The organism is Ochrobactrum sp. AP1BH01-1 (genome assembly GCF_018066705.1).
Classification (GTDB): Bacteria; Pseudomonadota; Alphaproteobacteria; order Rhizobiales; family Rhizobiaceae; genus Brucella.
Window position 1 is genome coordinate 113,382 of record NZ_JAGPOU010000005.1, and the last position, 57,671, is coordinate 171,052.

Genomic DNA, 57,671 nt, shown 5'->3' on the forward strand with positions numbered 1-57,671 from the left:
CCGAGCACATTGTCGATGAAGATCTTGCGGTTGTAGTCGGCAGGCGTGAAACCGTAGTTTTCCGGCTCCAGCTCGTTATAGTCGTTCGGCTTTTCGGAGAGACCGAGCGGATCGAGATTGGCGTGCAGATGGCCGCGCATGCGATAGGCACGGATCATCATGATGGCGCGAACGCTGTCGCGTGCAGCCTGCGTGATCTCTTCGCTGGTAAGGGCCGCGCCGGTGGCACCCTTCGCTTCGCCCTTTGCCGCCTTGCCCTTGAGCTTGTCGGTGACATGCTTTTCGACTTCGGCCCAGTTGCCGTCGAGCGCGGAAATGAGTTCGCCATTGGCGGCAATCGGCCAGTTCTTTCTGGTCCAGGACGCGCCTTCGGCGTTCTTCTTCACGTCGTCGGCATTATCGCCCAGCTTGGCGAAGAAATCGCGCCACTGCGGATCGACCGAATTCGGATCGTCCTCATACTTGGCGTACAGCTCCTCAATATAGTCGGCATTGCCGCCATAGAGGAATGAGGTAAGGGCGAAAACGTCGTTGGCTTGTTCCTGCCTTGCCATAGCCTATCCGGAGCAGCGCTCCGTCTCCTTGTCAGCGGCTCATCTGCGCGGGCCGGAAGCTTTTGACCTTCATCCCTCACGCCGCCGGGGAGGAACCGCTACAGACCCCGGCATAACTAAACTCTACGCGTCGGAACGGGCATATCCGTTCCCGGTTGCCGGAATGGTCCGGCCTTCATGCCAAACCCGGCAGCGGCTTTCGCCGCAGCCGGGATATTCAGATCGTTACGCGATCTCAGCCCTTGAGGACTTCGACCAGCGTCTTGCCGAGCTGCGCCGGCGACGGCGACACGCGAATGCCAGCCGATTCCATGGCTGCAATCTTGTCTTCCGCACCACCCTTGCCGCCGGAGATCACGGCGCCGGCATGGCCCATGGTGCGTCCGGCAGGTGCCGCACGGCCAGCGATGAAGCCGACCATCGGCTTCTTGCGGCCGCGCTTGGCTTCGTCCTTGAGGAACTGCGCCGCATCTTCTTCAGCCGAACCGCCGATTTCGCCGATCATGACGATCGACTTGGTTTCGTCGTCGGCCAGGAACATTTCCAAAACGTCGATGAACTCGGTGCCCTTGACCGGATCGCCGCCGATACCGACAGCGGTGGTCTGGCCGAGGCCTTCGTTCGAGGTCTGGAACACTGCTTCATAGGTAAGCGTTCCGGAGCGGGAAACAACGCCCACCGAACCCTTCTTGAAGATGTTGCCCGGCATGATGCCGATCTTGCATTCTTCAGGGGTCAGGATGCCCGGGCAGTTCGGTCCGAGCAGGCGCGACTTCGAGCGTTCCAGACGCTCCTTGACGCGAACCATGTCCATGACCGGAATGCCTTCGGTGATGCAGACGATGAACGGGATTTCAGCTTCGATGGCTTCGATGATCGCGTCTGCGGCGCCTGCTGGCGGAACATAGATCACGGATGCGTCAGCGCCCGTGCGTTCCTTGGCTTCGGCAACGGTTGCGAAGATCGGCAGCTTTTCGCCCTTTGCGCCTTCCCAGGTTTCGCCACCCTTCTTCGGATGGATGCCGCCGACCATCTGCGTGCCGTAATAGGCAAGCGCCTGTTCGGTGTGGAAGGTGCCGGTCTTGCCGGTCAGGCCCTGTACGAGAACCTTGGTGTCCTTGTTGACGAGAATGGACATGCCTTAATTCCCCTTCACTGCAGCGACGATCTTCTGCGCCGCATCGTCGAGATCGTCGGCCGAAATGACGTTCAGGCCGCTCTCGTTGATGATCTTCTTGCCAAGTTCGACATTGGTGCCTTCCAGACGGACAACCAGCGGAACCTTGAGGCCGACTTCCTTGACCGCGGCAATCACGCCTTCGGCGATGACGTCGCACTTCATGATGCCGCCGAAGATGTTGACCAGAATGCCCTGGACAGCCGGATCAGCGGTGATGATCTTGAACGCAGCCGTCACCTTCTCCTTGGAAGCACCGCCACCGACGTCGAGGAAGTTGGCAGGTTCTGCACCGTAGAGCTTGATGATGTCCATCGTTGCCATGGCAAGGCCCGCGCCATTGACCATGCAGCCGATATTGCCGTCGAGAGCGACGTAGGCGAGATCGTACTTGGAAGCTTCGATTTCTTTTTCGTCTTCTTCCGACAGATCGCGCAGTTCCTGAATGTCAGGATGACGGAACAGGGCGTTGCCGTCGAACGACACCTTGGCGTCGAGAACGCGCACGCGGCCATCGGTCATGACGATCAGCGGATTGATTTCCAGAAGGCTCATGTCCTTCTCGGTGAAGGCCTTGTAGAGGATCGGGAACAGCTTGAGGCCGTCCTCGCGCGCCTGACCTTCAAGCTTCAGCGCATCGGCGAGCTTGTTGGCATCTTCATCGGTCACGCCCTTGGCGGGGTCGATGGCGACGGTGACGATCTTCTCAGGGGTTTCCTCGGCAACCGCTTCGATGTCCATGCCGCCTTCGGTCGAAACGACGAAAGCCGGACGGCCAACGGTGCGGTCGATCAGGATCGAGAGATAGAGTTCACGATCAATGTCGGCGCCGTCTTCGATGTAAAGACGGTTGACCTGCTTGCCGGCAGGGCCGGTCTGCTTGGTGACCAGCGTGTTGCCCAGCATTTCCTTCGCATTGGCAACCACTTCCTCGACAGACTTGGCGAGGCGAACGCCGCCTTTTGCATCGGCTGGCAGTTCCTTGAACTTGCCCTTGCCGCGTCCGCCAGCATGGATCTGGCTCTTGACGACATAAAGCGGTCCGGGAAGCGTCTTTGCCCATTCTTCCGCCTGTTCGACGGAATAGACAGCCACACCATTGGCGATCGGCGCGCCGTAGGTGTGAAGCAGGCGCTTGGCCTGGTATTCGTGAATATTCATCTGGTTGTCCTCTGCGGATTCCCGGTCCGTTGCATATTGGGATTGAACGGAGCCGGTACGGATTGACAGCCGGAAAAGGCCGGAGCCGCAAAGAAGCGACAATCCGGCCTTGTCTGGAATTTACTTCAGCGACGGAGCGATACCGATGCAGGCTTCGCAAAGACCGGCAACAGATGCCACCGACTTGTCGAACTGCGCCTTCTCGTCCTTGTCGAGATCGATTTCGATGATGCGCTCGACGCCGTTGGCACCGATCACGGTCGGCACGCCGACATACATGTCCTTGACGCCGTACTGGCCCGAAAGCTGGGCAGCGACCGGCAGGACGCGCTTCTTGTCCTTCAGATAGGATTCAGCCATCTGGATGGCCGACGCAGCCGGAGCGTAGAAAGCCGAACCGGTCTTGAGCAGGCCGACGATTTCCGCGCCGCCGTCACGGGTGCGCTGGATGATCTTGTCGAGCTTGTCCTGGCTGGTCCAGCCCATCTTGACGAGATCTGGCAGCGGGATGCCGGCAACGGTCGAGTAACGGGCGAGCGGAACCATGCTGTCGCCGTGACCGCCCAGCACGAATGCCGTGACGTCTTCAACCGAGACGTTGAATTCTTCCGAGAGGAAATAGCGGAAGCGGGCGCTGTCGAGAACGCCGGCCATGCCGACAACCTTGTGCGCCGGAAGTCCGGAAAACTTCTGCAGCGCCCAGACCATGGCGTCGAGCGGGTTGGTGATGCAGATGACGAAAGCTTCAGGGGCATATTTCTTGATGCCCGCGCCAACCTGTTCCATCACCTTGAGATTGATGCCCAGAAGGTCGTCGCGGCTCATGCCCGGCTTGCGCGGCACGCCTGCGGTCACGATGACAACGTCTGCGCCTTCGATTGCAGCGTAGTCGTTAGCGCCGGTGTACTTCGCATCAAAACCGTCAACCGGAGAAGATTCGGCAATATCCAGTCCCTTACCCTGCGGGATGCCTTCCGCAATGTCGAAAAGGACGACGTCGCCGAGTTCCTTCAGACCGGCCAGATGAGCGAGCGTGCCGCCGATCATGCCGGAGCCGATGAGGGCAATCTTGTTGCGTGCCATGATTGTTTCTTTCCTCACTTTTGATCCAGAAACGCATCAAGCCCATCCGGAATCCTCGCCGGAAACGCTCAAGCGTTGGAACTGCGAGATAGGACTCTTTGCCGATAAACTCAACTCATTATTTTGCGACTAATGTTTTCAATCGGTTAGATTTATCGGTTCTTACGTAAACGTAAGATAATTTGTCGAGAACAAGGCAAAATCGCCCTCGTCCTACCACCGACAGCCATACCCGAACAGGCCGTATGGAGCGGCTGGCAAGCTGCCAATTCTCTCAGCGTCGTGCAACGGTTCCAGATGGGTCACGATCTGAACCGATGCGCGTTTCAAGTTTGGGGCAGACTTCGCCCTGAAGCGTGTCGCCCCCCGATCACGAATTGCGGGGGTAACATAGCCCACGGAACGTATAAGTCCAGTCCATGGCAGTCTGATGATGGTAGCGACGATGGCGGAACTTTCAGCCGGCCTTGCCGGGCGGCTCGGCCAGATATTCCGCGCTCTGCATCTCGAAGAGGCGCGACGCGGTGCGGTCGAACTCGAATGCCTCTGTGCCCTTGTTGGCAAGATAGAGCTTTTCCGGCTGTGCTTCGGCGGAAATGAACACCCGCGCATGATGATCGTAAAGCACGTCGATCAGCAGGATGAAGCGCTTGGCCTCGTTGCGGCGCGCATAGTCCAGCACCGGCACATCATCGATGAAGAGCGTCGGATAATGCTTGACGATGGCGATATAGTCCGAGGCGCCGAGCGGTTTCGAGCACAACGCTTCGAAAGTAAAGCGCGCCGCGCCATGCACGGAACGGGCAATCTCAATGTCGCGCCCCTTGATGCGGATCACGTCCGGCTTTTCCTGCGCGCCATCCTTTTGCGCCGCCCAGGCCGCATCCATGCGTTTGGTGGTTTCAGCCCCCAGCGGCGACAGATAGACCGGCTGGCGGTCTAGTTTTTCGAGGCGGTAATCGGTACGCGAATCCAGATTGATCACATCGACATGCTGTTTGAGAATATCGATGAAAGGCAGGAAAAGCTGCCGGTTCAGCCCATCGCGATAAAGATTGTCCGGCGCGACATTGGATGTTGCCACCAGCACCACACCACGCGAAAACAACGCGCTGAACAGGCGCGACAGGATCATCGCATCGGCAATGTCGGTCACGGTGAACTCGTCGAAGCAAAGCACCCATGCCTGCTGGGCCAAGGCTTCGGCAACCGGCGGAATCGGGTCGTCCTGTTTGGTTTCGCCGCGCTTCAGTGCCTGGCGATGCGCATAGATGCGCTCATGCACATCGGCCATGAAATCGTTGAAATGCGCGCGGCGCTTGCGTTCGACCGGCAGGAGCGAGAAGAACATATCCATCAGCATGGTCTTGCCGCGCCCGACCTCGCCATGCACGTAAAGCCCCTTGATGACGCTCGACGCCTCCTTGCGCTTGCCGAACAGCCAGCCGAGCGCGCTCGACTTGCGTGACAGGCGTCTGCTGCAGATTTCCTCGATCAGCCGGTCGTAACGGACGGTAAGTTCGAGTTGAGCGGGATCGGCTTCCACATCGCCCGCCGTGACCATCGCATCGTAATGTTCGCGGACGGAGGGGAAGGCTTTCAGATTACCGTCGAAAGACATGATTGCTTCCGTTCAACCTTTCAATTGCAAAACGGCGGACCATCTCGCGATGATCCGCCTGTCTTTAAAGCGCATCCCGAAAAGTGCGAAACGGTTTTCGGGCAAAGATGCGCGGCAAAACAAAGACAATTGGAGCGCCAATCTGATTCAATCAGATCGAAATGCGCTCCAAGCGCAAGAATGTCTTAGCGCGAGAGCGATACGGCCTGACCGCCCGAAGTCTGTCCATCGAAGCGGCTCGCCCCCGAGGAATAGAGCGAAGCGACGGTACCGCCATTCGCATCATAGAGTACCAGCTGCTTGCCGTTGACGGCCCAGGAAGCGAGATTGCCGAGTTCACCGGGGCAACGCAGCGGACCTGCGCGGTAGCCCTGACCATATTTGGTCTGCGGCGTCGCGATCTTGCAGCTCTGGCCGCCGAGCGATGCGTTCCAGACACCGGCGACGGAGCCGGGCGTCAGGTCGGGCGCGGATGCCGGCGGCAGGCTTGCAACCTGCGTGCCGGGCTGCGCATTGGGGTTCGTGGTCGGAGCCGTCGGGAACTGCGAAGCATTGGGAGAAGAAAGATTGCCCTTCTGCACCGTGCCTGCCGGAGCGGCGGCAACAGGCGGAGGCGGCGGCGGTGGCGAAACCGTATCGAGATTGCCGAAGCGGGAGCTCTGGCACCCGGCCAGGACAATGCCAGCCGCCGCGAGGCTGAGCAGACTTGCTTTCGAAATTCCCATCTGGTTCTCCATTTCCGCATTTCTCATCAGGGGTGGGGATGCCCCGGACTTCCTACCGAAGCCCTGCAATGTGACAATATTGGACCGATAAAATGGCTATATGGTTAAAAAAGCAAAACCGGAAACTGTCATTTTTTCCCTTCAAACGCTTCAAGAACGCTTGAAACCGCCTGATAATCCTGGAACTGGGACAGGAAGGCCACAGTTTCTCCGATATTGGGGTCTGTTCTGCGACAACGTCCACGCCGCAACTTTTCGCAATCGCATGCGGGTACTGGCAATTTGCGGGCTTTTCCGCCATATAGACCCTAATTGTCCCATAGGCTTCATGAGCATAAGCCGCAGGAAAACGGAACCACGATAGTTATGGCCACCAGGGCAGCCTTCGCCAAGATGAACGGGCTCGGCAATCAGATCATCGTTGCCGACATGCGCGGCCGCGCGGACCGGATCAAGCCTGAAGCCGCGATCCGTCTTGCGGGCGACAGCGAAACCGCCTTCGATCAGATCATGGCGATCCACGATCCGCGCACGGCGGGAACCGACAATTATATCGCGATCATCAATTGCGACGGCACGGAAGCGCAGGCTTGCGGCAACGGCACGCGCTGCGTCGTGCAGGCGCTGGCCGCCGAGACCGGCAGGCAGCATTTCACCTTTGAGACCCGCGCCGGAATCCTGACCGCGACCGAACATGAAGACGGCCTGATCTCGGTCGACATGGGCAAGCCGCGCTTCGGCTGGCAGGACATTCCGCTTGCCGAAGAGTTTCGCGATACGCGCATGATCGAATTGCAGGTCGGTCCCATCGACGCGCCGGCGCTGCATTCGCCCTCGGTCGCCTCCATGGGCAACCCGCATGCAATCTTCTGGGTCGACCGCGATGTCTGGTCCTATGAGCTGGAAAAGTTCGGACCGCTTCTCGAACATCATCCGATCTTCCCGGAACGCGCCAATATCTCCATCGCCCATGTCACCTCGCCCGAAACGATTAACCTGCGCACCTGGGAGCGCGGTGCGGGCCTGACCCGCGCCTGCGGTTCCGCCGCCTGCGCCGCCGCCGTCTCGGCAGCGCGCACGCGCCGCACCGGGCGCATCGTTACCGTCAATGTTCCGGGTGGCCCGCTCAGGATCGAGTGGCGCGACGATGATCACGTGATGATGACCGGCCCCGCGGAATGGGAATTTTCGGGCACATTCGATCCGGCAACCGGCGAATGGAACCGCGACACACAGAATGACAAGCCAACTGACAGGGGTGCGGCCTGATGTCGGTGGAAGTCGTCACATTCGGATGCCGCCTCAACACCTATGAATCCGAGGTAATGAAGCGCGAAGCCGACGCCGCCGGTCTTGGCGAATTGAAGGACGGGGCGATCATCTTCAATACTTGCGCGGTGACGGCGGAAGCGGTGCGCCAGGCACGTCAGGCGATCCGCAGGGCCCGCCGTGAAAACCCGGAAGCGCGCATCATCGTCACCGGCTGCGCCGCACAAACCGAAGCCGACAATTTTGCGGCCATGGATGAAGTCGATCTCATTCTCGGCAATGAGGAAAAGCTGAAATCCAATTCCTACCGGATGCTGCCGGATTTCGGCGTCAACCAGTTCGAAAAGGTGCGCGTCAACAACATCATGGAAGTCCGTGAAACCGCAAGCCATATGGTCGATGCCATCGAGGGTCGCGCACGCGCCTTCGTGCAGGTGCAAAACGGCTGCGATCATCGCTGCACCTTCTGCATCATCCCTTACGGCCGCGGCAATTCCCGCTCGGTGCCGATGGGCGCGGTGGTGGACCAGGTCAAGCGCCTTGTCGGCAATGGTTATGCCGAAGTGGTGCTGACCGGCGTGGACATGACCTCCTACGGTCCCGACCTTCCCGGCAATCTTCGCCTCGGCAAGCTGGTGAAGACCGTTCTCAATCAGGTGCCGGATCTGCAGCGCCTGCGCCTTTCCTCCATCGATTCCATCGAGGCCGATGACGACCTGATGGACGCGATTGCCAATGAAAAACGCCTGATGCCGCACCTGCATTTATCCTTGCAGGCGGGCGACGACATGATCCTGAAGCGCATGAAGCGCCGCCATCTGCGCGACGATTCGATCCGCTTCTGCGAAACGGTGCGCGGGCTTCGTCCCGACATCGTCTTCGGCGCGGACATTATCGCCGGTTTCCCGACCGAAACCGAGGAAATGTTCCAGAACTCGCTCAAAATCGTCGAGGAATGCGGCCTCTCCCACCTGCACGTCTTCCCTTACAGCGCGCGCGAAGGCACGCCTGCTGCCCGCATGCCGCAGGTACGGCGCGAGATCGTCAAGGAACGCGCTGCCCGCCTGCGCGCGGAAGGCGACCGGGCTTATGAAAAGCACCTCGCTTCGCTGAATGGCACCATGCAGCGTCTTCTGGTCGAGAAGGAAGGCATTGCGCGCACGGAAGGCTTTACGCTCGCATCGGTTGACGGCGGTACACCGGGCGAAATCATCGAACGTATCGTGACAGGCCATGACGGGGAAAAACTCCTCACCCGTCAGGCAGAGCCGCAAGCGGCTTGAAGCTTAAGGGCATCAGAATTCATGGCAATGGGTTTCATCAAGAAAATGTTCTCCTTCGGCAAGAAGGAGGTCGAGGAAAAACCGGCCGAGCAACAGGGCCCCGATGCCGTGGAAACGGCTTGGGAAACAGAGCTTCCTGAAACCGCCGCAACGCCTGAAGAAACGCAAGACACCGCCGTTGAAGTGGTCATTTCCGAACCGGAAATGCCGGTGATCGCCCATGAGCCGATCGCCCGCGAGCCTGAGCCGATTGAAGAGCCTGAGCCTGAAACGGTTGAGGAAGAAAAGGCAGAACCGGAACATCCGGTTGCCGAGATTGAAATCCCGATCGAACAGCCCCCGGTGATGGAGCCGATCACGGTCGAAGCACCTGCGCCAGAGCCTGTTGTTGAGCCTGTTGTCGAGCCGGAGCCGGAATCTGTTGCCGAACCCGAAAAGCCGGAAGTCGCAAAAGCTCCTGATGCAGCTGTAGTAAAGGAAGCGGTAGAACCCGCAGCTCAGCCGGAGGCGGTGAAGCCGAAGAAGGTAAAGGTCGCCAGGGCCGTCGAGGAACACAAGGAAGAAGCGCCGGTTGAGGCAGCGCCTGAGCCGAAGCTTTCCTGGTTCGAGAGGCTGCGTCGCGGCCTGCTCCGTTCATCGAATTCACTCAGCGAATCCATCGGCGGCATTTTCACCAAGCGCAAGCTTGATGACGACACGTTGCAGGATCTCGAAGACGTGCTGATCCAGGCTGATCTCGGGCTTGAAACCGCCATCCGCGTCACCGACGCGCTTGCCTCGGGGCGTTACGGCAAGGACGTGACGGGTGAGGAAGTGCGCACCATCATGGGCGCGGAAATCGAAAAGGTTCTTGGCCCTGTGGCCAGGCCGCTGGAGCTCGACCTGTCGCACAAGCCGCATGTCATCCTCGTGGTCGGCGTCAACGGCACCGGCAAGACCACCACCATCGGCAAGCTTGCAGCAAAGCTCACCGCAGGCGGACTAAAAGTCATGCTGGCTGCAGGCGATACGTTCCGCGCAGCCGCTATCGAGCAGCTTCATATCTGGGGTGAGCGCACTGGTTCGCCGGTTGTCTCCTCCAAGCTCGGCGCCGACGCGGCGGGTCTTGCCTATGATGCGTGGGAAAAGGCCAAGGAAGCGGGCAGCGACGTTCTGATCATCGATACGGCCGGACGCTTGCAGAACAAGGCCGAACTGATGGACGAGCTTGCCAAGATCGTGCGCGTGCTGGGCAAGCACGACCCGGAAGCCCCGCATACGGTTCTCCAGACGCTTGACGCCACCACCGGCCAGAACGCGCTTAATCAGGTCGAGATTTTCAAGAATGTCGCGGGCGTCAACGGTCTGGTCATGACCAAGCTTGACGGAACCGCGCGCGGCGGCATTCTTGTCGCCATCTCGGCCAAGCATAAATTGCCGATCTATTTCATCGGCGTCGGCGAAGGCGTCGACGATCTGGAACCCTTTGCGGCCAAGGATTTTGCCCGCGCCATCGCAGGAGTTGCCTGATGGAGCATCCCGTTTTCGAGCGCGATCCATCCAAGAAAAGCGAAACCGAGCGCCGGGAAGTCCCGCCGCTCCTGAAGCTGGCGCTGGAGCTGGGACCGCTTCTGGTCTTCTTCTTTGCCAATGCGCGCGGCGAAATGCTGCTCGAGCGGTTTCCGGTGCTGGCTTCCATCGGCGCGCCGATCTTTCTGGCAACCGCCCTGTTCATGGCGGCGACGGTGATCGCGCTTGCCATTTCATGGTCGATGACGCGCACGCTGCCGATCATGCCGCTTGTCTCGGGCATTGTCGTGCTGGTGTTCGGCGCGCTGACGCTCTGGCTGCACAACGACACCTTCATCAAGATGAAGCCGACAATCGTCAACACGCTGTTCGGCTGCATTCTTCTCGGCGGCCTCTTCTTCGGCAAATCCCTGCTCGGCTATGTGTTCGATTCAGCCTTCCGTCTCGATGCCGAGGGCTGGCGAAAGCTGACGCTGCGCTGGGGCCTGTTCTTCATCTTCCTCGCCATCATGAACGAGGTTGTGTGGCGGAATTTTTCGACCGATGCCTGGGTATCGTTCAAAGTGTGGGGCATAATGCCCATCACGGTTGTCTTCACGCTTTTACAAATGCCGCTTATTCAGAAGCATTCATTGACGGAAGACAACAAGACCGCATCGTAACCGAGCATTTTCGAGCCAAAAAGGGCGAAACGGTTTTGCGTCGGATAATGTGCCACGCTTTAGGAGGAAGGACGCCATGAACGGGATCGCCCCACGGCTTGAAATCGAACAGTTCATCTGCCGCAGCGATAATTACGGCGTTCTGATTCATGACCCGGAAAGTGCGCTGACCGCAACCATCGATGCGCCGGATGCGGCTGCGATCGAGGCCGCGCTGCAGCGGCGCGGCTGGACGCTCGATTTCGTCTTCACCACCCATCATCACCTCGACCATGTGGAAGGCAATGAAGCGCTGAAAGCGAAATACGGGGTCAGCATCATCGGTCCCAAGGCGGAAGAAACGAAGATTCCCGGCATCGACCGGACCGTGCAGGACGGCGACGAGTTCACCTTCGGTCTCTTCCGGGTGAAGGCCATTGCGACACCGGGCCATACGGCGGGTGAAATCTCCTATTATATTCCCGACGCCAAAGCCGTCTTCACAGGCGACACCCTGTTCGCGCTCGGTTGCGGAAGGCTTTTCGAGGGAACGCTGCTCACCATGTTCCAGTCGTTGCAGAAGCTGATTGCGCTTCCCGGCGACACGGCCGTCTATTGCGGCCATGAATATACCGAAAGCAATGCACGCTTTGCGCTCACCATCGATCCGGCCAATTCCGCACTGAAGGAGCGCGCCGCAGAGATTGCAAGGCTGCGTGCCGCTGACCGCATGACATTGCCGTCAAGCATCGCGCTTGAAATGGCGACGAACCCTTTCCTGCGCTGGCATGATGCTGGCATTCGCAGCCGTCTGGGCCTGCAGGATGCGCCCGACGAAGCCGTGTTTGCCGAAATCCGCAAGCGCAAGGATATGTTCTGACATGCTATAAGCGCATTTCCGGTAAAAGTGCGAAGCGGTTTGGCGTAGGATAATGCGTAAAAACAAAAGGCGAATCGTTCCACAGTTCGAGGATAGAAGGATGACGGTGTTTTCCCGTTTCAAGATTGCAGGCTGCGCCGTTTTCCTCGGCCTTTCCCTTGTTACCCTGCCCGCTTCGATGAATCTCGCGTTTGCCGATGACCTGCTGCTCGACGTTGCACCGAAGCAGACGCCTGCAGAAATCAACAATTTCAAGCTGAGCCAAGATTTCCTGTCGCGCATGGAAAAAGTGCAGGAGCAGCTTGGCGGCATGGAGCTTTCGGCAACCGAAGAGGAAGGGCAGGATGCCACGCCTTCCTTCGACAAGATGGTGAAGAGCATCGAGTCCCGCCCGCAGGTCGTGGAAGTGCTCAAGGCCCAGAATATTACGCCGACCGATTATATTTTCGGCTATTTCGCCCTCATGAGCAGCCTTGCCGCCGCTGACGCGGAGAGCGAACCGCAGCTGGTGGACGAGCTGAAGGATATCAATCCCGAACATCTGGCCTTTGGCAAGCAGTACAGCGAACGCATCCGCGTCCTGATCGGCGAGTAGCCACTTCGCGAAGAAGAAGAGAAGAACCGGCGATAGGCCGGTTCTTTCGTTTACCGCACAGGTTGCCTCAAAAGCCGCAAAGCGTTGATCGTCACAAGAACGGTTGCGCCCGTATCGGCCAGAATGGCAGGCCAAAGGCCGGTGATGCCCAGCACCGTGGTCACCAGAAAGACAGCCTTCAATCCAAGCGCTATGGCAATGTTCTGATGGATATTGCGCATGGTCCGCTTGGAAAGGTCGACCATTTCCTCCACATCGCCAACCCGTCCGTGCAGGACGGCGGCGTCCGCCGTTTCCAGCGCCACATCGGTGCCGCCCCCCATGGCGATGCCCACATCGGCCGCCGCAAGCGCTGGCGCGTCGTTGATGCCGTCACCGATCTTGGCGACGATCAGCCCTTCCTTGCGCAATTCGCTGACGATGCGCTGCTTGTCTTCAGGCAGCAGTTCGGCCCGCACCTCGATCCCCAGATCGCGCCCGATGGCTTCCGCAGTGCGGCGATTGTCCCCGGTCAGCATGAGGGTGCGGATATTGGCCGCCTTCAACTCCCGCAAGCCCGCAACGGCATCGGCGCGCGGTTCATCGCGCATGGCGATTGCACCGGCGATCTTGCCATTGGCAGCCAGCACGGAAACCGTCTTGCCCTCGTCGTTGCAGGCGGCAATGCGGTTCGCCAGCGCTTCCGGAATGGCCGCAATATCATTGGCGGCACGGCGCGAACCCAGAAACAGGTCCTTCTCGCCCACCATGCCCGATACGCCCTTGCCGCCATGGGCCTTTCCTCCCGTCACGGGGGCAAGTTTCAGGCCGCGCTGCTCGGCGGCACCGACAATCGCCAGCGCCAGCGGGTGGCTGGAGCCCGCATCCAGGGAGGCGGCAAGACGCAGCACCTCATCTTCGGGCAGGTCGCCTGCAAGAACATCGGTCACCTTCGGCTTGCCTTCGGTCAGCGTGCCGGTCTTGTCGAAGCAGGCCGCAGTGATCTTGCCGATGGTTTCCAGCACCGCGCCCCCCTTCAGCAGAAGGCCGCGCCGCGCACCGGAGGAAAGCGCGGCTGCAATAGCCGCAGGCGTGGAAATAACCAGCGCGCATGGGCAGCCGATCAGAAGGATGGCAAGTCCCTTGTATATCCATTCGTTCCAGTCGCCGCCTGCAAGAAGCGGCGGCAGAATGGCAACGAGAGCCGCCACGACCACCACGCCCGGCGTATAATAGGTGGAAAAGCGGTTGATGAAACGTTCGGTCGGTGCCTTGGCTTCCTGCGCTTCCTCGACCAGCCGCACGACGCGGGCAATGGTGTTGTCCTGCGCGGCAGCGGTGACCCGAACCCGCAGCACGCCGTCGCCATTGATCGTGCCGGCAAAGACCGTGTCGCCTTCAGCCTTGCCGACCGGCGTGCTTTCACCGGTGACGGGCGCTTCATCGACCGCGCTTTCGCCTGTCAGGATTTCGCCGTCGGCGGGCATACGGTCGCCGGGACGCACGGAAATCACATCGCCAACCGCGAGACTGTCGGCAGCAACTTCCGAAGTCGTCCCGTTTTTCTCAAGAAACGCAGTCTTGGGCACCAGCGCGGTAAGCGACTGGATGCTGGCGCGCGCCTTTCCGGCGGCAACGCCTTCCAGAAGCTCGCCGACCAGGAACAGAAACACGACGGCTGCCGCTTCCTCTGTCGCGCCGATGAACATTGCGCCGATGGCGGCAATCGTCATCAGCATCTCGATGGAAAACGGCGTGCCGTTGATCGCAGCCATCCAGGCGCGCCTGGCAATCGGCACGAGGCCGATCAGCATCGCCGCCGTGAAAGCCCATAGCTCGATCGCCGGGTAGAGATGCCCGGCAACATAGGCAGCGATCAGCCCGCCGCCACAGGCCAGCATCATCTGGCCTTTCTTCGAGCGCCACCACGGCAGGGGTTTTGCCGGTGCGCTCGCCTTTGGTGCGGCCCTGCCACTGGTGGGAGCGGTGTCGGCAAGCGAGGTCTTGTAGCCCAGAGCCGTCACCCTGGCGGCGATTTCATCGCTTTTTGCCGTTCCGTCATGATTGACGCTCATCGCGCCATTGGTCACGGAAACAGACACGTCCGTCACGCCCGACAAGCGCCGCACGGCGGTATCGATCTTGGCTGCGCAGGAGGCGCAATCCATGCCATCGACCCGAAAGCGCAGACTGTCTGGCGTTACAGCAATCTCCTCGTTGTGGGCTTCATGGTCATGCTCATCTCCGTGGTCATGCGCATGATCGTGGTCGCCGCCGCAGGCCCCGTGGTCATGGTCATGGTCAGAATGATCGTGCGAATGTTCGCCTTTTGCCGGGGCTTTTTCCGAGGCGACCGGCTCCGCGCCATAACCGAGGCTGCGAACCTTGGCTGCAATCTTGTCGAGATCGCCCGTTCCATCATGGCTGACGGTCATCGTGCCTCCGGCAACCGAAACGGAGACATCCTCGATGCCGCGCACGCGCCGCACGGCAGTTTCGATCTTGGCCGCGCAGGACGCGCAATCCATACCGTCGATGCGAAAGCGAATCTGGTTCAGTGTTTCACTCATGATCTGCTCTTTTCAGGACTGCTCTTGAATTGTCTTGAGCAAGGTCTACATCCTCTAGTGACTAGAGGAGCAAGCGGAAAATGATCACAAATGTGCCCATCGGCGAAGCATCGAAGGCGAGCGGGGTAAAAGTGCCGACCATCCGTTATTACGAGCAGATCGGCCTTCTGCCGGTGCCGCCACGCACGGAAGGCAATCGCCGCCTCTATGACCGCAACGATGTGCAGCGCCTCGTTTTCATCCGTCACGCGCGCGATCTGGGGTTCGAGGTGGACGCGATCCGCACGCTTCTCGACCTTCAGGACAATCCCGGCCAGTCATGCGCAGCAGCCGACGCCATCGCACGCGCGCGCCTGAGCGATGTGGAACACCGCATCGCCAAACTGCTGTCGCTGAAAACCGAGCTGCAACGCATGCTGGAATGCACCGCGCATGGCCGTATCGACCAGTGCCGCGTGATCGAAATCCTCGGCAATCACGAGGAATGCGTTCATCCGAAGCATTGATCCGGGGCTGCCCGTCAACTCTTTTGTCAGTTCACCTTTGAAAAACGGGTCGCCTGGATCTTGAGCGTGCCGATCTGGGTGCCGATGCGTGCCACGACGGGTGCGTAGATGCCGGAATTGCCAAGCGATGCGAAGGAAATCGTCATCCGGCTGCGATTGCTCAGATAATCAATGGCCTTCTTGCCCTTTTGATATCCGGAAACAGGAACGAACTTTGCCGAGCAGATGACCGATTCGCCGGTAAAACCATCGGTCGTGAACGATTCGGTGCCATTGAAGGAAAGCTTGATCTCCGCGCGCGTCTGCCCGTCGAAGACGCTCAGCGACCTGTCGCAGACCGCCCGGCCGTTCTTTGCGGGTATCATGAGCGCACTCAGCGGATCGCTGACGTTCAGCAGATCCTGCGGCGATGTTTCCACCCAGGGATCGCGCTTTTTCACCGGAGGCTGGTTTTCCGCCGAGACCACATTGCCGTTGGCGAAGCGGATCGTGGTGCTCTTGTTCTTGCGGCCGTGCTTGTAGGCGAGATCGAAGCTCTTCGGCACGACCTTGCCGCTGACGGCGCTGCCGGTGACGTGCACGGTTCCATCGGTATCATCGAACACCCGCGCCAGACCGGACGTCAGAAACCGGCCATTGAGATTGTAGTTCGCGCCATTGACCGTGGTTTCTATGGCGGACCGCGCAATGGAAAGCCCGAAAATGGAGATATCGTATTCTGTCCGGTAAAGATCGTCGGCGCGGGCCGGTCCGCCCGCAATCACCAGTCCCGCGAAGGTTAGGCCCATAAAGGCCAGGCCTGCCACGGTCGCCCCGCCATAATGCGCCAGCCGGTGCCGGACGGGCTTCAACATATGCGACGGTTCGATCATACTCGGCATTCCTTTCGCTAGCTTTTCCCATGAGGGTTTTCAACCACATTGGACCGCGAGAAAGTTGCGTGGGATTCTTCGATACAGTATCTGTGCAGCAGGCAAAACCGGCGAAGTTATGATTGCAAGCTTTCGTGAAGACCGTGCGAAAGCCCGAAAACCGCGTCTTTGCGCGATGGATACGGAATCTCACTTGACTGCAACGGCTGCTGTCACTATAGAAACGCGACTTTCCCAATAGGCCGCCTGTCCGAGATCGCGCGCCAGCAGCATCAAACTGCGTTGATTGCTTGAATTCGGACATTCGGGTCGGGGCCTGAAGAACGTAATTGAAGGTGAGACCAAAATGTCCCGCGCTTGTGAATTGACCGGCAAGTCGGTCCAGTACGGCAACAATGTCAGCCACGCGAACAACAAGACGCGTCGCCGCTTTCTGCCGAACCTCTGCAATGTTACGCTGATTTCCGAAACGCTCGGCCAGAGCTATCGTCTGCGCGTTTCCGCCAACGCCCTGCGTTCGGTCGAACATCGCGGCGGTCTCGACGCGTTCCTCGTCAAGTCCGACGACAAGGAACTGTCGCAGCGCGCTCGCCTGCTGAAGCGTCAGATCGCAAAGAAGCAGGCTGAAGCCGCCGCTGCCTGAGCTTCCGGCCAATAGTTATGACAAAAAAGGCCGGCTCTCGTCGGCCTTTTTTGCTGGTTCCATCACCCAGGATAAAAAAATGTCAATCGAGACACCCTCTTTTTCCCGGCTTATGCCTGCGATACTGGCCATGTGCGTGGCGGTTGCCGCGTCGAACATTCTTGTCCAGTATCCGTTCCAGCACTTCGGCCTCTGTGAAGTGCTGACCTATGGCGCCTTTACCTATCCCGTCGCCTTTCTGGTCAACGACCTGACGAATCGCCGCTTCGGTCCCGCCGCCGCACGCAAGGTCGTCTATGCCGGTTTCGTGCTGGGCGTTGTCATGTCGATCTGGCTGGCAACCCCGCGCATCGCGATCGCCTCCGGCTCCGCTTTCCTTCTCGCACAACTGATGGACATTACCGTCTTCGACAGGCTACGCCGCCAGACCTGGTGGAAAGCGCCCTTCGCCGCCGCCATGTTCGGCTCGGTGCTCGATACGGTCCTGTTTTTCTCGATTGCCTTTGCGGCCGGTTTTGCGTGGATCGATACGCTCACCGGAATGCCCGATTCGTCGCTTGCCGAACCGGCGTCCTTCCTCGGCCTCGGTGTGCCGCTCTGGGCGTCGCTGGCCTTTGGTGATTTCTTCGTGAAGGTCATCATGGGGACGCTGATGCTGATCCCCTATGGCGCAATCCTTGCCGTCTTCGCCCCGACGCTTTACGCGCCAAACCGGACGACAGCGGAAAAGGCATGAAAAAAGGGCGTTTCAGGCGCCCTTTTCTTTGACCGATATTCTATCGCCGACCAGCGCGCCGTCTGCCCTTGCCCGAGGCCGCAGCCCCCTGCTCCTCGAACAGCGAGGCAAGCTGTTCGGTCATGGCGCCAGCCAGTTCTTCCGCATCGACGATGGTGACGGCGCGCTGATAATAGCGCGTGACGTCATGGCCGATGCCGATGGCGATCAGTTCCACGGGCGAACGCGTTTCGATTTCCTCGATCACCGCGCGCAGATGACGCTCGAGATAATTGCCGGGATTGACGGAAAGCGTCGAGTCGTCGACCGGGGCACCGTCCGAAATCATCATCAGGATCTTGCGCTGTTCCGGCCGTCCCAGCAGGCGCTGATGCGCCCAGATCAGCGCCTCGCCGTCGATGTTTTCCTTGAGCAGTCCTTCGCGCATCATCAGGCCGAGATTGCGCCGTGCGCGACGCCAGGGCGCATCGGCGCTCTTGTAGACGATGTGGCGCAGATCGTTGAGACGGCCCGGATTGGCGGGCTTGCCGCGCCCAAGCCACGCTTCGCGCGACTGGCCGCCCTTCCACGCCTTGGTGGTGAAGCCCAGAATTTCCACCTTCACGCCGCAACGTTCCAGCGTACGGGCCAGAATATCCGCGCAGGTTGCCGCCACCGTGATCGGCCGGCCACGCATGGAGCCGGAATTGTCCAGCACCAGCGTCACGACCGTATCGCGGAAATCCGTGTCGCGCTCCTGCTTGTAGGAAAGCGGTTGGGTCGGGTCGATCACGATGCGCACCAGTCGCGCCGAATCGAGATAGCCCTCTTCCAGATCGAAATCCCACGAGCGGTTCTGCTGCGCCATCAGGCGGCGCTGCAAGCGGTTGGCGAGACGACCCACCACACCCTGCAGATTGGCGAGCTGCTTGTCGAGGAAGCCGCGCAGGCGGTCGAGTTCCGCCTCGTCGCAAAGATCGGTCGCCTCGACTTCCTCGTCGAACTCGCGCGTGAAGACCTTGTAGTCGACATGTTCGGCAAAATTGGCGAAAGGCTGGTTCGGACGGCGCGTATCGCCCGGCGTTTCCGCGTCGATGTCCTCGCTGTCGTCCATGTCGTCGGCAGAAGCATCGGCGGCATCCATTTCGCCCTGCTCGCCTTCATCGCTCGAATTGTCGGATTCCTCGCTTTCAGCGGAATCGGAACCTTCCTGGCTCTCGTCGCCGCCTTCCTCGTTCTCGTCGGAATCCGGCGTCTGTTCGTCGTTCTGCTCTTCCTCGTCGCTCGGTTCTTCCTGCGACAGCTCTTCCGCCATGTCCATGGAGGCGAGCATGTCACGTACCGTGCGCGCAAAAGCCTGCTGGTCTTCAAGATTATCGCCAAGCCGCACTATGTCGGCAGCGGCCTTCTGTTCGATCCAGTCGCGCCACAGTTCCAGCACCTGTCCGGCTTCCGCAGGTGCAGCCCGCCCGGTCAGCTTTTCACGCAGCAGAAGCGACACGGCTTCCTCAAGCGGCGCGTCTTCCCTGGCAGTGACGGCAGAGAAATTGGCTTTCGAGTATTTGTCCGCGAGCATGGTGGAAAGATTATCCGCCATGCCTGCCATGGCGCGCGCGCCGATGGCTTCGACGCGCGCCTGCTCGACCGCGTCGTAGATCGCGCGCGCCTGCTTTCCTTCCGGCGCAAGGCTCGCGTGAATGCGCGGATTGTGACGCGCCTGACGCAACGCCATGGAATCGCCAAGGCCGCGGGTGACGGCGATATCATGCGCGGTCGGGCGCTTGGGCAGGTCGGGGAGACGGGCGCGATTGGCGCTCAAGGCCGGACGGTCGTTGGTAAACGCCACTTCCAGCTCGTGCTCCCCGGAAATGGCGCGGACGCAAGCCGTTAGAGCGCGCTTGAACGGTTCGGAATCCACCGGCCCCGGTTTCCGCTCGCGCGAATTATCGCCTATTCCTGACTTCTGGCCCGACATATGCCTATCCTGACTTCGCTTTCAAGCAAGGGCGAAGCTGACCGCCCCCGCATCAGACAGTGCACTGCCGCCGGATGATCGGGCGGCAGGCTTCTTCCGCATCAAGCGAGAACGATATTGGCCGCCGATTCCGGCAGTTCGACACCGAAGGCGCGCTGATAGAACTCGGCCACCGTTGCGCGTTCCAGTTCGTCGCACTTGTTGAGGAAGGTCAGGCGGAATGCAAAGCCGACATCGTTGAAGATCGCGGCATTTTCGGCCCATGTGATGACCGTGCGCGGGCTCATGACGGTCGAGAGATCGCCATTGATGAAGGCCTGACGCGTCATGTCGGCCACGCGCACCATCTTGTTCACGATCTCGCGGCCCTCGGCATTCTGGTAATGCTTGGCCTTGGCGAGAACGATGTTCACTTCATTGTCGTGCGGCAGATAGTTCAGCGTCGTCACGATGGACCAGCGGTCCATCTGCGCCTGGTTGATCTGCTGGGTGCCGTGATAAAGGCCGGTCGTATCGCCGAGACCGACGGTATTGGCGGTCGCGAACAGGCGGAAGGCCGGGTGCGGACGGATGACGCGGCTCTGGTCGAGGAGCGTCAGGCGGCCAGAGGATTCCAGAACGCGCTGGATGACGAACATCACGTCCGGGCGGCCGGCGTCGTATTCGTCGAACACCAGCGCCACATTGTGCTGATAGGCCCAGGGCAGGATGCCGTCCTTGAATTCGGTGACCTGCACGCCTTCCTTGACCACGATGGCGTCCTTGCCGACGAGATCGATACGGCTGACATGGCTGTCCAGGTTGACGCGCACGCAGGGCCAGTTGAGGCGGGCTGCGACCTGCTCGATATGGGTCGACTTGCCGGTGCCGTGATAGCCGGAAACCATCACGCGACGGTTATAGGCAAAGCCTGCGAGGATCGCGAGCGTCGTCTGACGGTCGAAAAGATAATCCGGATCAAGCTCCGGCACATAGGAATCGCCTGCCGCATAGGCCGGCACCATCATGTCGGAATCGATCCCGAACACTTCGCGCACCGAAACCGTCGTATCCGGCAAATTGGCTATATCCCGCTCAACCTTGTTCATCATGCCTCCAGAGCGGCAGGCAGCGACCGGCCGCGAATTGATACCGGCAAGCTGCCGACCGGCAACTTTCATCCGCGGGCATGTTTTTCCGGCGAGCCGGACGGTATGCCCCTTCCGTAATTCGTTGCGGGCATCCGTGCTTGCATCCACGCGATCGCGCGGCAGAAGAATGTCCGTGGGAGCCGTCGGCGACAACTCCATAGTCAGCCTTTCAGTCCCAAACAGGCTTTAGCAAAAACCTGCCTGCTTGAGCAATTGATAAGCCTGAATAACATCGCGAAATCTCTCTTCCGATCCGCGATCACCACCATTCGCATCCGGGTGGTGCTGTTTTACCAGTTCTTTATAGCGCGCCTTGATCTTATCGCCAGTCGAATTTGGTTCAAGACCGAGGGTGGCGAGCGCCTTTATTTCCAGCGTTCGCGGCTTGCGCTGCGCCTTCTGGCCCGGCGCATGCCCCTTCGCTTCCTTGAAAAGGTTGAAGGGATCGCGAATGCGGTTGTGATAGGAGGCCGAACCGGAACGCATCTTCGCCATGTCGGGCGAGGTGCGTGCCTTGGCCGTCGAATTTGCCGCCGTCGACCATGTTGGGCGATGGCCGGTGATCGCATCCTTCTGGAATTTCGCGATGTCGCCATCGGAAAGACCGGAGAAGTAATTGAAATTCTTGTTATATTCCCGCACGTGATCAACACAGAAGCGGAAATATTCACCTTCGCGCATGCGTCCGACAGGCGCGCGATGCGTGCCTGGCTTGTCGCATCCGTCCCACTGGCAGCAAGGACCTGAAGCCTTCGCTTCCGCGGTCTTCTTGGGCTTGATGCGGATACTGTCGAAAAATTTTGAGTTCGTTGTCATCGAATCGAATTATGCGGATTATCAGTTGCTGAACAAGAATTGACATTTCGTCCAGTCTGGCTTTTGGCCATTTCAACCGGGCGAAATTTGGGAGCAGTGTGCTTTCCTGTGCGGATTTGCCCCACCTGTTGCCGCCGAAGCAGCGTTATATGAGGCACAGCGTCTATATGGGGAGAAGTGGCTCAAATGTCCATTCACAATAGCAAACAAAGCGCGATGGAAGCGAAACTGACCGCCGCTTTCGCTCCCGAACGGCTTGAAGTCATTAATGAAAGCCACCTGCACGCCGGGCATCACCATGACGATCGCGGCCATCATGAAGTCTATGACGGCACCGGCGAGACGCATTTCCGCATCCGCATCGTTGCCGATGCCTTTGCCGGAATGAGTCGCATTGAGCGCCACCGGGCCATCAATGCACTTTTGAAGGAAGAACTGGATAGCGGTGTCCACGCGCTGGCGCTTGAACCTTCCGCTCCGGGGGAAGCAACGCGGCGATAGACAGCTTTTCGGAATACAGCCGGAGCCTTCGGCCCTGCCCGGTCCTCAGGAGCGGGAGACAACTTATCGCCGGATCGTCGCAGGAGCACGCCCCAAAGACATATCCTGAACATGCCCAAACATGCAAAGCGCCCGAAAGGGCGCTTTTGCCATGTAATTAAAGTAGACCGAACTTCGCGGAGAAAAGAAATTCCAGGATAGAATCTAGTGTCAGCACAAACAGATCGTGACTGTATATTTCTCAGCATAAGAATGCGATACGCATATATCTCCGCAGTTTTCGTATCGAAATATAAGATACTTATAATCTTTCGGGCCCGCTTAAGGCGCACCATAACGACACACACATGGTTACATATATCCCCAATAACTGCAAATAAAATATTTTGGCGATCAAAATAACACCGAAGTTGAATGTTAGTTAGTACTTATATTGTACTGATGCACTGAATTAGAGATTTTTAATATTATCGACTGAACGCCTTGCCTAAAACCAAAAATCTGAAGGCCAGGCGGTTTTTTTTGGAGAGAACTGTATTCCTTTCTGAAATGAAGATTTTCAGAAAGAGAGCATTACGCAGACCCCCTTATGGAAAGCGTCAACGAGGCAGCGCCGCAACAATCGGAGCCGGTTTGCCCTCGGCGTCGAGCGGCACGATGCGCAGGCGCGTCAGCCGGTTCTTTTCCTTTTTCAGCACGGAAAACCGTTTCCCGTAAAAGGTGAAGGCCTGCTTCACTTCGGGGATCGTCTGGGTCTCGTGAATGACCAGGCCAGCGATCGTGGTTGCCTCCTCATCCGGCAAATGCCAGTCGAGAGCACGATTGATATCGCGAATCGGCAATGAGCCGTCGACGATCACAGAGCCGTCCGGCTGCAGGCGCACGCCCTGCATGTCGATATCGTGTTCGTCGGCAATATCGCCGACGATTTCTTCCAGAATATCCTCAAGCGTCACCAATCCCTGCACGTCGCCATATTCGTCAACGACGATAGCGATATGCGCCTTGCGGCGGAGAAAGGCGTTGAGCTGGTCCTGCAACGTGGTCGTATCAGGCACGAACCACGGCTTGCGGGCCACTTTCATGATGTCGACGCGCGAGAAATCATTGTCGACGTCATAAAGCGCGCGCAGCAGATCCTTGGTGTGGATGATGCCGATGATATTGTCGATATCGTCGCGCCAGACCGGAACGCGCGTATGCGGACTGGCGAGAATGTCGCGCACGATCTCGTCAGCAGGCGCATCGGCATTGACGGTGCCCATCCCGGTCCGGTGCACCATCACGTCGCTGACTTCCAGTTCCTTCAGGTCGAGAAGTCCGCCGAGCTGGTCGCGGTCTTCCTTGATGAGTGACTTGTCGCGGTGCAGCACCTCGACCGCGCCGCGCAGTTCCTCCTGCGGGCTCAGCATGGAGCGGCCTGCGGCAAGATTGACGCCGCAAAGCTTCAGGATCGCGCGCACGATCCAGTTCACGGCGGCGGAAACAGGCCCGAGGATCAGCACTACCACCGATACGCCCCGCGCAACCGCAAGAGAAAACCGGTCGGGACCGGAGATCGCCCAGGATTTCGGCAGCACTTCGGCGAAGATGACCAGAATGACCGTCATTGCCAGCGTGGCATAGGCAACGCCCGCATCCCCGAACAGGTTGAGGAACATACTGGTCGCGATGGAAGAGGCAAGGATATTGGCAAGGTTGTTGCCGATCAGAAGCACGCCGATCAGCCGGTCCCGCCGCCCGATCAGCCGCTGGACCAGACTGGCGCGTGCGTCGCCATTATGTTCGAGCGTGAGCATGCGGGCGCGCGACGCGGCCGTCAGCGCCGTTTCGGAGCCCGAGAAAAACGCCGAGAGAATGACGCAGAGCAGGATGATGCCGCACATGACCCAGAGCCCGAAAGCCATTCGCCTTATCCTCTCATTTCGTTCCAGTGATCTGCTTCCGACATTTGCGTCCCTCCGATACAGGCGCCGGGCAAATATCGGAATCGCAAAGACAACTGGTAACTTTATGTATCTGGTGGATTTTTCGAATTTGACGTTTGAAACAGCATCTAATTCAGTCGGGTTTCAAACGTCAAATTCAATCCACCAGACGGTCTTTCAAAAATTCCAGCACGGCTGTCGGCGGCACATCCTTGGCAATAAAGGACTGGCCGATGCCGCGCGTCAGGATGAAGGTGAGCGCGCCGCGCGCCACTTTCTTGTCCTGCGCAATATAATCCATCAGCCTTTCCGCGGGCGGCAAACCGCCCGGCACATCCGACAGCCGGTATGGCAGGCCGACTGCCTTCAGATGCGTTTCGACACGCTCCGCATCCTCGATGCCGCACAGATTCATCTTGACGGAGAAGCGATGGGCGAGCGCCATGCCGATGGCGACACCTTCGCCATGCACCAGACGGCTCGAATCGTAGCCGGTCGCGGTTTCCAGCGCGTGGCCGAACGTATGGCCAAGATTGAGGAGCGCCCGGTCGCCGGTTTCGCGCTCGTCGCGCGCAACGACCGCCGCCTTGCAACGGCAGGATTCGGCGATGGCTTGCGTCCGTGCCGCGCCGCCGGAGAAAACCTCCTGCCAGTTTTGCTCCAGCCATGCAAAGAAATCGGGCCGGTCGATCAGCCCGTATTTCGCGACTTCCGCATAACCGGCGCGGAATTCACGCGGGCTCAGCGTATCCAGAACTTCTGTATCGGCCAGAACAAGCTGCGGCTGATAGAAGACGCCGACGAGGTTCTTGCCGTGCGCCGTGTTGATGCCGGTCTTGCCGCCAACTGACGAATCCACCTGCGAGAGAAGCGAAGTCGGCATCTGCACGAAATTCATGCCGCGCCGCACGATACCGGCCACGAAGCCCGAAAGATCGCCGACGACACCGCCGCCGAACGCCACGACCGCATCGCCGCGCTCCAGCCGGGCCGCCAGCACGGCATTGGTGACCGTTTCCAGCGTGCCGAAGGATTTGGATTTCTCGCCCGGCGCAACAATCACCGGCGTTACATCGATCCTTGCCCTGGCAAAGCTCTCGGTAAGCCGCTCCAGATGCGCCCTGGCGACATTCTCGTCGGTCACCACCGCCACGCGCACGCCTTTCAGACGCTTCGCCACCTCCTCGCCCGCACGATCAACCAGCCCCTTGCCGATCAGAATATCGTAGGAGCGGTCGCCGAGCGACACAGGGACAGTGGTGACACCGGGAGCGGTGGACGGAGCATTCATGCGTAGTCTCCAATAACGTACAGCGAGGCAATCAGCCGTTTATTCCAGCGAACAGCGGTTAAGCCTCTAAACCTTCAAGATGCCCGGCCAGAACATCGAGCAGTTCGGCGGCGATCACTTCCTTCTTGTCGTCGCGCGTCATCAGCTGCAGATCGGCCAGCGCATAGACGGGATAACGTTCGTTCATCAACCTCTGCATGACGCCACGCGGATCGCTGTTTTTCAGAAGTGGGCGGTTCTGGCGGCGCGAGACCCGTTCCATCAGAATATCGATTTCCGCATTGAGCCAGATGGAAATGCCTGCGCGCGCGATTGCCGCGCGTGTTTCGGCGTTCATATAGGCTCCGCCGCCGGTTGCCAGAACCATCGGCCCGTCTTCGAGCAGGCGCATGATGACGCGGCGTTCAAGATCGCGGAACTCGACCTCGCCATAGGCTTCGAACAGTTCTGGAATGGTCATGCGGGAAACCGCTTCGATCTCCGTATCGGCATCGCGAAACGGCAGGCCGAGCAGGCTCGCTGCCTTGCGGCCCACAGTGGATTTGCCCGCGCCCATCAGTCCCACAAGCACCACGACTTTTGAACCGAGCAGATCGCGGATCAGCTCCGCTTTTTCATGTAGATTGTTTTGTTTTGCCGTACTGCTCATTGACCTCGTCCATTTGCTCCGGTTCCACATGAAAAACGGGACGACGTCAATTGCTTTGATGGGTTTTCCGGGCGCGCAGGACCGGATGCATGGCTTTTTTGCATGGTTGCACGCTCGCGCCATCGTTTGCCGACCTTTGCTTTCGCTCCACTCCTTGCTTTCGTCCAAATGCCACAGCATAACAGATGAATGCCTACGCTGACGCGCCTTGTCCTCTTTCTCGCTCTGGCCGCCGCCATCGTCTATGGCGCGATGTATGCGCTTGCCACTTTCGTGAAGCCCGACACACGCGAAATCACCATCGAAATACCGGCCTCGAAACTGAAGCCGGTCATCATCGCTCCCCCGGCAACACCCGCGACCGCCCCTGCCCCGGCGGAAACCGCCGATACGGGAACCCAATTGCCGCCGACACCGCAGGAGTGACGATGCGCGCTTCACTGGCGATCGAAAATTTTCTGGAAATGATGAGCGCTGAACGGGGTGCTGCCCAGAACACGCTTGAATCCTACCGGCGCGATCTGGAGGCGGTCGCGCAAGCGCTGGCAGCCCGGGGCGTCAATCTTGCCGAAGCCGGGCCCGACCATATCCGCAGCGCCATCGATGCCATGGCAACCGAAGGCTTTGCCGCGACCTCGCAGGCAAGGCGCCTGTCGGCGCTGCGCCAGTTCTTCCGCTTTCTCTATTCGGAAGGCTACCGGCAGGACGACCCGACCGGTACCGTCGATGCGCCGAAAAAGCAAAAGCCGCTGCCGAAGATCATGAGCGTCGAAAACGTCACGCGGCTTCTCGACCGCGCAGTGCTCGAAGCCGGTGAAGCAGCGGAATTGCCCGATCGTATCAAGGCCTTGCGCCTGCATGCGCTTCTCGAAACGCTCTATGCCACGGGGCTTCGCGTCTCCGAACTTGTCGGCCTGCCCGTCACCGTCGCACGCACCGACCATCGTTTTCTGCTGGTCCGCGGCAAGGGTTCCAAGGAGCGCATGGTTCCGCTTTCGCCAAAAGCGCGTGAAGCGCTGCAGCGTTTTCTGGCCTTGCGGGATTCCCTGCCCGGCAGCGATGAAAATCCGTGGCTTTTTCCGGCTTTTTCGGAAAGCGGCCATCTGGCGCGCCAGGTTTTTGCCCGTGAGTTGAAAGGGCTTGCAGCACGGGCGGGTTTATCGGCCTCTGCCGTTTCGCCCCACGTGCTTCGCCACGCCTTTGCCAGCCACCTTTTGCAAAATGGCGCTGATCTGCGCACCGTGCAGCAATTGCTCGGCCATGCCGATATTTCCACGACGCAAATCTATACGCATGTGCTTGAGGAAAGACTGCATAAGCTGGTCAGCGAGCATCATCCGCTTGCCGATTAGGCTCTGTCCGGTTATGAGAAAACCGAAAATTTGCAAGATGAGCCCGCAGTGAATATGTAAGGCGCCGTAAAACAGCCTTTTTCAGGCTCGCAATTGCGGCGAGTTCATCAGAAACGCACGAACAGTCAGGCCCGATGTACAACTATCTCGATTTTGAAAAACCCGTCGCCGACCTTGAAGGCCAGATTCTTGAGTTGAAGAAGCTCGCGCAGGAACAGGGCAGCGTCGAGATGAGCGACGAGATTCGTCGCCTCGAGAAGCGTTCGGCCGATGCGTTGAAGGACATCTACCGCAAGCTGACCCCGTGGCAGAAGGCGCAGATCGCCCGCCATCCGGACCGTCCGCACTGCCTGGAGTATATCGACCGTCTGTTCACCGAATTCACGCCGCTTGCCGGTGACCGCAAATTCGCCAATGACGAAGCGATCCAGGCCGGTTTCGGCCGCTTCAACGGTCAGGCCGTCGCGATCATCGGGCAGGAAAAAGGCTCCGACACCAAGACACGCCTCAAGCACAATTTCGGCTCGGCCCGCCCGGAAGGCTATCGCAAGGCCGTCCGCATCATGGAAATGGCCGACCGCTTCCAGCTGCCGCTCATCACCTTCGTCGATACTGCCGGCGCCTATCCCGGCGTCAGCGCCGAGGAGCGCGGCCAGGCGGAAGCCATCGCCCGCTCCACGGCGGAATGCCTCAGGCTGCGCGTTCCGGTCATCTCGATCATCATCGGTGAAGGCGGCTCTGGCGGCGCGATCGCAATCGCCGTCGCAAACCGCGTCTACATGCTTGAGCATTCGATCTATTCGGTGATCTCGCCCGAAGGTGCGGCCTCGATCCTGTGGCACGATTCGACCCGCGCCAAGGATGCAGCCTCCAACATGCGCATCACCGCACAGGACCTTTTCGACCTCAAGATCATCGACGGCATCATTCCCGAACCGATGGGCGGCGCGCATCGCGGCAAGGAAGCCGTTATCGATGCGGCTGGCGACATCATCGCCGCCTCGCTGCGCTCGATGAAGGATATTGATGGCGAAACGCTGAAGCAGGAACGCCGCCAGAAGTTCCTCGAAATCGGCCGCAACATCTGATTTTCACCATCAATTGATGGATAATTCATCCGGGAAGCCCCGCGCTTTCCGGATTTGCATCATGCTGCAAATTCGGCCATATTGCCGACGCGCCGGGTTTTAGCTATCTGAGCAAGGATTTATAAACGATACCGTAAGGTTTCATTTATAGGATCGGACCTTCAGGAAATCGACTTTTGCTCATAAAGTCTCTGGCGTAGCTCTAACAGACTTGATGCGACATGAAGATCAGAACCGCAATTCTAGGCTCCCTATTGGCAACCGCGCTTCTCGCGGGCTGTCAGGGTTCGTCCGTATCCGACCTCAGTCTGCGGGCTGAAAAGCCGCTTCCCGAAAAGGTCGTCGCCAAGATGAAGGCGAAGGGCATGACCCGCACCTCGCCCATCATGGTGCGCATCTTCAAGGAAGAAGGTGTTCTGGAAGTCTGGAAGCAGAAGAACAACGGCAAATACGACCAGATCGCTTCCTACGAAATCTGCAAATGGTCGGGTAAGCTCGGCCCCAAATACATCGAGGGCGACCGTCAGGCGCCGGAAGGTTTCTACACCGTCCGCCCCGCCCAGATGAATCCGAACTCCAACTACTATCTCTCTTTCAACATCGGCTTTCCCAACGCCTATGACCGCGCCAATGGCCGCACCGGCCAGCACCTGATGGTGCATGGCGCCTGCTCCTCGTCGGGGTGCTATTCGATGACCGACGAACAGGTCGCCGAGATTTACGCCTTCGGACGCGACGCCTTCAAGGGCGGCCAGCGCGACTTCCAGATTCAGGCGTTTCCGTTCCGCATGACCGCCGCCAACATGGCGCGCTACAAGAGCGATCCGAATTATTCGTTCTGGAAGATGCTGAAGCAGGGCTATGACGCCTTCGAGACCACCAAGGTTCCGCCGAAGGTCGATGTCTGCGAAAAGCGCTACGTCTTCAACGTATCGACGCCGGACGGCCAGCCCCTTTCGCCGACCGATGCCTGCCCGCCCTCGGTTGGCGGCGAGGCCATGTCCTATGCGTCTTATGAAAAGACCTATCAGTCGGCTTTCAGCGCCGCGCAGAAGGCACCGGCACCGTCCATTCAGGGCATTGCCGAAGCCAAGCTCGTTTCTGCCTGGTCTGCGGCGCGCGCGCGCGGCGAAAAGGTAACGCGCGAACCGCCGTCGCTCACGCCTGCCTCCGCTGAAAAGGCCGGTGCGCCGGACATTCGCCCGGCAACACCGTCCATACAGCCGACAGCCATTGCTGCAACGCCGCAACCGGCAGCCGTTCCGACTCAGCCGGCAACGCAGACCGCAGCCGTGCCGGCACCGCAGCCGAACCCCGCAACAGCACAGGCTGCTGCGACGCAGGTTTCCCCCCAGGTCTCTCCAATGACCACCGCCAGCACGGTGGCGCAGAGTGTCGAACAGACGGCACCTGTTGCGGCTGCCGAACCGAAGAAGGCGTGGTGGAAGATCATCGGGAATTGATGGCCTTGCAGGACGAGATTCCTGTCTACGATCTGAGGGGGCTTAAATGCCCCCTACCGGTTTTGAAGACCCGCAATCGTCTGGAAAAAATGCCAAGCGGAGCGCTTCTCTGGGTAGAGGCCACCGATCCGCTGTCAGGCATAGACATGCCGCATTTCTGCACGCAGGAAGGTCACGCCCTCGTCGCGCAGGAGCGGGAAGGCACGCTGCACCGCTTTCTCATTCGCAGAAAGTGAGTATCAGTTCCGGGGCGAAAAGCCCGGAATGGCCAGCGGATTTTCGGTCAGTGCGGCACGGTCCGGCCGGTCGAGGCTCGGACGCCCCAGAAACGCATCGAAAAGCTCACGCACATAGGTTTCCGGCAGATCCTTTACGATCATCACCAGAAGCGTCTCATGTTTGTCCTGCGGCCACTGCGGCAGGCGTGCAGGCGGGTGGAAAATCTTCTGCACGCCGTGAATGACGACAGGGCGGTCCGGGTCTTCGGCGATCTGCACAATGCCCTTCACCCGCAGAAGCTTCTCGCCATGCGTCGAACGCAGCAGGTCGAGGAACATGTCGAAGGTCGATAGCGGGATCGGCGCATCGTGGCGAAGCGAGAAGGACCGGATCGCATCGTCATGGTGATGATGATGCGCATGGCCGTGATCATGATGGTGACCGTGATGATGGTGGTGGTCGTGATCGCAATCCGGCCCGCAAACATGATCATGGTCATGATGCGCATCTTCATAGGCTTCCGCCTTGAGCCAGCGCTGCACATCCGCCGTTTTCGTTTCCGGGTTATAAAGACCGCATTCGAAAAGCGCCGCATAGCCTGTGCGTTTTTCACCAGCCTCCAGAATATCCGCGCCGGGATTGAGCGCACGGAGACGCGCCTTCAGCGCCGCAAGCCCTGCCTGCGCTTCCGGCAGATCTGTCTTGGTCAGCACGATGCGGTCGGCCATTGCCGCCTGCTTGACGGCTTCCTCATGATTGTCGAGCGTCGCCATGCCGTTGACGGCATCCACCGTCGCCAGAACGCCATCCAGCCTGAAAGCCTGCATGAGCACCGGATGCCCCATGATCGAATGCAGCACCGGTGCCGGATCGGCAAGGCCGGTGGTTTCGATGATGACGCGCTTCAGCGCCTTGATGCGCCCGGTCTGGAGCCGGTCGATCAGATCGGCCAGCGTATCCACCAGTTCACCGCGCACCGTGCAGCAGAGGCACCCGTCGGAAAGCTCGATCACGCCCTCGCTCGCCTGCTCGACCAGCAGATGGTCGATGCTGACCTCGCCGAACTCATTGATGATGACCGCCGTGTCGGTCAGCGCCGGATCTTTCAGAAGCCGGTTGAGGAGCGTCGTCTTGCCTGAACCGAGAAAGCCGGTCAGCACGGAAACTGGAATGGGATTCATGTCAGTTGATCGCGGTGGTCGTTGCGCCGGCGGAGCGCTGCGGGCGCGGCATCGGCACCGGAATCTGCGAAATATCGAGCTGGCCCGGCCGGGTGATCGGCCCCGGTTCGGATACGAGACCGACACGAACCGGAACGGGATCGCGATCCATCGCATGGATATAGGGCGAGTTGATTTTCAGCTTGCCCTCGACATCGCGGCCGTCCCAGCGATCCGCCATCGCTTCCTGGCTGCAGATCGCCTTGCGCATATCGGTGGCCTGGTTGAGATTGCCGCCAGCCGTCGGACGCAGCGTCGCCAGCGTCACGCCGCCACCGGCATTGGCGCGGAAAGCCTCGGTCATCAGCTGCGCGGCCTGAACCGCGCGCGCTTCCTGCCGGTCGGCGCCCAGAACGATTGCCAGCACGGTGCGGCCGTTACGGGTGGCCGAACTTGCAAGGTTGAAACCGGATGCGCAGACGAAACCGGTTTTCATGCCGTCCGCACCGTCGTAGCGGCCAAGCAGGATGTTGTAATTGGCCTGCACCTTCTTGCCCGCGCCCGGATCGATCGCCTCGGTCGCGAAATAATGCGCATATTGCGGAAATTCGCGGCGAAGCTGCACCGCCAGGACTGCCAGATCGCGCGCCGTGGTGTAATTGTTGGGATCGTGCAGCCCGTTCGGATTGGCGAAATGCGAGCCGACCATTCCGATGCGCTGCGCTTCCGCATTCATGCGCTGCACGAAGGCGGATTCCGTTCCGCCCACGGCTTCGGCAACGGCAACCGCAACGTCATTGGCCGACTTCACCAGCATGATCTTCAGCGCCGAATCGAGCGTCATGACCGATCCGGGCTTATAGCCCATCTTGCTCGGCGGTTCCTTGGCAGCATTGACGGTCATGCGCACCGGCGAATCCAGCGTCATCTGGCCCGACTGAAGCGCGCGGAATGCTACATAGGCCGTCATCATCTTGGTCAGCGAAGCTGGATACCAGCGCTGGAATGCCTCCTGCTGCGCATAGACCTTGCCGGTCGCCACATCCACTGCAATCGATGGATTGGCCTCAGCGGATGCCAGTGCGGCGGCGGACAGGCCGGCAGCTGCAAACCAGATTTTCAATGATTTCGACATCATTCCGTAGTTCCAATCGAAATAGCTTGCAACTTCTGCGGGTCCGAACTGCGCCATAATGGGAGATTAACGCTTTCTTTATCTATGCCATGTGGCGATGAAAAGGCAAACAGGGATTGCCCGCTTTCACCGAAACGTCATATCCTGTTTCCTTCAAATCATGCCCAATCCGGGGAGCCCTCAGAAAATGCCAGTGTTGAATCGTGCCGTTGAAATGCAAGCGGAAATTGCCGCATGGCGGCGAAAACTGCACCAGAATCCTGAACTGCTCTATGACGTGCACGAAACTGCAAAATTTGTCGAAGACAAGCTGAAATCCTTCGGTTGCGATCTTGTGGAAACCGGCGTCGGCCGTACCGGCGTGGTCGGCATCATCAAGGGCCGCCACGGCGACGGCCCGGCCATCGGCCTGCGCGCCGACATGGATGCCCTGCCCATCACCGAGACGAGCGGCGTCGAATGGGCCTCGCAAAATCCCGGCAAGGCGCATTCCTGCGGCCATGACGGACACACTTCCATGCTGCTGGGCGCAGCGCAATATCTCGCAGAAACCCGCAATTTCCGCGGCTCGGTCGCGCTCCTGTTCCAGCCTGCCGAAGAAGGCGGTGCGGGCGGGCTTGCCATGGTCGAGGACGGCGCGATGGACCGCCATAACATCACGGAAGTCTACGGCGTCCACAACATGCCGGGCTTGCCGGTCGGGCAATTCGCAATGCGAAAAGGCCCGATCATGGCCGCGACCGACGAATTCGACCTTTTCATTTCGGGGCGCGGCGGCCACGCGGCACAGCCGCACCGCACCATTGACCCGATCCTTGCCGGTTCCCAATTGATGATTGCTCTTCAGGGAATTGTCTCGCGCAACACCGATCCGCTCGATTCCCTCGTGATCTCGGTGACGAAGTTCATCGCGGGCGAGGCCTATAATGTGATCCCGGAAAAGGCGACGCTATCGGGCACGGTGCGCACGCTCAAGAAGGAAACCCGCGCTTTTGCCGAACGCCGCATCCGTGAAGCCGCCGCCGGCATTGCAGCCGCCACCGGCGCGGAAATCACCGTGCGCTACAAGAACAATTATCCGGTCACCTTCAACCACGATACGCAGACGGAATTTGCCGCCCGTGTGGCAGGGTCGGTTGCAGGCGAAGGCAAGGTTAACGAGAATGTCGAGCCGATGATGGCGGCGGAAGATTTTTCCTACATGCTGGAAGCGCGTCCCGGCGCCTATATCTTCCTCGGCAATGGCGCCACGCCCGGCCTTCACCACCCGGCCTATGACTTCAATGACGATGCCATTCCTTATGGCGTGAGCTATTTCGTGACTCTGGCAGAAACGGCGCTTGCCGCCTGAAACGGAATAAATCCGCCTGCCCCGCTTTTTGCGGGGTTGGCGACCGGCATGAAAAACAGTATGTGTCTGAAAGCATTCGCAATGCCGGAATCACCGGCAAATGCGCATCGGTTGGTCCCGTAGCTCAGTAGGATAGAGCGACAGATTCCTAATCTGTAGGTCACAGGTTCGATTCCTGTCGGGATCACCATTCTCTGCACCTGCGCTGAACAATGCTTTACAATTTGCACTTTGTACGGATTAAACTGACTCCGGTTCTGGGCGGGGTGATTCGTGAGAAAAAATTCACATTCAATGCAACGGATCAGAGATCCCTTGCATGATCTAATACAATTCAACATGCAGGATGAATTAGAGCAGATGTTATGGGAAGTAGCGCAAACTTTCCCATTTCAACGCTTGCGTCGTATAAAGCAACTTGGTTTCTCTGACTTGGTGTACCCGGGAGCAACCCATTCGAGATATGCGCACAGTCTAGGTGTATACCATACTGCTCATCAGCTATTAGACCGAATTGAGCGGCAGATGTCCACTCGATCTCATTCAAAGCGACAGCAGTCCCTCGCGGCAGCACTGCTCCATGACTTAGGGCATGGTGCTTTCAGCCACGCCTTCGAGAAAGTTGGAAAAAAGCTTAAACTTGAAATGGCTAATCATGAGTTGGTCAGTGATGCGCTAATTCGCAACAGTGAAGTAACTCCAATTCTCAATCGTCTGGGAAAGGGTTTTGCAGAAGACGTCGCGGATATCATTCAGGGCATCGGCGAGAAAACCATTTATAATGCCGTTGTTTCGAGTCAATTTGATGCAGATAGATTGGACTATATGCGCCGAGATCGTTTGATGTCTGGTACCCAGCATTCCGCCATCGACTTCGAGTGGCTACTTGCCAATCTTGAAATAGGTACAGTCTCCACCGGCGTTGATGACAAAAAAATTGGACATGTCGACACTATTGTCCTCGGCCCGAAGGCTGTTCATGCCGCGGAAGCGTACGTATTAGGTTTATTTCAACTCTACCCTACAGTTTACTTGCATAAGGCAACGCGGGGAGCGGAGCTTTTATTTGTAGAATTGATATCCAGAGTTGTGACGCTCTGCCAAAATGGAGAATCTAAACTCACCGGGTTGCCTAATCTACATCCTTTGGTAAAATTTGCGAAAAAGCCAACAGAGTTAGAGCGCGCATTAGAACTGGATGATGCAGTCATATGGGGTGCGTTACCAATGCTCAAAGAAGCCAAGGATAAGGTGATCGCCGAGTTTGCTGAACGTCTTCAGGCTCGAAAGCTATTTAAATGTGTCGATGTTCAGGTCGAATTGGGCAAGTCGATAAATCCTAAAGGTTCCGATGATACGGCCAAGCTAAAGTCAATTGATGTGGCTTCTGCTCGCGCGATACTGGCTATTGATGAGTGGAATAGTCGTCACAGCTCGGACACGAAGCGAATTTTAATCGATCAATATTCCAGAACTCCCTACAAGTCTGTCGAAGATACCGATGGACCATTGGATCAAATCCACATAAAGACGGCGTCCGGTGAACTAGTGGATTTGAAGAAGCGATCAAAAGTTGTCGATGCACTCACGCCGTTCAAGATTGTGAGAGCCTATGTTGCCGACAACGACGATGATGCACGCAACGCACTAAAGAAAATTATTGAGGAAGCCTGCGATGAGAAACAAGCATCTTGATCACGCTGTCGGCATTTTGCGTGCCGCGGGCGGAAGTGTTGTGGGGCGCACGAAGTTTCAAAAGATTGCCTATCTACTGACTGCTGCAGGATATGAGAATGAATTCGTATTTGAGTACAAGCACTACGGACCTTACAGTGAGGATCTATCAACAGCTTTGGAATTTGCGAATCTGTTAAGCATAATAAATGAAGAACAAAGGGCGACTAATTGGGGCGGCCGCTATTCTATATATTCTATTGCAGACGGTGAAGAAGAGCATGACGATAGAACGCGCTTGGCGCGCATGGCGAAAAACGCAGATACCATCTTACTTGAGTTAGCGGCTACGGCTTTATTCTTGAAAAAAAATGGGTTTGAAGCTCCTTGGGAAGAAACGGAACGCAGAAAGCCTGAGAAATCCACCGATGGAAGGCTAGATCAAGCGAAACGGCTTTATGAGCAACTTCAATCAATCAATACTCCTATTCCGTTACCAGCATTGTAAAATAACGCAATAAAAGTTAACTCGCGAGCGCTTTGCGCTCGCGTTTTTAGTTTTGGGCGGGATTACCCCTCATATGGCCAGTTGGCCTGTGAAAAAACGCCGCCGTCGACCCAGATCGTCTGACCGGTGACAAAACGCGCCGCCTCGGAAGCCAAGAACAGGACCGGACCCGAAATGTCCTCCGGCGTTCCAACCCGGCGCAGCGGCGTGATGCGCGCCCAGGTGCCCGCATAGTCGGGCTGCTCTTCCGCCGTCCGCTCATTGAGGATCGCACCGGGCGCGACGCAATTCACCCGGATGCCGTGCGGCCCGAGTTCCACCGCCGAAGCCTTGGTGAACTGCTCTATGCCCCCCTTCGATGCCGTGTAGGAAACGAGCTTGGGAAAGGCGAGCTTGTTGCAGCCTGAGCCGATATTGACGATGGCACCGTCCTTGTCGGCCTCCACCATGCGCTTGGCGGCAGCCTGCGTGTTGAGGAAACAGCCTTTCAGATTGGTGCGGATGACATCGTCCCAGCCCTCTTCGGAAAGTTCCAGCAAGGGCGCCCAGGTCTGGATGCCCGCATTGTTGACCAGCACGTCCGGCGCATCGCCGAACCAGTCGCAAACCTCGTCGAAAAAGCTTTCGACCTCGACGCGCCGTCCGACATCGCAGCCGAGCCCCAACGCCTGGCCGCCAGCCTCCTCGATGGCTTCCACGAGCGATTGCGCAGCTTCGTCATCGTGCCTGTAGCTGAACGCCACCGTGTAGCCCGCTTCCGCAAAGGCGGAGACGAGATGCCGCCCGATGCCGGTGCTGCCTCCCGTCACGACTGCGAATTCACCCATAACTGCTCCCTCCCGGATATAATTCCGGCAATGAATTTAATCGGTTTTCGGCAGTGGTAAACCGGCAAAAAAGAAAATAGCTTTCGTGCAAATGCAAGGAGAGAAAATGAATCCCGATATCAAGGAAGCCAATGGCGCATGTCACTGCGGAACCGTGCGTTTTCGCGTAAAACTTTCCGATGGGCTGCACAGCGCGCGACGCTGTACCTGCTCCTATTGCCGGATGCGCGGCGCTGTGGCCGTTTCAGCCGATCTGGACGGGCTGGAAATCCTTGAGGGCGAGGATGCGCTGACGCTCTACCGGTTCAATACCGGCGTGGCGAAGCATTATTTCTGCTCGAAATGCGGGATCTACACATTCCACCAGCGCCGCTCCAATCCGCGCCAGTACGGCATCAATGCCGCCTGCCTCGAAGGCGTCTCGCCTTTCGATTTCAGAGCCGTTCCGGTCAGCGACGGCGTCAACCACCCGTCCGACAATCCGGACCGAAAAGGGTCGGGTGTGGTGGGATATCTGCGTTTTGAGCCAGCCGCTGACGGCGACTAAATCCGCGCCCGTTGCTTCTGTTCGTTTTTCTCCCACGAAAACACTGTGGGCGGCAGGGGATCGAGACCGCGAATAATATCCGATCCCTTTTCGCCGATCATGATGGTCGGCGCATTGGTGTTGCAGGACGGAACGCGGGGCATGATCGAGCTGTCGCAAACCCGCAAGCCCTCCAGACCGCGCACTTTCAGATCGAGATCGACAACGGCCATTGCATCGGTTCCCATCTTGCAGGTGCCGACCGGATGGTGATCGGTTTTCGCATTGGCGCAGGCATAATCGAACAGGTCGTCATCGCTGACGACCTTCGGCCCCGGCAGGCGCTCGGCCATGACATAGGGTTTCAACGCGTCCTGCTGCATGATTTCGCGGGCGATCTTCAGGCCTTCCAGCGACATTTTGCGATCATGCGGGTCGCTCCAGTAATTGGGGTCGATCAGGGGAGCAGCAAGCGGATCGCTGGATGCCAGCCGCACCGTGCCGCGCGAGCGCGGATGCAGATAGGCGGAGTTCAGCGTCACACCGGCATTCTTCAATTTCTCGACACCCGCCTCGATGCCCGAACCGAGCCCCAGATGGAACTGGATATCCGGCGAACGCGCCTCCGGGTCGGCATACCAGAAACCGCCGGTTTCAAAGAGGCTCGACGCCACCGGGCCGGAGCGCAGCAACATATATTGCAGGCCAGCGCCAATTGTGCGGTGCAGCTTCGCCACGCCGTCATAGGTGTGGTCGCCGGTGCATTCGGCAATGACAAACAGGTCGAGATGATCTTGCATGTTTTCGCCTACGCCCGGCAGATCGTGTTTTATCGCAACGCCGACCGCATTCAGATGATCGGCAGGGCCGATGCCCGATTGCAGCAGGAGTTTCGGCGAGCCGATTGCGCCGGACGAGACGATAACCTCGCGGCTCGCGCGCAAGGTCTCGCCGCTCATCAGCGTAACGCCGGTTACGCGGGTCTTTTCCAGCTCGATATTGGCTACCTGCGCATTCATGCGCACCGTAAGGTTCTTGCGATCCGCAATCGTTGCGAGATAGGCAAGCGACGCCGACGAGCGACGGCGGTTGCGCTGGGTCAGCTGGTAGAAGCCGACGCCTGCCTGCTCGCGTCCGTTGAAATCCGGATTATACGGAATGCCAAGCTCCTGCCCGGCGCGGATATAGGCATCGCAGATCGGCAGCGGTGCGGCTGGCATGGAAACGCCAAGCGGCCCGCCATAGGAATGATAATCGTCGTTGAAACGCTGATTGTCCTCGGCCCGTTTGAAATAGGGCAGCACGCTGCGATAATCCCAGCCGGTGCAGCCATCTTCATCGGCCCACAGATCATAATCGGCGGCGTTGCCGCGCGTATAAATCTGCGCATTGATCGAGGAGCCGCCGCCGATGACTTTCGCCTGCGTATAACGCAGCACGCGGTTTTTCAGGTGTTTTTGCGGAACGGTTTCAAAACCCCAGCTTGCTACGCCCTTGGTCATCTTGGCAAAGCCCGCAGGCATATGGAACAGCGGATTCCAGTCGCTGCCGCCCGCTTCCAGCAGCAGCACTTTGACGGACGCATCTTCGCTCAGACGATTGGCAAGAACGCAACCGGCAGGCCCGCCGCCCACGATGATGTAATCGTATTCCATCACCTACCCTTACAGTTTTGCTATCGACAGACCACCATCGGCATTGATTGCCGAGCCAGTCGCAAAGATGAAATCGCCACCGGCAAGCCCCGCCACAATGGCGCCGACATCGCCCGCCTCGCCCCAGCGTTTCATCGGCACCAGACCGCCGTCAATGAGCGTGTCGTAGCGCTCTGCGACCTTCGCCGTCATATCGGTGCGGATAATGCCCGGTCGCACCTCGAACACGCCGATCCGCGCCTCGGCAAGCCGCAGCGCCAGCCCCTGCACGAAGGCGGTCAGCCCGGCCTTGCTGATGCAGTAATCGAGCCGCTCCGGCGAAGTCATCACCGACGATACGGAGCTGATCGTTATGATGCTGCGCGGGAAATGCACTTCATTTGCCGCCAGCATGGCTTTCACCACCGCTTGCGTGAAGAACACCGTGCCGCGCAGGTTCACATCCATGATCGTGTCAAAATTCTCCGGCTTCAGCCCAAGGAAATCGCCGCGCTCGACCGAACCCATGCCCGCATTGTTGACCAGACAATCGATGCCGCCAAACTCGTTGAGCACGGCGGCAATCGTCTCCTCATGGGTTTCGACAGCGGCGAGATCGCTTTTGAAGAAAGCCACCTTGCCCCCAAGCCCGCGCAATTCGTGGATCATAGTCTCGTCGTTTTGAACATCGGTGATCGCCAGATCGAAACCTTTCGCCGCCAGCGCGCGGGCTATGCCGAGCCCGATCCCGCGTCGTCCGCCGGTTACCAGCGCCACAGGTCTTTGACGGTTCATGCCAGCACCTCCCGGTTCAAATGGTCAGCGACGCGCAACGCCTGCGCGGCGATGGTCAGCGCCGGATTGACCGCCGCCGATGTCGGCAGGAACGACGCATCGACCACATGGAGATTGGGGTGATCGTAGGCGCGGCACCAAGGATCAAGCGGCGCCGTCGCCGGATCATTGCCGATGCGCACAGTACCGCATTGATGCGATGGCGTGCGCCGGTCGAAAGCCCGCGACAGAACCACCGGAAATCCCGCCTGCCTCAGCGCGGATTTAAGCTTTTCCACCAGCAACAGATGCGCCTTCCAGTTGGTGCGCACCCAATGCAGAACAATGCGGTCGCCATCCACCGTCACGCGGCTTTCCGGTGAGGGCAGATCCTCGCTCATCGCGTAAAAATCGATTGTATGTCCGGCAATGCGGTTCAACAGCCATTCCGGTACGCGTGGCATATTGGATTTCAGGATCGCACCCGACACACGGCCCAGCAATTGCACATTGCCGAGCGGTGGCCCGCCTGCCCCATCCGACAGATAGTAATCGTTGAAGCCGAATGTCTTCTGATAGACGCTGTCATTGCGATAGCGCGGATCAAAGGCAATCACCGCACTGGCATTGTGGTTCATGAAATTGCGACCGACCTGATCCGAACGATTGGCCAGTCCCGACCGCAGCAGAAACGCCGCCGATTGCACCGCACCGGCGGACAGAATGACGAGCTTCGGCCGCAGAACCAGCACCTCACCGTTCTTCACATAGTGAACAGCCGTAATGGTCTTTCCATCAGGCCCCGCTTCCAGCCGCGTCGCCCGCGCTTGAGTTTCCAGCCGGACATTCGGATATTCAAGCGCCGCCGCAAGCGGGCAGCTTTCCGCATCCATCTTGCCATCATCGCAATTGGGATGCGCGTCCCACGGCGTGTTTGCCTTCTCCAGCCAGCGGTCAATATCGACACCGAGCGGCAGCGATGCAGGATGCAGTCCCGCCTTCTTCAATCGCGCCCGCACATCGGCAATAGCCGGTTCATCGGGGATCGCTGCAAAAGGATAAGGCGCGGAATGATCGGGCTCGGTCGGATCGTCGCCCAGTTCCCCGCGCACCTGAAAAAGCTGTTCCGCCTTGCAATACCACGGCTCCAGCTCCTCATAGGCAAAGGGCCATGCTGGAGACACACCCTCCAGATGCGCAAGCTGTTCAAAATCCTCGCGGCGATAGCGGATCAGCACCGCGCCAAAAAATTTGGAATTGCCGCCGACATTGTAATAATTGCCGGGATTGAACGGCGCACCGTTCGTCTCGTACCAGAACTCTTTCGGACGAAAGAAGCCTTGTTGGAAAATGGCGCGCGGGTCGCGGTTTTCCGGCCTGTCCGGCAAATGCTCCCCCGCCTCAAGGATGAGAATGTCGGCACCCGACGCCGCAAGACCGGCGGCCATCGTCGCGCCGCCGATACCCGATCCGATGATGACGATATCCGGCTGTCCTCCCAAAGCCGTCTCCTCCTACTTCGCTTGCGGCATCCACCAGCCGGTGCGCGAACCGATATGCATGTTGAGCGTCTTGGTTTCGGTGTAATCTTCCACCGCATGACGGCCCAGCTCGCGGCCCAGCCCCGACTGGCGATAGCCGCCGAAAGGAAGTTCCGGTGTGCCATCCATAAAAGTGTTCATCCAGACCGTGCCCGCCCGCACCTTGCGCCCGATGGTCATGCAGGTGTCGAAATCACGGCTCCATACGCCCGCTGACAAGCCGTAATCAACCGCATTGGCAATGGAGATCGCCTCATCCACCGTATCGAAGGAAAGCACCGACAGGACCGGCCCGAACACTTCCTCACGCGCCACGGCCATATCGGCCTTCACGCCAGCCAGAATGGTCGGTCCCATATACTGGCCGAGACCAAGGTCCAGCGCCTCGCCGCCATGGGCAATTGCAGCACCGGCCTTCCTGGCCTGATCGACATAGGCGCCAACCTTTGTCAGATGTTGCGGCGTGATGATCGCGCCAACCTGCGTGGTAACGTCCAGTGGGTCGCCGACGATCACCTTTTTCGACAGATCGGCCACGCGCCCGACAATCTCATCGACAATCGAACGATGCACGATCAGCCGCGAACCAGCATTGCAGCACTCGCCCGCATTGAACCATGCGCCGAACACCGCCGCGTCGATAAAGGCATCCATATCCGCGTCCGGGAACAGGATCTGCGGGTTCTTGCCGCCAAGCTCCAGCGACACTTTTTTCAGCGTCTGAGCGGCATTGGCCATGGTGAGCTTGCCCACACCAGTGGAGCCGGTAAACGACACCATGTCCACATCTGGATGCATGCTCATATGCTGACCGACATCGGCACCTGTTCCGGTAACGATGTTGACGACGCCATTCGGCACACCTGCCTCAGTGAGGATTTCACCGAGCAACAATGTCGAACCGGAGGTGAGTTCAGATGGCTTGACGACCGCCGTGCAACCCGCAGCCAAGGCGAAGGGCAGTTTCTGGCCGACGATCAGGAACGGGAAATTCCATGGCGTGATGATCGACACCACCCCGATGGCCTCGCGCAGCACAACCCCCAAAGTACCGTCGCCGAGCGTATTGTAACTTTCGCCGTGCAGATCACGCGCAAGCGCTGCCGCATAGCGCCATATATCGACCGAACCGGCAATCTCGCCGCGCACCTGACTGATTGGCTTTCCCGCCTCAATAGCATCGAGATAGGCAAGCTCTTCGGCCCGCGCTTCGATCAGATCGGCAGCTTTCAGCAGCACCAGCGAACGCTGCGAAGCGGTTTTGGACGACCAGCGCCCGTCATCGAAAGCCTTGCGCGCGCTCGCCACGGCGCGTTCCACATCGGCCTTGTTGCCAGCCGGATAGCGGCTGACCGTGACGCCATGACCGGGCGCAACGCGCTCGATGCTCTCACCGCTTTGGCCTTGCACCCATTTGCCATCGATCAGCATGGAAAATTCGCGGACGGCCAATCCGGCCAGCGGTTGCGGCTTTACAATCGTGCTCATCACCATTTTCCTTCAAAATTCGCTTCACGCTTTTCGCTGAACGAGCGCACGCCTTCCTTCAGATCGCCGGTCTTGGCGACAAGGATGGAACCCAGCGCCTCGACAGCGGTTCCGTTGTCCTCACCATTGGCGACGGACAGCATCAGTTTGGAAATTTCCAGTGCAGCCGGTCCACGCTTGGCCACCCGCGCCGCATAATCCTGCGCCGCCTGCAAGGCTGCGCCCGTTTCCACAACGGCATCGACCAACCCATGCGACAGCGCTTCTTCCGCCGTGAACATTTCGCCGCCCAACACCATGCGCCGCACGATCTGCGCACCGAACCGGCGCACAAGACGCTGCGTGCCCGACCAGCCGGGGATCATGCCAAGCGAGGTTTCCGGCAGGCCAATCTTCGCCTGTTTTTCGACAATGCGGATATCGGCGGCCCCAGCCAGCTCCAGCCCGCCACCCAGCGCATGGCCGTTCATCGCCGCGATCAAGGGCACACGCAAAGTCGCAAGCCGCTCGAACACACGATGCCCATAACGCACCCAGGCATGGCCGAACTCCGCCGGTTCCATGCCGCCCCAGGCCTTGATGTCGCCTCCTGCGGAAAAAGCCTTGCCCTCTCCGGTCAGGATTGCAACCCGCACGGTGTTGTCCGCCTCCACTCGGTCACAGGCGGCAGACAATTCCTGCAAAAGCGCGATATCAAACGCATTGAGCTTTTCAGGCCGCCTGATGGTCATGACCGCGATGTGATTTTCGGTAGAAATTTCTATCCGATCAGCCATTTTACGCCTCCAGCTTTCGCGCAGGCTTTTGCGGCAGTGTCAGGCCAATCGGCTCTTCGCGGAACAGCGCTTCATCCATGGTCTTGAGCTGGTCGGAAACGATCAGCGGAAATTCGGACTGATCAAGAATATGCGCCTGCAAATCCACACCCGGCGCAATCTCGGTGAGCACGATGCCTTCTGGCGTCAGCTTCATCACCGCGCGTTCGGTGACATAGGTAATGTCCTGTCCCTGCGCGACGCCACGCGGGCCGGAGAAGGTGACATGCTCGACCTCATTCACGAGCTTTTTGAGCTTGCCTTCCTTCTCGATCACCAGCTTGCCGTCAGTGACCGACAGTTTCGCACCGGCGTTGAACATGCCGGAAAAGACGATCTTTTTGGCGCGGGCGGTAATGTCCACAAAGCCGCCAGCGCCTGCCGTCACGTGCGGACGGAAGGAAAGTTTCGACACATTGACCGAGCCGTCACGTCCGATCTCAAGGAACGACAAGAGCGACGCATCGAAGCCGGCGCCCTGAAAATAGGTGAACTGATAGGGCGATGGCATGTAGGCATCGGCATTGGATGCGCAGCCAAAGGCAAAATCCAGCAGCGGCACGCCGCCGACAGCGCCCTGCTCGATCACCCATGTCACGGCACCATGCAGGCCTTCTTCCAACAGAATGCGCGGCACATTGGCGGAAATGCCGAAGCCGAGATTGACCGCGCTTCCCGCCTGCAATTCCTGCGCGACACGGCGCGCAATCGCTTTCTGGATATTGAACTCAGGCAAACGAAACGTATCGAGCGGGCGGAAAATCTCGCCGGAAATCGCCGGATCATACAGTGTCTGTGTCGTCTGCTTCTGGTCGGGATCGACCACGATATAATCCACCAGAACACCCGGCACGCGCACGTCATGCGGCTTCAGCGTGCCTTGCTTGGCGATGCGCTTCACCTGCGCAATGACGATGCCGCCATTGTTGCGGGCGGCCAATGCCTGATCGAGACCGCCGAGATAGGCACCCTCATGCTCATAGGTGAGATTGCCGCGCTCATCCGCCGTCGTTGCGCGAATGATCGCTACTTGCGGGATGATGGTCGGAAAATAGAGCCAGTCCTCGCCCTCGAAACTCACATGTTTCACGACCGGTTCCTGCGCGGCCTTGTCATTCATCGCCGTGCCTTGACGCTTGGGGTCGACAAACGTATCGAGCCCTACCTTGGTCAGCACGCCGGGGCGCTTGGCCGCCGCCTCGCGGTGCATGTCGAACAGGATGCCTGACGGGACATTATAGGCCGGGATCTCGTTATTGGTGATCATCTGCCAGATCAGCGGCGGCTCGGCGCTAGACGGACCAGAGGGATAGGAGCCACCGATGATCTTTCTCAGCAATCCGGGCTTGGCGATGTAATCCACCCCCTTGATGCCGCTCATATCGCCCGCCGCAATAGGATGCAGCGTGGTGATATTTTTGGGATGCCCGGTTTCGTCGAACCGCTCGCCAATGGCTTTCAGCGTCAGGTCGGGGCAGCCGAGACCGCTCGATGACGAGACCGAAACGACAGCATTGTCGGGGATGAGCGCAGCCGCTTCCGCAGCCGAAATATGCTTGTTCATGGTGTTCAGAGTCCAGATTGAACGGCGGTTGCCTTGCCGGTCTTGGAGGCCTCAGCGACCGCAAGCCCGGTGGCGAGCGACCAGATGCCGTCTTCCAGTGTTGCGGAGGGATGGCCCTTGCCCGCAATCGCATCATGGAAAGAATGCAAGGCGGTTTCGTAGAGATTTTTGTGATCGAGCGGCAGTTCGTGCTCGCCGTTTTGATCGCGCAGGATGACGGTTCCAACCGGCTTTTGCGTCATGACATTGCGTGCAATGAGTGAGCCTTCGCTGCCATGCACTTCAAAGCCGGTTTTGGCATATTTGGTGGTGAAGCCATCGTGGAACTGGGCAATTGCGCCGGATGGAAAACGCAGAACGCCCATCACGCCATCTTCCAGCCCTTCTCCACTTAAGCCCCCCTGCTGGCTGAAAGCCACGGCTTCGACCGGGTTTTCCCCCAGCACGAAACGCAGCGTATCGGCATCATGCACGGTGATATCGAGGATCACGCCGCCACCCGCATCGGGCCGTTCGATGCGCCAGCCTTGCAGATGCGGCGGCAGATAGACCGCATGGAAAACCCGCGCACCCAACACCTTGCCGATCTTGCCCGCAGCAATGGCATCGCGCATGGCGCGGTGGCTTGCGGCATTGCGCAAGTGATGGTTGGTGCCTGCCACGACACCAGCCTCGCGCACGGCTTTCAGCATTTCGTGCGCGTCGCCAATCGTCAGCGCCAGCGGCTTTTCGCAAAGGATATGCTTGCCCGCTTGTGCTGCGGCAATCGCCTGATCGCGATGGAGTTCATTGGTGGTGGAGATATAGACCGCATCGATTTCCGGCTCGGACAAAAGCGCTTCTAGGCTGGTCACGGAGCGGGCAATGCCGTTCTCGCGAGCATAGGTTTCGCCGCGCGCGGCGTTGGTGCTGTAGACGGAAACGACCTCGCCGCCGGTGGCGCGAATGGCTCCGATCACCCACTCTTTTGCAATGGTGCTTGCGCCTATAAGGCCCCACTTTGCCATTCGTGTTTCTCCTCCTTTTTGGTCTGCGCACCGCAACTTGCGCGCACCGCAAGACGCACCGACAGGCGCTGCGCCTCCGCCTCCACCCGTTCCGAATTGATCTGTTTCAGCAAAAGCTGCGCCGCACGTTCTCCCAAACCTTGCGGGTCGACAGCCACAGTCGTCAGCGCCGGAACAGCCGTCTTTGCTTCGATCACATCGTCAAATCCGACCACGCCGAAATCCCGGCCCGGCTCAAGATTGGCGGCGCGCAAGCCGTCACAGACACCAAACGCCACCGCATCGTTAAAACACACCGCTGCCGTCGGCTTCATGCCGTGCCGCAACATGCGCTCGACAGCCTCCGCACCGCCAGCCCGCGACGGCGCTGATGGAAACACCAGCGCTTCATCCAATGCGATTCCGGCTTGTTCAAGTGCGGCCCGATAACCGGCAAGACGCTCGGAAAACACCGCTATATCCGCATAGCCGCCCATGAAGGCGATGGCGCTATGCCCAAGGGAAACCAGATGCTCGACCGCCTTCGCCACACCGCCGCGATTATCCGAAACGATGGAAGAAACGCCCGAACCCGGCACATCGCGCACCATCTGCACAACCGGCAAGCCGCTTTTCGCCAAGGGTTTCAGATCATTGGCCTCAGTTCCACGCGCTGGCGAAACGATCAGCCCGGCAATGCCGTGTTCACGCATCGAGGCGATCACCTCGCGCTGACGATCGACACTTTCCGCCGTATTGGCCAGAAACTGCACATACCCCGCCGACTGCATGACGCGATCCACGCCGACGGCCAGTTCGGCAAAGAAGCTGTTGGTCAAATCATTGACCACAAGGCCGATGATCTTCGATTTCGCCTGACGGAGATTGGCAGCGGAGCGGTTATAGACATAACCGAGTTTCTCGATTGCTTCCTGAACCTTCACCCGCGTTTCGGCATGAACCAGCGGACTGTCGCGCAGCACCAGCGAGACGGTCGATTTCGACACGCCAGCCTCGCGCGCAATATCGATAACGGTAACGCTGTTCCTGCTCATGGCCTGCTCCGATTTCGATTGCTAACTTAATTGGAACGTTCCAATACTGTCAAGAGCAGAGACTGAAACCGCCGTTTGCCATCAGTTCGCCACAATTCGAGATGGTTCTGGAGGCATGTTTTCTGCTGAAATACGTATTTTAAGCCTGAAGCCCCTAAAATCACATTTCTGCCGCAATTTTCGACGGGATTGCCATTTGGAACGTTCTAAAATAAAAATCGAACAACAGGCGGAGGAACAATTATGGGCATGAGCGATCATCAACTGGTCTTGCCGGATGGCGATGGAAGCCTGAACACCTACAGGCTGATCGGCACGCAGACGCCCCACCCGGCGAGCCCGCCGCAGTTCAACCGCATCGCCTATGCGGCGGCGCATGTGGTTTCCGATCCGCTGAAAGACGCCCGCCCGTGGAACGACCCGGCCATAGACTGGCATGCGACCATGGCGTTCCGCCATCATCTTTGGAGCCTCGGTTTCAGGATAGCGGAAGCGATGGACACATCACAGCGCGGCATGGGCCTGAACTGGACGGGCGCGCAGGAACTGATCCGCCGCTCGCTGGCGGAAAGCAGGACCGTTGCGGGCGCCGATCTTGCCAGCGGCGCCGGCACCGACCACCTTGATCCGGCGGAAGCAAAAAGCCTCGATGACGTCATCAAGGCTTATGAAACGCAGGCCGGTTTCATCGAGAAACACGGCGGTCGTTTCATCCTGATGGCAAGCCGCGCACTGGCGCGCATTGCCAGATCGCCGGATGATTACATCAAGGTTTACAGCCGGATTTTGACCCAGGCCCGTGACAGGGTCGTGCTGCACTGGCTGGGCGACATGTTCGACCCGCAGCTCAAGGGCTACTGGGGTTCAGAGAATTTCGACGAAGCAATCGATACGGTGATTGGTATCATCGAAGCCAATCGCGACAAGGTGGAAGGCATCAAGATTTCACTGCTGGAAGAACGCTATGAAATAGCGCTTCGCAACCGCCTGCCGGAAGGCGTGCTGTGCTTCACCGGCGATGATTTCAACTATGCCCCGCTGATCGAGGGCGACGGGAAAAAGCACAGCCACGCGCTGCTTGGCATTTTTGACGCGGTCGCGCCACAGGCCTCCAATGCGCTTTCAGCGCTGGCTGCGGGCGACAAAGCCCGCTTCCGCGCGATCATCGAGCCAACCGTGCCGCTGTCGCGAAAAATCTTTGAAGCACCGACCCAATATTACAAGGCTGGCGTTGTGTTCCTCGCCTGGCTCAACGGCCACCAGAGCCATTTTACCATGCCGGCCGGAATGCAGTCGGCACGCGGCATCCTGCATTACGCCGATATTTTTCGCCTTGCCGATCAGGCCAATGTGCTCGACCAGCCGGAGCTGGCCATCCGCCACATGAAAGAGCTTCTGGCCGTCCATGGCATAGCGTGAAAACAGGCGAGGTCTATTTTCTGCGCATGTCTTATCCCGAAACCGGTTCCCACTTTCGGGAGACATGCTTTCACCGCCTGTTTCCAACTCGTCACCGCCAGCCCATTATCGCCAGCCCATTATCGCCAACCGAGACCGGGCGCGACATGCTTGAGGATCGACTCGATCACATGCGCATTGTACTCGACGCCAAGCTGGTTCGGCACGGTGAGAAGCAGCGTATCGGCCTCGGCAATCGCCTCGTCCTTGGCCAGTTCCTCGATCAGCCGGTCAGGCTCGCCAGCATAGGACCGCCCGAAGACGGCCCGCAGATCTTCCTCGATATAACCGATGGAATCCTGCTCCTTGCCGCCATTGCCGAAATAGGCCCGGTCGCGATCATCGACCAGCGCGAAGATGCTGCGGCTCACCGAGACACGCGGCGTGCGCGTATGTCCGGCTTCTTTCCAGGCTTCGCGATAGGCGCGTATCTGCTTGGCCTGCTGGATGTGCAGCGGCTCACCTGACTCATCCTTCTTCAGGGTCGAACTTTGCAGGTTCATGCCAAGCTTTGCCGCCCACACCGCCGTGGCGTCGGATGCGGCGCCCCACCAGATACGGTCCCGAAGACCCTCCGAATGCGGTTCGATGCGCAGCAAGCCGGGAGGGTTCGGAAACATCGGACGCGGATTGGGCTGGGCAAAGCCCTGCCCCTTCAGCGCCTCAAAAAACACCTCGCCATGCTGGCGGCCCATATCGGCATCGGTCTTGCCCTCTTCCGGCGCGTAACCGAAATAGCGCCAGCCATCAATTACCTGTTCCGGCGAGCCGCGGCTGATGCCAAGCTGCAAACGGCCCTTGGATATCAGGTCGGCGGCACTCGCATCCTCAACCATATAGAACGGGTTTTCATAGCGCATATCGATGACGGCGGTGCCGATCTCGATCCTGTTCGTCTTCGCCCCAATGGCTGCGAGCAACGGAAAGGGCGAAGCGAGCTGGCGGGCAAAGTGGTGAACGCGGAAATAGGCGCCATCGGCACCCAGTTCCTCGGCGGCAACAGCAAGGTCTATCGATTGCAGAAGCGCATCGCTCGCGGAACGGGTTCCCGATTGCGGGGACGGCGACCAGTGGCCGAAGGAAAGAAAGCCGATTTTCTTCATGGTGATGTTCCCTGATTGCGGGCAAAGGATTGGTTCCCGTCCAATATGGCGGCGCGAGCCAGGATTGAAAGGGCGGGGAACGGAACACACTGTTCAATATTTGAAACCCCGGCTTTCACTCCACCGCTTCAGGAAGCAATAAATACCGAACTCAACAAATGAAATCATCGAACAGATCAAGTCTCATGGACTGTTGAGCCTTTTCAGAGCGAGTATTTTGGAGCCTTGGATCGCAAGAGGCGAAATTGTCAGATTGGAGGCATCGCCTCCAATCTCAACCTTATGTCAGGATAGAGGAGTATTGATAATGACCGTGCAATCCCGCGGGCTATCATCTGTGTCACTCGTCGTCGCAATAGTGATGGACCTCGTTATGCTATCCAGCCGGTTATGACAGAAGTTCACCTTTCCGGGTTCGGCGCCCTCTTTCTCTATGCGTACACAGATATTTCCGGTACCTGATGAATACGTCCTGATACCAATGACGGTATTGCTCTCGCCTTTACCAGAAAATGCATCAACGAGTTGATTATCAATATAGACAGAGACTGTGTGTTGGCGGTCGCTATTGGCATAAGCCGTCAACCCGAATTTGGTGTTGGGCGAAATCTGGAAAGAATATTGTCCATTGTCGGCATCGCCGCACTGGCAGCAGCTGCCCATGGCAGCGTTATCGACCGACACAGACGCCTGGATTTGAGTAAATGTAACACCGTGCCAATATTTATCTATTTGAACGCTGCCTTTGTCGATCTTATTACTTGTTAAATTATATCTAATATAGTTATTTCCCTTAAAAATATAGGCATAGGAAGCAGCATTCGACTTCCAGACGTGTAAAGTGTCAATATCATTGCAGAATTCCGGATATGCATCCGCAGAAAATTTTTCAGCTATGCTTTGCTTTATGATAGTATTATCATCAAGATTATATGTTATGCATTCTGCACCTTTTGTGAACAATACGCAATTGATACGACTTCTGTCAGTGACGTCTGGCCATTCCGCCGCGGCATCAATACCGTCCTCAAATCCGGTTCCCGCAAGGCCGGACCAACCGTCAACAATCGGCCTCGGCCCTTCTACGACCTTTCTCCAGATAATGGAGAACTTTAGGTATTTATCTTTCTTAAAGATAAACAAATAATCATTTGCATTGATAATATCGTCAATTTCACTTCGAAAAGTAATGGGCAAGGAATCCCAATTGATACTATTTCTTATGGGAAAACCCTCTTTGCATCGATCAAGAAGGTCGTTATATTCTATATTTTCGACGCCATTGAATAGATATGATGTTGTTGCCATAATTATACCCTGATGATTATTAAATAACACTTCGCGCAACACTAAAGCACAGCATTTCAATAAGGCATATTTTTAGTGTGGCGTTGCATACTATTCGCTTTATGGAGGAAATTTTACTGTCTACTTGGACAGCTGCTGTGCTGCGTGGACAGATGCGGCACCAGCGCTCGCCAGAAAAAATGGCGGCTCAACCAGGGGATTAAAAACATTGCACAACGGCACATCGACGACGTGACGTAACTTTAACGCATCAAGAGTCGGTGTTGCTCCCTCTCCCTACAAATTACCCCATACGTTGACAGTCCATCCGGACGCTATTAAGCCTCGAAACAGGCGGATAAACCTTCAATCTGAGGTTATTGGAGAAAAGGTGTTTGCCGATAAGCAACGCACCAAAACAGGGGAGATTTTCATGCGTTCGATGCTTCTGGCCTTGCTGGCCGCAACGGCCATTGCCACCTCGGCACAGGCAAAAGACGTCACCGTCGACGTAACCGCCATCGTTGAACATCCGGCCCTCGACGCCGTGCGCGACGGCGTGAAGGATGCGCTGGCAGAAGCCGGCTACAAGGAAGGCGAAAATCTCAAATTCGTCTATCAGTCGGCGCAGGGCAACCCGGCAACCGCAGCCCAGATCGCGCGTCAGTTCGTCGGCGAAGGCCCGGATGTGATCGTCCCGATCTCCACGCCGTCTGCACAGGCCGTCGTTTCGGCCACCCGCGACATTCCGGTGGTCTTCACCGCCGTTTCCGATCCGGTTGGCGCGCAGCTCGTCAAGGACATGGCAAAGCCCGGCGGCAACGTGACCGGCCTTTCCGACATGTCGCCGGTGGCGGAACATATCAAGCTCATCAAGGAAGTGATGCCGAACATCAAGAAGCTCGGCTATCTCTACAATTCCGGCGAAACCAATTCCGTGTCGCTGCTGGCAGCGCTGAAGGAAGCCGCTTCGGCCGACGGCATCGAGATCGTTGAATCGGCCGCCACCAAGTCGGCGGAAGTTCAGGGGGCCGCCCGTGCCCTCGTCGGCCGTGCGGATGCGATGTATGTGCCGACCGACAACACCATTGTCTCGGCGCTCGAAAGCGCCGTCGGCGTTGCCGAGGAAAGCAAGCTGCCGCTCTTCACCGCCGACACGGATTCGGTCAAGCGCGGCGCGCTGGCGGCGCTCGGCTTCAACTATTACGATGTCGGTAAGCAGACCGGCGCCGTCGTGGTCAAGATCCTCAAGGGTGAAAAGCCGGGCGACATTCCGGTCGACATCGCCAAGGGCACCGATCTCGTCATCAATCTTGGCGCCGCCAAGAAGATGGGCGTCGAGCTCCCGCAGGCCGTTATCGACCGCGCGACCAGCAAGATCGACTGATCCAGCGATCCGTCTCCGACATTTGCCTCGCGGGTCGATGCAAATGTCGGAACAAAACTTCTACCGGCTTTTAGAGCGGTTCCTATTTTAACGGAGCGCGGGCCTGATTTAGCCAGATCGCGCTCCATGCCGGGCCGCGCCCGTCATGCGTGAGGCCGTGCGCCAAAATCCGGATCAGGCCGCTTCTCTCAAGATAGGGCGGATGGGCAGCGGTGCCGTGCCCAGATATCCCGCGATCATCCGTGTAATATGTTCCACAATCTCGTCTTCATCGGACAGGGAATGCCCGCAGTCGTTGAGAACTATGGCATGGGTCAGCGTCTCGACGGTGGTTACGCAAATAAACGCAGCCGTATCAAGGTCCTTGAGCTGAACGTCGTCCCTGCATTCCTCGAGATAATGGCGAACCAGATGTAGCGTATCCTTGCGGATCGCTTCCACCTCGGCCAGTTTTCCAATTCTCGGGACTTCTTCCTTCAGGATGCGGTGGAGCTCGGGATCGACCCGATGCGCAGCGATCATGGCGCGAATGAGTTCCCGCATGGCGCTGTTCAGGTCGTCGGACGCGCATTCCTGCATGGCATTTTCCAGCAGGGCCAGAATTTCGCGATTGTGCCGCGCGACGAGCGCCGCCACAAGCGACTCCTTGTTGGGAAAATATTGATAGAGCGACCCGATGCTCACACCAGCTACCGCAGCGATGCGATTTGTGCTGGTCCGGGCATATCCCTCACGCACCAAAACGCGAGCAGTCGCATCCAGTATCGCTTCGACCGTCATTTTTGATCTTTCTTGCGAAGCCGATTTTCTGGGATTTGTGGCTCTCAACTTGGCCATATCGCGTAATTCCCCAATGCGAGTAGACAATGTGAGTAAACACTCACATATTTCGTACAGATCGTCAACAACAATGAATATGAAGTATATTTCAGCGCTAAAACCGCTGAATTTGCAATTCATTGTTCAACATCAAAAATGAAATGCAAGGATTATATAGTAAAATGAAGACAATAAATTCTGCTTTGCTTGTGGCTTTAATGGTAACAGGCGCAGGATGCGTTAGCACTGCGCAAAAAGATGTAAGACTTATCGAGCAAGAATGCGCACTTGCAAAACATGACAGGACATTTAATGAAAATTGCGACACGCCCAAGCTGGGATGGAAGGGCGCGAACGGGAACAGTTTCACCATTGGCCATTGATCGTAATGGGGGAAAATGCCGACAGCTCCTCATCTGGGTTCCATCGCAGAAATCGGTTGGACGGAAAGCGGCTGGAGCTGCTCGGGCCGCTGCTGTTTGCGTACCATATGAACACGTTAGAGCGGCTCCGCTTAAAACGGAGTCGCCGGAGCCGCTCTATCCATTTGTTTTTCCGCGCACCTTGTTCCGAAAACCGCTTCGCACTTTTCGGGATGCGCTCTAGATCCCAGGTCCCGGCCACGGTTTTCACCCGAAGACGGGCGTGGATCACCCCACTTTTGACCGGAGAGCTGGAATACCACCTCCCTTCCCGATGAAAGTTTTTTGGCCTCCCCTCAAAAATGGGCTTGGTCTATTTGGCCAGAATGCATCCCCATTGCGCGTAATCCGGTTCGTCGGAAATGCTCCTTATTGCGATTGCTCCCACAAAATGCCGCACTTCGGAGCCTGCGCAGCGATATTGCTTGCACACTGGAACTTGTGAGTTGTATCTCGCCTGGGCTATAAAGCCGCAAAAATGCGGTTTCGCATGAACAACCGGGGAACGGTCCGGCGCGCTCGGACGAACTCAACTCAAAACCGGTCGTGACTGAATGGCCGAGCGGAACAGCCGGGATTCCGGTTTCCGCGACGTCGATGATCGATGCCGCGTTCAAACGCGGCCGCTTTCATCCGGTCACGGCGAGAAACAAGGAATGACACTGTGAGTCAGATCGCCTTCTGGGGTGCGGTCGAATTGGGCCTCGTCTTTGCATTTGTAGCCATCGGCGTCTATCTGGCGTTCCGTGTCCTCGATTTCCCCGATCTGACGGTTGACGGTTCGTTTCCGCTGGGTGCTGCCGTAACCGGCGTGCTGATCCTTGCAGGCGTGAATCCGTGGCTGGCCGCAGTCATTGCCATGATTGCCGGTTCGGCCGCCGGGCTGGTGACCGCGACATTGAACGTTCGGTTCAAGATTCTCAATCTTCTCGCCTCCATTTTGACCATGATCGCGCTGTTCTCGGTCAATCTGCGCGTCATGGGGCGTCCCAACATTGCGCTCATCAATCAGGACACCATGCTGACGCCGTTCTTCGGCCACGGCATTCCCGAATATTACGTACGACCGCTGTTCCTCTTCGTTCTGGTCGCCATCGCGGTGTTTGCCGTCTGGCGGTTTCTGGAAAGCGATATGGGCCTTGCCATGCGCGCGACCGGCGCCAATCCGAAAATGGCGCGCGCGCAGGGCGTCCGCACCGACCGGCAGATCTATCTCGGCATGGCCCTTTCAAACGCACTGGTGGCTCTCGGCGGCTCGCTCTTCGCACAGACAAACGGCTTTGCCGATGTGACCTCCGGCGTGGGCACCATCGTGGTTGGCCTCGCAGCGGTTATCATCGGTGAAACCCTGTTGCGCAGCCGCTTCATTCTGATGATCCTGATTGGCTGTGTGCTTGGCTCGATCATCTATCGTATTGCCATCCAGTTTGCGCTTTCGAACGGTGACGTTCTTGGCCTGCAGGCGTCCGATCTCAACATCGCGACCGCCCTTCTCGTCACCTTCGCCCTGATATTGCCGCGCCTGCGTCGCGGAGGAGCATCGGCATGATCGAACTTTCCAATCTCGATGTCGTGTTCGGTCGCGGCACGCCCCTTGAAAAACAGGTCCTGAACAGGATCAACCTCACCATGGACAAGGGCTCCTTCGTCACGGTCATTGGATCGAACGGCGCGGGCAAATCGACCATGCTCGGTGTTCTGGCCGGCGATGTGATCCCCACTGCCGGAAAGGTCGTCATCGCTGGCCAGGATGTAACCCGCAAGCCCACAGCCGAGCGGGCCGGACTGGTGGCGCGTGTGTTCCAGGACCCGCTGGCGGGAAGCTGCGGCGCGCTGACCATCGAGGAAAACCTTGCCTTGGCCGCCTCGCGCGGCAAGGCGCGCGGCCTAACCCACGCGCTCAATTCCAAGCGCCGCGCCTGGTTCCGCGAACGGGTGGCGAGCCTCAATCTGGGGCTGGAAAACCGCATGCATGATCGCATGGAGCTCTTGTCCGGCGGCCAGCGTCAGGCCCTTTCACTCATCATGGCGACGCTTGCCGGTTCGGAAGTTCTGCTGCTCGATGAACATACGGCAGCGCTTGATCCCGGCATGGCCGAATTCGTCATGGAACTCACCCGCACGCTGATCGCCGAGAACAATCTGACCGCGCTGATGGTCACGCATTCCATGCGCCAGGCGCTCGATTATGGCGACCGCACGATCATGCTGCACGGCGGCAAGATCCTGCTGGATGTCACCGGCGACAAGCGCAAGACGCTGGGCGTGGAAGACCTCATCGAAATGTTCCGCAAGGTGCGCGGCCAGACGCTCGATGACGACGCATTGCTGATTGAATAAGTTTTTGCAAACAGCTTTGTTTCACAGCCGTCGTTCAGTTTTGAGCGGCGGCTGTTTTGTTTGAAGGCGAATTGCGCTAGTGAACGTTCATGGCGCAGAAGAAAGCAAACGAAGTCGATAGTTTTCTGGCAAGACCGACGAGCTCATTCCCGGTCGTGCTGCTTTACGGACCCGACAAGGGACTGGTGAGCGAACGCGCGCGCCGTTTTGCCGAGGCGAGCAAGCTGCCGCTGGATGACCCGTTTGCCGTCATTCGCATGGAAGCCGACGAGATCGAGGCTGAGCCCGCGAAACTTGCCGACGAAGCCCGCACCATCTCCATGTTCGGGGGCCAGCGCCTGATCTGGATCAAGAATGCCGCCGGACAGAAGAAACTTGCCGAAGCGATCAAGCTGCTCGCGACCGAGCCGCCACAGGAAACATTCGTTCTGGTCGAGGCGGGCGATCTCAAGAAGGGTGCGGGTTTGCGCAGTGCCGTCGAGAACGCGTCTGCGGGCATGGCCCTGCCCTGTTATTCCGATGATAGTCGCGGGATCGATGGCGTCATTGACGACGTTCTTGCCGAATGGAAGATGCAGATCACGCTCGACGGACGCCAGCTTCTGCGGGCGAGCCTCGGCGGTGATCGTCTTGCCACACGCGGCGAGCTTGAGAAGCTCTGCCTTTACGCGCGTGGAAAGGAGCGGATCGATATTGACGATGTGCGTGAAGCTGTCGGTGATGTGGCCGGTCTTTCCACCGATGAGGTCATCGACGCGGTTCTGGCCGGCGACCTGGCGCGTTTCGAGGTGTCCTTCGATCGCGTCGTGAAATCCGGCACGGCACCCTTTCTGCTGCTCAACACGGCGATGCGCCAGTTCCAGCAAGTGCAGACGTTGCGCCATATTGCCGACACGGAGCGCAAAAGTGCCTCTGTCGTTGTGGCCGCGGCCCGCCCGCCGATCTTCTTCAACCGCAAGAAACTGATCGAAAACGCCGTAAGCCGCTGGACCGGGGAAAGCCTTGCGCGCGTCATGGAACGCCTGCAACGCGCCGTTCTCGAAAGCCGCCAGAATGCGGGCCTCGCCATCCCCATCATCCGGCAGTGCCTGCTGGCAATCAGTGTCGAATCCTTACGGAACTCCCGCCGATAATAGGTCCGTTGCAACCGCTCTATCTGTTGTTTTTGCCGCATTTCCGAACGCAAAACGTTTCACAGTTTTGCCGGAAATGCTCTAGAGCGTTTCCGTTTTTTTCTGAATCGACAGCGGTTCCCAAATCAGTTTTGTTCTGATTCATTGATGCTGGCTGGATGGAGGCCAGCATCCGATGACCGCACCGATATCGAATGATCTTCGCGAACGTGTTGTTGCCACCGTCCTGGACGGCGAAAGCGTTCGTTGTGTGGCGGCGCGGTTTGCAATTGCCCCGTCTTCAGTCGTGAAATGGTCGCAGCGCCATCGTGCGACCGGATCGGTTCATCCCGGCAAGATGGGCGGCCATCGCAAGCGGATACTCGAACCGCATCGTGATATCATTGTGCAACGGCTCGCCGAGAACCCGCACCTGACGTTGCATGGTCTGAAGGCGGAGCTGTCCGAGCGCGGTATTTCCGTCTCGCACAATACGATCTGGGAATTCAT

At 58.5% G+C, this 57,671-nt stretch carries 53 protein-coding genes and 1 tRNA gene (2 of these 54 cut by a window edge); 26 read left to right on the top strand and 28 right to left on the bottom strand.

Translation table 11 applies throughout. From position 1 onward, the window contains the following. The 6 genes from J9800_RS18395 to J9800_RS18420 form a co-directional block, all read right to left on the bottom strand. Positions 1–554 carry the 5' portion of a 2-oxoglutarate dehydrogenase E1 component gene (locus J9800_RS18395; RefSeq protein WP_112586696.1) on the bottom strand. The gene continues 2,452 nt to the left of window position 1, outside the view, so only the first 554 of its 3,006 coding nucleotides appear in the window; it begins with the start codon at positions 552–554; the stop codon falls past the left edge of the window. A 235-nt stretch (positions 555–789) separates the two neighbouring features. Continuing rightward, a complete protein-coding gene (gene sucD / locus J9800_RS18400; protein ID WP_114214538.1) occupies positions 790–1,692 on the bottom strand; it encodes a succinate--CoA ligase subunit alpha in 903 nt (300 codons plus the stop codon). 3 nt (positions 1,693–1,695) lie between these two features. Further along, positions 1,696–2,892: an ADP-forming succinate--CoA ligase subunit beta gene (sucC, locus tag J9800_RS18405; RefSeq protein WP_112586961.1), complete on the bottom strand. Its 1,197-nt coding sequence runs from the start codon at positions 2,890–2,892 to the stop codon at positions 1,696–1,698. Positions 2,893–3,012: 120 nt separating this feature from the next. After that, entirely contained in the window at positions 3,013–3,975 is a 963-nt protein-coding gene (gene mdh / locus J9800_RS18410; protein WP_112586698.1) for a malate dehydrogenase, read from the bottom strand. 457 nt (positions 3,976–4,432) lie between these two features. Continuing rightward, positions 4,433–5,596 carry a cell division protein ZapE gene (gene zapE, locus J9800_RS18415; RefSeq protein WP_114214537.1) on the bottom strand — a complete coding sequence of 388 codons (1,164 nt, stop codon included), beginning with the start codon at positions 5,594–5,596 and terminating at the stop codon, positions 4,433–4,435. A gap of 185 nt (positions 5,597–5,781) precedes the next feature. Next, positions 5,782–6,321, bottom strand: coding sequence for a protease inhibitor Inh/omp19 family protein (locus J9800_RS18420; protein WP_112586702.1), 540 nt, complete (start codon positions 6,319–6,321; stop codon positions 5,782–5,784). A gap of 366 nt (positions 6,322–6,687) precedes the next feature. Here J9800_RS18420 and dapF point away from each other — a divergent pair, with 366 nt between their 5' ends. From dapF to J9800_RS18450, 6 genes are all read left to right on the top strand, one after another. Continuing rightward, a complete protein-coding gene (gene dapF / locus J9800_RS18425; RefSeq protein ID WP_114214536.1) occupies positions 6,688–7,590 on the top strand; it encodes a diaminopimelate epimerase in 903 nt (300 codons plus the stop codon). Then, the gene (gene mtaB / locus J9800_RS18430) at positions 7,590–8,873 is read left to right on the top strand and encodes a tRNA (N(6)-L-threonylcarbamoyladenosine(37)-C(2))-methylthiotransferase MtaB (protein ID WP_210845905.1); all 1,284 of its coding nucleotides are present in this window, start codon (positions 7,590–7,592) and stop codon (positions 8,871–8,873) included. Before dapF ends, mtaB begins: the two co-directional genes overlap by 1 nt. A gap of 21 nt (positions 8,874–8,894) precedes the next feature. Beyond that, positions 8,895–10,382, top strand: coding sequence for a signal recognition particle-docking protein FtsY (gene ftsY / locus J9800_RS18435; protein ID WP_114214534.1), 1,488 nt, complete (start codon positions 8,895–8,897; stop codon positions 10,380–10,382). After that, positions 10,382–11,044: a septation protein A gene (locus J9800_RS18440; protein ID WP_114214533.1), complete on the top strand. Its 663-nt coding sequence runs from the start codon at positions 10,382–10,384 to the stop codon at positions 11,042–11,044. Before ftsY ends, J9800_RS18440 begins: the two co-directional genes overlap by 1 nt. Before the next feature lie 76 nt (positions 11,045–11,120). Continuing rightward, positions 11,121–11,903 carry a hydroxyacylglutathione hydrolase gene (gloB, locus tag J9800_RS18445; protein WP_210845906.1) on the top strand — a complete coding sequence of 261 codons (783 nt, stop codon included), beginning with the start codon at positions 11,121–11,123 and terminating at the stop codon, positions 11,901–11,903. 100 nt (positions 11,904–12,003) lie between these two features. Next, positions 12,004–12,498 carry a hypothetical protein gene (locus tag J9800_RS18450; RefSeq protein ID WP_114214531.1) on the top strand — a complete coding sequence of 165 codons (495 nt, stop codon included), beginning with the start codon at positions 12,004–12,006 and terminating at the stop codon, positions 12,496–12,498. A gap of 50 nt (positions 12,499–12,548) precedes the next feature. Here the strand turns inward: J9800_RS18450 and J9800_RS18455 are convergent, their stop codons facing one another. Next, positions 12,549–15,047, bottom strand: coding sequence for a heavy metal translocating P-type ATPase (locus J9800_RS18455; RefSeq protein WP_210845907.1), 2,499 nt, complete (start codon positions 15,045–15,047; stop codon positions 12,549–12,551). Between the two features lie 83 nt (positions 15,048–15,130). On the opposite strand from J9800_RS18455, the gene J9800_RS18460 reads away from it, so the two are divergent. Further along, positions 15,131–15,553 (top strand): MerR family transcriptional regulator, encoded by a 423-nt coding sequence (locus J9800_RS18460; RefSeq protein ID WP_205315880.1) that lies wholly within the window; start codon positions 15,131–15,133, stop codon positions 15,551–15,553. A gap of 26 nt (positions 15,554–15,579) precedes the next feature. Here J9800_RS18460 and J9800_RS18465 read toward each other — a convergent pair whose 3' ends face one another. Next, entirely contained in the window at positions 15,580–16,341 is a 762-nt protein-coding gene (locus tag J9800_RS18465; RefSeq protein ID WP_286167409.1) for a DUF3108 domain-containing protein, read from the bottom strand. A 430-nt stretch (positions 16,342–16,771) separates the two neighbouring features. On the opposite strand from J9800_RS18465, the gene rpmB reads away from it, so the two are divergent. Both rpmB and J9800_RS18475 read left to right on the top strand, forming a co-directional pair. Then, positions 16,772–17,068 (top strand): 50S ribosomal protein L28, encoded by a 297-nt coding sequence (rpmB, locus tag J9800_RS18470; RefSeq protein ID WP_112586719.1) that lies wholly within the window; start codon positions 16,772–16,774, stop codon positions 17,066–17,068. A gap of 79 nt (positions 17,069–17,147) precedes the next feature. Then, positions 17,148–17,804: a queuosine precursor transporter gene (locus J9800_RS18475; protein ID WP_114214527.1), complete on the top strand. Its 657-nt coding sequence runs from the start codon at positions 17,148–17,150 to the stop codon at positions 17,802–17,804. Between the two features lie 40 nt (positions 17,805–17,844). On the opposite strand, the gene cobT is transcribed toward J9800_RS18475, so the two are convergent. The 3 genes from cobT to J9800_RS18490 all read right to left on the bottom strand — a co-directional run bounded on the left by cobT (position 17,845) and on the right by J9800_RS18490 (position 21,704). Continuing rightward, on the bottom strand, positions 17,845–19,758 hold the full coding sequence (gene cobT / locus J9800_RS18480; protein WP_114214526.1) for a cobaltochelatase subunit CobT: 1,914 nt from the start codon (positions 19,756–19,758) through the stop codon (positions 17,845–17,847). Positions 19,759–19,859: 101 nt separating this feature from the next. Continuing rightward, positions 19,860–20,846 carry a cobaltochelatase subunit CobS gene (gene cobS / locus J9800_RS18485; protein WP_006071732.1) on the bottom strand — a complete coding sequence of 329 codons (987 nt, stop codon included), beginning with the start codon at positions 20,844–20,846 and terminating at the stop codon, positions 19,860–19,862. Between the two features lie 228 nt (positions 20,847–21,074). Further along, positions 21,075–21,704, bottom strand: coding sequence for a J domain-containing protein (locus J9800_RS18490; protein WP_104755076.1), 630 nt, complete (start codon positions 21,702–21,704; stop codon positions 21,075–21,077). Positions 21,705–21,890: 186 nt separating this feature from the next. Here J9800_RS18490 and J9800_RS18495 point away from each other — a divergent pair, with 186 nt between their 5' ends. After that, a complete protein-coding gene (locus tag J9800_RS18495; RefSeq protein WP_114214525.1) occupies positions 21,891–22,205 on the top strand; it encodes a BolA family protein in 315 nt (104 codons plus the stop codon). A gap of 599 nt (positions 22,206–22,804) precedes the next feature. Here the strand turns inward: J9800_RS18495 and J9800_RS18500 are convergent. The 3 genes from J9800_RS18500 to J9800_RS18510 all read right to left on the bottom strand — a co-directional run bounded on the left by J9800_RS18500 (position 22,805) and on the right by J9800_RS18510 (position 26,073). Further along, a complete protein-coding gene (locus tag J9800_RS18500) occupies positions 22,805–24,112 on the bottom strand; it encodes an HlyC/CorC family transporter (protein WP_114214524.1) in 1,308 nt (435 codons plus the stop codon). A gap of 178 nt (positions 24,113–24,290) precedes the next feature. Beyond that, complete coding sequence (gene aroB, locus J9800_RS18505; RefSeq protein WP_114214523.1) at positions 24,291–25,424, bottom strand: 3-dehydroquinate synthase; 1,134 nt, start codon at positions 25,422–25,424, stop codon at positions 24,291–24,293. Positions 25,425–25,482: 58 nt separating this feature from the next. After that, positions 25,483–26,073, bottom strand: coding sequence for a shikimate kinase (locus J9800_RS18510; protein WP_112586963.1), 591 nt, complete (start codon positions 26,071–26,073; stop codon positions 25,483–25,485). A gap of 189 nt (positions 26,074–26,262) precedes the next feature. Between J9800_RS18510 and J9800_RS18515 the strand changes: the two genes are divergently transcribed. The 5 genes from J9800_RS18515 (at position 26,263) to J9800_RS18535 (ending at position 30,212) form a co-directional block, all read left to right on the top strand. Beyond that, positions 26,263–26,499, top strand: coding sequence for a hypothetical protein (locus tag J9800_RS18515; RefSeq protein WP_112586731.1), 237 nt, complete (start codon positions 26,263–26,265; stop codon positions 26,497–26,499). A gap of 2 nt (positions 26,500–26,501) precedes the next feature. Continuing rightward, complete coding sequence (xerD, locus tag J9800_RS18520) at positions 26,502–27,425, top strand: site-specific tyrosine recombinase XerD (protein WP_114214522.1); 924 nt, start codon at positions 26,502–26,504, stop codon at positions 27,423–27,425. Between the two features lie 134 nt (positions 27,426–27,559). Further along, positions 27,560–28,513: an acetyl-CoA carboxylase carboxyltransferase subunit alpha gene (locus tag J9800_RS18525; protein WP_114214521.1), complete on the top strand. Its 954-nt coding sequence runs from the start codon at positions 27,560–27,562 to the stop codon at positions 28,511–28,513. A 221-nt stretch (positions 28,514–28,734) separates the two neighbouring features. Further along, positions 28,735–29,976 (top strand): L,D-transpeptidase family protein, encoded by a 1,242-nt coding sequence (locus J9800_RS18530; RefSeq protein ID WP_114214520.1) that lies wholly within the window; start codon positions 28,735–28,737, stop codon positions 29,974–29,976. Beyond that, on the top strand, positions 29,955–30,212 hold the full coding sequence (locus J9800_RS18535) for a sulfurtransferase TusA family protein (RefSeq protein ID WP_286167395.1): 258 nt from the start codon (positions 29,955–29,957) through the stop codon (positions 30,210–30,212). Before J9800_RS18530 ends, J9800_RS18535 begins: the two co-directional genes overlap by 22 nt. A gap of 3 nt (positions 30,213–30,215) precedes the next feature. On the opposite strand, the gene J9800_RS18540 is transcribed toward J9800_RS18535, so the two are convergent. Beyond that, complete coding sequence (locus J9800_RS18540) at positions 30,216–31,376, bottom strand: CobW family GTP-binding protein (protein WP_114214518.1); 1,161 nt, start codon at positions 31,374–31,376, stop codon at positions 30,216–30,218. A gap of 1 nt (position 31,377) precedes the next feature. Further along, complete coding sequence (locus J9800_RS18545) at positions 31,378–32,493, bottom strand: D-alanyl-D-alanine carboxypeptidase family protein (protein ID WP_114214657.1); 1,116 nt, start codon at positions 32,491–32,493, stop codon at positions 31,378–31,380. 184 nt (positions 32,494–32,677) lie between these two features. On the opposite strand from J9800_RS18545, the gene J9800_RS18550 reads away from it, so the two are divergent. The 4 genes from J9800_RS18550 to J9800_RS18565 all read left to right on the top strand — a co-directional run bounded on the left by J9800_RS18550 (position 32,678) and on the right by J9800_RS18565 (position 36,023). Beyond that, positions 32,678–33,841 (top strand): M20 aminoacylase family protein, encoded by a 1,164-nt coding sequence (locus J9800_RS18550; protein ID WP_114214517.1) that lies wholly within the window; start codon positions 32,678–32,680, stop codon positions 33,839–33,841. A gap of 113 nt (positions 33,842–33,954) precedes the next feature. Next, positions 33,955–34,031: transfer RNA gene (locus tag J9800_RS18555), tRNA-Arg, on the top strand. 125 nt (positions 34,032–34,156) lie between these two features. Continuing rightward, positions 34,157–35,536 (top strand): HD domain-containing protein, encoded by a 1,380-nt coding sequence (locus tag J9800_RS18560; protein WP_162792614.1) that lies wholly within the window; start codon positions 34,157–34,159, stop codon positions 35,534–35,536. Further along, positions 35,517–36,023, top strand: coding sequence for a hypothetical protein (locus tag J9800_RS18565; protein WP_210845908.1), 507 nt, complete (start codon positions 35,517–35,519; stop codon positions 36,021–36,023). The genes J9800_RS18560 and J9800_RS18565 overlap by 20 nt, the downstream gene beginning before the upstream one ends. A gap of 62 nt (positions 36,024–36,085) precedes the next feature. Here J9800_RS18565 and J9800_RS18570 read toward each other — a convergent pair whose 3' ends face one another. Next, positions 36,086–36,850: an SDR family NAD(P)-dependent oxidoreductase gene (locus J9800_RS18570; RefSeq protein ID WP_025089898.1), complete on the bottom strand. Its 765-nt coding sequence runs from the start codon at positions 36,848–36,850 to the stop codon at positions 36,086–36,088. Positions 36,851–36,956: 106 nt separating this feature from the next. On the opposite strand from J9800_RS18570, the gene J9800_RS18575 reads away from it, so the two are divergent. Next, on the top strand, positions 36,957–37,397 hold the full coding sequence (locus J9800_RS18575) for a GFA family protein (protein ID WP_114214514.1): 441 nt from the start codon (positions 36,957–36,959) through the stop codon (positions 37,395–37,397). Here the strand turns inward: J9800_RS18575 and J9800_RS18580 are convergent. From J9800_RS18580 to J9800_RS18615, 8 genes are read right to left on the bottom strand one after another with little or no spacing between them, the layout of a single operon-like run. Further along, complete coding sequence (locus J9800_RS18580; RefSeq protein WP_114214513.1) at positions 37,394–39,031, bottom strand: GMC family oxidoreductase; 1,638 nt, start codon at positions 39,029–39,031, stop codon at positions 37,394–37,396. The genes J9800_RS18575 and J9800_RS18580 overlap by 4 nt on opposite strands. A gap of 9 nt (positions 39,032–39,040) precedes the next feature. Further along, positions 39,041–39,805, bottom strand: a complete 765-nt coding sequence (locus J9800_RS18585; protein ID WP_114214512.1) for a 3-ketoacyl-ACP reductase — start codon at positions 39,803–39,805, stop codon at positions 39,041–39,043. Continuing rightward, a complete protein-coding gene (locus J9800_RS18590; protein WP_114214511.1) occupies positions 39,802–41,286 on the bottom strand; it encodes a GMC oxidoreductase in 1,485 nt (494 codons plus the stop codon). Before J9800_RS18590 ends, J9800_RS18585 begins: the two co-directional genes overlap by 4 nt. Positions 41,287–41,298: 12 nt before the next feature. Next, a complete protein-coding gene (locus J9800_RS18595; protein ID WP_114214510.1) occupies positions 41,299–42,819 on the bottom strand; it encodes an aldehyde dehydrogenase family protein in 1,521 nt (506 codons plus the stop codon). Further along, positions 42,813–43,589: an enoyl-CoA hydratase/isomerase family protein gene (locus J9800_RS18600; RefSeq protein ID WP_114214509.1), complete on the bottom strand. Its 777-nt coding sequence runs from the start codon at positions 43,587–43,589 to the stop codon at positions 42,813–42,815. Before J9800_RS18600 ends, J9800_RS18595 begins: the two co-directional genes overlap by 7 nt. Before the next feature lies 1 nt (position 43,590). After that, positions 43,591–45,192 carry an acyl CoA:acetate/3-ketoacid CoA transferase gene (locus J9800_RS18605; RefSeq protein ID WP_114214508.1) on the bottom strand — a complete coding sequence of 534 codons (1,602 nt, stop codon included), beginning with the start codon at positions 45,190–45,192 and terminating at the stop codon, positions 43,591–43,593. Between the two features lie 5 nt (positions 45,193–45,197). Then, on the bottom strand, positions 45,198–46,199 hold the full coding sequence (locus J9800_RS18610) for a Gfo/Idh/MocA family protein (protein ID WP_114214507.1): 1,002 nt from the start codon (positions 46,197–46,199) through the stop codon (positions 45,198–45,200). Further along, positions 46,178–47,233, bottom strand: coding sequence for a LacI family DNA-binding transcriptional regulator (locus J9800_RS18615; RefSeq protein ID WP_114214506.1), 1,056 nt, complete (start codon positions 47,231–47,233; stop codon positions 46,178–46,180). Before J9800_RS18615 ends, J9800_RS18610 begins: the two co-directional genes overlap by 22 nt. A 249-nt stretch (positions 47,234–47,482) precedes the next feature. On the opposite strand from J9800_RS18615, the gene J9800_RS18620 reads away from it, so the two are divergent. Then, the gene (locus tag J9800_RS18620) at positions 47,483–48,652 is read left to right on the top strand and encodes a dihydrodipicolinate synthase family protein (RefSeq protein WP_114214656.1); all 1,170 of its coding nucleotides are present in this window, start codon (positions 47,483–47,485) and stop codon (positions 48,650–48,652) included. 119 nt (positions 48,653–48,771) lie between these two features. On the opposite strand, the gene J9800_RS18625 is transcribed toward J9800_RS18620, so the two are convergent. Together J9800_RS18625 and J9800_RS18630 are read right to left on the bottom strand one after the other, a co-directional pair. Continuing rightward, positions 48,772–49,794 (bottom strand): LLM class flavin-dependent oxidoreductase, encoded by a 1,023-nt coding sequence (locus tag J9800_RS18625; protein WP_114214505.1) that lies wholly within the window; start codon positions 49,792–49,794, stop codon positions 48,772–48,774. 285 nt (positions 49,795–50,079) lie between these two features. Then, positions 50,080–51,102: a fucose-binding lectin II gene (locus J9800_RS18630; RefSeq protein ID WP_162792613.1), complete on the bottom strand. Its 1,023-nt coding sequence runs from the start codon at positions 51,100–51,102 to the stop codon at positions 50,080–50,082. A 412-nt stretch (positions 51,103–51,514) separates the two neighbouring features. On the opposite strand from J9800_RS18630, the gene J9800_RS18635 reads away from it, so the two are divergent. Then, complete coding sequence (locus J9800_RS18635; RefSeq protein ID WP_114214655.1) at positions 51,515–52,468, top strand: ABC transporter substrate-binding protein; 954 nt, start codon at positions 51,515–51,517, stop codon at positions 52,466–52,468. Between the two features lie 174 nt (positions 52,469–52,642). On the opposite strand, the gene J9800_RS18640 is transcribed toward J9800_RS18635, so the two are convergent. Then, on the bottom strand, positions 52,643–53,248 hold the full coding sequence (locus tag J9800_RS18640; protein ID WP_114214503.1) for a TetR/AcrR family transcriptional regulator: 606 nt from the start codon (positions 53,246–53,248) through the stop codon (positions 52,643–52,645). 1,125 nt (positions 53,249–54,373) lie between these two features. Between J9800_RS18640 and J9800_RS18645 the strand changes: the two genes are divergently transcribed. From J9800_RS18645 to J9800_RS18660, 4 genes are all read left to right on the top strand, one after another. Continuing rightward, positions 54,374–55,258, top strand: coding sequence for an ABC transporter permease (locus J9800_RS18645; protein ID WP_114214502.1), 885 nt, complete (start codon positions 54,374–54,376; stop codon positions 55,256–55,258). After that, complete coding sequence (locus tag J9800_RS18650; RefSeq protein ID WP_114214501.1) at positions 55,255–56,049, top strand: ABC transporter ATP-binding protein; 795 nt, start codon at positions 55,255–55,257, stop codon at positions 56,047–56,049. The genes J9800_RS18645 and J9800_RS18650 overlap by 4 nt, the downstream gene beginning before the upstream one ends. An 89-nt stretch (positions 56,050–56,138) precedes the next feature. Beyond that, positions 56,139–57,182 (top strand): DNA polymerase III subunit delta, encoded by a 1,044-nt coding sequence (gene holA / locus J9800_RS18655; RefSeq protein WP_114214500.1) that lies wholly within the window; start codon positions 56,139–56,141, stop codon positions 57,180–57,182. Between the two features lie 175 nt (positions 57,183–57,357). Next, the gene (locus J9800_RS18660) for an IS630 family transposase (RefSeq protein WP_114214499.1) occupies positions 57,358–57,671 on the top strand (it continues 635 nt past the right edge of the window). Within the gene, positions 57,358–57,671 belong to an annotated coding region that runs on past the window's edge; the region does not span the whole gene.

Bases quoted from the DNA above. Each gene is read 5' to 3' on its own strand.
- sucD (WP_114214538.1), bottom strand. From the start codon at position 1,692: ATGTCCATTCTCGTCAACAAGGACACCAAGGTTCTCGTACAGGGCCTG.
- sucC (WP_112586961.1), bottom strand. From the start codon at position 2,892: ATGAATATTCACGAATACCAGGCCAAGCGCCTGCTTCACACCTACGGC.
- mdh (WP_112586698.1), bottom strand. From the start codon at position 3,975: ATGGCACGCAACAAGATTGCCCTCATCGGCTCCGGCATGATCGGCGGC.
- zapE (WP_114214537.1), bottom strand. From the start codon at position 5,596: ATGTCTTTCGACGGTAATCTGAAAGCCTTCCCCTCCGTCCGCGAACAT.
- J9800_RS18420 (WP_112586702.1), bottom strand. From the start codon at position 6,321: ATGGGAATTTCGAAAGCAAGTCTGCTCAGCCTCGCGGCGGCTGGCATT.
- dapF (WP_114214536.1), top strand. From the start codon at position 6,688: ATGGCCACCAGGGCAGCCTTCGCCAAGATGAACGGGCTCGGCAATCAG.
- mtaB (WP_210845905.1), top strand. From the start codon at position 7,590: ATGTCGGTGGAAGTCGTCACATTCGGATGCCGCCTCAACACCTATGAA.
- ftsY (WP_114214534.1), top strand. From the start codon at position 8,895: ATGGCAATGGGTTTCATCAAGAAAATGTTCTCCTTCGGCAAGAAGGAG.
- J9800_RS18440 (WP_114214533.1), top strand. From the start codon at position 10,382: ATGGAGCATCCCGTTTTCGAGCGCGATCCATCCAAGAAAAGCGAAACC.
- gloB (WP_210845906.1), top strand. From the start codon at position 11,121: ATGAACGGGATCGCCCCACGGCTTGAAATCGAACAGTTCATCTGCCGC.
- J9800_RS18450 (WP_114214531.1), top strand. From the start codon at position 12,004: ATGACGGTGTTTTCCCGTTTCAAGATTGCAGGCTGCGCCGTTTTCCTC.
- J9800_RS18455 (WP_210845907.1), bottom strand. From the start codon at position 15,047: ATGAGTGAAACACTGAACCAGATTCGCTTTCGCATCGACGGTATGGAT.
- J9800_RS18465 (WP_286167409.1), bottom strand. From the start codon at position 16,341: ATGGGCCTAACCTTCGCGGGACTGGTGATTGCGGGCGGACCGGCCCGC.
- rpmB (WP_112586719.1), top strand. From the start codon at position 16,772: ATGTCCCGCGCTTGTGAATTGACCGGCAAGTCGGTCCAGTACGGCAAC.
- J9800_RS18475 (WP_114214527.1), top strand. From the start codon at position 17,148: ATGTCAATCGAGACACCCTCTTTTTCCCGGCTTATGCCTGCGATACTG.
- cobT (WP_114214526.1), bottom strand. From the start codon at position 19,758: ATGTCGGGCCAGAAGTCAGGAATAGGCGATAATTCGCGCGAGCGGAAA.
- cobS (WP_006071732.1), bottom strand. From the start codon at position 20,846: ATGAACAAGGTTGAGCGGGATATAGCCAATTTGCCGGATACGACGGTT.
- J9800_RS18490 (WP_104755076.1), bottom strand. From the start codon at position 21,704: ATGACAACGAACTCAAAATTTTTCGACAGTATCCGCATCAAGCCCAAG.
- J9800_RS18495 (WP_114214525.1), top strand. From the start codon at position 21,891: ATGTCCATTCACAATAGCAAACAAAGCGCGATGGAAGCGAAACTGACC.
- J9800_RS18500 (WP_114214524.1), bottom strand. From the start codon at position 24,112: ATGGCTTTCGGGCTCTGGGTCATGTGCGGCATCATCCTGCTCTGCGTC.
- aroB (WP_114214523.1), bottom strand. From the start codon at position 25,424: ATGAATGCTCCGTCCACCGCTCCCGGTGTCACCACTGTCCCTGTGTCG.
- J9800_RS18510 (WP_112586963.1), bottom strand. From the start codon at position 26,073: ATGAGCAGTACGGCAAAACAAAACAATCTACATGAAAAAGCGGAGCTG.
- J9800_RS18515 (WP_112586731.1), top strand. From the start codon at position 26,263: ATGCCTACGCTGACGCGCCTTGTCCTCTTTCTCGCTCTGGCCGCCGCC.
- xerD (WP_114214522.1), top strand. From the start codon at position 26,502: ATGCGCGCTTCACTGGCGATCGAAAATTTTCTGGAAATGATGAGCGCT.
- J9800_RS18525 (WP_114214521.1), top strand. From the start codon at position 27,560: ATGTACAACTATCTCGATTTTGAAAAACCCGTCGCCGACCTTGAAGGC.
- J9800_RS18530 (WP_114214520.1), top strand. From the start codon at position 28,735: ATGAAGATCAGAACCGCAATTCTAGGCTCCCTATTGGCAACCGCGCTT.
- J9800_RS18540 (WP_114214518.1), bottom strand. From the start codon at position 31,376: ATGAATCCCATTCCAGTTTCCGTGCTGACCGGCTTTCTCGGTTCAGGC.
- J9800_RS18545 (WP_114214657.1), bottom strand. From the start codon at position 32,493: ATGATGTCGAAATCATTGAAAATCTGGTTTGCAGCTGCCGGCCTGTCC.
- J9800_RS18550 (WP_114214517.1), top strand. From the start codon at position 32,678: ATGCCAGTGTTGAATCGTGCCGTTGAAATGCAAGCGGAAATTGCCGCA.
- J9800_RS18565 (WP_210845908.1), top strand. From the start codon at position 35,517: ATGAGAAACAAGCATCTTGATCACGCTGTCGGCATTTTGCGTGCCGCG.
- J9800_RS18570 (WP_025089898.1), bottom strand. From the start codon at position 36,850: ATGGGTGAATTCGCAGTCGTGACGGGAGGCAGCACCGGCATCGGGCGG.
- J9800_RS18575 (WP_114214514.1), top strand. From the start codon at position 36,957: ATGAATCCCGATATCAAGGAAGCCAATGGCGCATGTCACTGCGGAACC.
- J9800_RS18580 (WP_114214513.1), bottom strand. From the start codon at position 39,031: ATGGAATACGATTACATCATCGTGGGCGGCGGGCCTGCCGGTTGCGTT.
- J9800_RS18585 (WP_114214512.1), bottom strand. From the start codon at position 39,805: ATGAACCGTCAAAGACCTGTGGCGCTGGTAACCGGCGGACGACGCGGG.
- J9800_RS18595 (WP_114214510.1), bottom strand. From the start codon at position 42,819: ATGGTGATGAGCACGATTGTAAAGCCGCAACCGCTGGCCGGATTGGCC.
- J9800_RS18600 (WP_114214509.1), bottom strand. From the start codon at position 43,589: ATGGCTGATCGGATAGAAATTTCTACCGAAAATCACATCGCGGTCATG.
- J9800_RS18605 (WP_114214508.1), bottom strand. From the start codon at position 45,192: ATGAACAAGCATATTTCGGCTGCGGAAGCGGCTGCGCTCATCCCCGAC.
- J9800_RS18610 (WP_114214507.1), bottom strand. From the start codon at position 46,199: ATGGCAAAGTGGGGCCTTATAGGCGCAAGCACCATTGCAAAAGAGTGG.
- J9800_RS18615 (WP_114214506.1), bottom strand. From the start codon at position 47,233: ATGAGCAGGAACAGCGTTACCGTTATCGATATTGCGCGCGAGGCTGGC.
- J9800_RS18620 (WP_114214656.1), top strand. From the start codon at position 47,483: ATGAGCGATCATCAACTGGTCTTGCCGGATGGCGATGGAAGCCTGAAC.
- J9800_RS18625 (WP_114214505.1), bottom strand. From the start codon at position 49,794: ATGAAGAAAATCGGCTTTCTTTCCTTCGGCCACTGGTCGCCGTCCCCG.
- J9800_RS18630 (WP_162792613.1), bottom strand. From the start codon at position 51,102: ATGGCAACAACATCATATCTATTCAATGGCGTCGAAAATATAGAATAT.
- J9800_RS18635 (WP_114214655.1), top strand. From the start codon at position 51,515: ATGCGTTCGATGCTTCTGGCCTTGCTGGCCGCAACGGCCATTGCCACC.
- J9800_RS18640 (WP_114214503.1), bottom strand. From the start codon at position 53,248: ATGACGGTCGAAGCGATACTGGATGCGACTGCTCGCGTTTTGGTGCGT.
- J9800_RS18650 (WP_114214501.1), top strand. From the start codon at position 55,255: ATGATCGAACTTTCCAATCTCGATGTCGTGTTCGGTCGCGGCACGCCC.
- holA (WP_114214500.1), top strand. From the start codon at position 56,139: ATGGCGCAGAAGAAAGCAAACGAAGTCGATAGTTTTCTGGCAAGACCG.